This window comes from Micromonospora sp. NPDC048898, assembly GCF_043198035.1.
Classification (GTDB): domain Bacteria; phylum Actinomycetota; class Actinomycetes; order Mycobacteriales; family Micromonosporaceae; genus Micromonospora.
The window spans coordinates 261926-307019 of record NZ_JBICUF010000004.1 but is presented as its reverse complement, the minus strand read 5'-3'; the positions used below and the strand labels follow the sequence as shown (position 1 = coordinate 307019).

At 71.2% G+C, this 45094-nt stretch carries 48 protein-coding genes and 1 tRNA gene (1 of these 49 only partly in view); 22 read left to right on the top strand and 27 right to left on the bottom strand.

The annotated features are described in order from the left end of the window. Window positions 1-146 precede the first annotated feature (146 nt). Window positions 147-611, bottom strand: a complete 465-nt coding sequence (locus tag ACGFIQ_RS14450) for a hypothetical protein (RefSeq protein WP_393243640.1) — start codon at window positions 609-611, stop codon at window positions 147-149. A 197-nt stretch (window positions 612-808) separates the two neighbouring features. Here ACGFIQ_RS14450 and ACGFIQ_RS14445 point away from each other — a divergent pair, with 197 nt between their 5' ends. Together ACGFIQ_RS14445 and ACGFIQ_RS14440 are read left to right on the top strand one after the other, a co-directional pair. Beyond that, window positions 809-1969, top strand: a complete 1161-nt coding sequence (locus ACGFIQ_RS14445) for a low temperature requirement protein A (protein WP_393243638.1) — start codon at window positions 809-811, stop codon at window positions 1967-1969. 10 nt (window positions 1970-1979) lie between these two features. Beyond that, window positions 1980-2876 (top strand): GNAT family N-acetyltransferase, encoded by an 897-nt coding sequence (locus ACGFIQ_RS14440; protein WP_393243636.1) that lies wholly within the window; start codon window positions 1980-1982, stop codon window positions 2874-2876. A gap of 17 nt (window positions 2877-2893) precedes the next feature. Here ACGFIQ_RS14440 and ACGFIQ_RS14435 read toward each other — a convergent pair whose 3' ends face one another. Genes ACGFIQ_RS14435 through ACGFIQ_RS14425 form a run of 3 tightly spaced genes read right to left on the bottom strand, consistent with a single transcriptional unit; the run spans window position 2894 to window position 4508 of the window. Next, window positions 2894-3295, bottom strand: a complete 402-nt coding sequence (locus ACGFIQ_RS14435) for a hypothetical protein (protein WP_393243634.1) — start codon at window positions 3293-3295, stop codon at window positions 2894-2896. Next, the gene (locus ACGFIQ_RS14430) at window positions 3292-4215 is read right to left on the bottom strand and encodes a class I SAM-dependent methyltransferase (protein ID WP_393243632.1); all 924 of its coding nucleotides are present in this window, start codon (window positions 4213-4215) and stop codon (window positions 3292-3294) included. The genes ACGFIQ_RS14435 and ACGFIQ_RS14430 overlap by 4 nt, the downstream gene beginning before the upstream one ends. After that, window positions 4215-4508 (bottom strand): hypothetical protein, encoded by a 294-nt coding sequence (locus tag ACGFIQ_RS14425; protein WP_393243630.1) that lies wholly within the window; start codon window positions 4506-4508, stop codon window positions 4215-4217. The genes ACGFIQ_RS14430 and ACGFIQ_RS14425 overlap by 1 nt, the downstream gene beginning before the upstream one ends. 56 nt (window positions 4509-4564) lie before the next feature. Here ACGFIQ_RS14425 and ACGFIQ_RS14420 point away from each other — a divergent pair, with 56 nt between their 5' ends. Beyond that, window positions 4565-5209, top strand: coding sequence for a TetR/AcrR family transcriptional regulator (locus ACGFIQ_RS14420; protein ID WP_393243628.1), 645 nt, complete (start codon window positions 4565-4567; stop codon window positions 5207-5209). Here ACGFIQ_RS14420 and ACGFIQ_RS14415 read toward each other — a convergent pair. Beyond that, complete coding sequence (locus ACGFIQ_RS14415; protein ID WP_393243626.1) at window positions 5206-5646, bottom strand: MarR family winged helix-turn-helix transcriptional regulator; 441 nt, start codon at window positions 5644-5646, stop codon at window positions 5206-5208. The genes ACGFIQ_RS14420 and ACGFIQ_RS14415 overlap by 4 nt on opposite strands. Before the next feature lie 499 nt (window positions 5647-6145). Here ACGFIQ_RS14415 and ACGFIQ_RS14410 point away from each other — a divergent pair, with 499 nt between their 5' ends. Next, entirely contained in the window at window positions 6146-6874 is a 729-nt protein-coding gene (locus ACGFIQ_RS14410) for a nuclear transport factor 2 family protein (RefSeq protein WP_393243624.1), read from the top strand. Between the two features lie 168 nt (window positions 6875-7042). Here ACGFIQ_RS14410 and ACGFIQ_RS14405 read toward each other — a convergent pair whose 3' ends face one another. The 3 genes from ACGFIQ_RS14405 to ACGFIQ_RS14395 form a co-directional block, all read right to left on the bottom strand. Further along, window positions 7043-9079, bottom strand: coding sequence for an ABC transporter permease subunit (locus tag ACGFIQ_RS14405; RefSeq protein WP_393243622.1), 2037 nt, complete (start codon window positions 9077-9079; stop codon window positions 7043-7045). Continuing rightward, a complete protein-coding gene (locus ACGFIQ_RS14400) occupies window positions 9076-10506 on the bottom strand; it encodes an extracellular solute-binding protein (RefSeq protein ID WP_393243620.1) in 1431 nt (476 codons plus the stop codon). Before ACGFIQ_RS14400 ends, ACGFIQ_RS14405 begins: the two co-directional genes overlap by 4 nt. Window positions 10507-10892: 386 nt before the next feature. Beyond that, on the bottom strand, window positions 10893-11663 hold the full coding sequence (locus ACGFIQ_RS14395; RefSeq protein WP_393243618.1) for an IclR family transcriptional regulator: 771 nt from the start codon (window positions 11661-11663) through the stop codon (window positions 10893-10895). A gap of 263 nt (window positions 11664-11926) precedes the next feature. Between ACGFIQ_RS14395 and ACGFIQ_RS14390 the strand changes: the two genes are divergently transcribed. The 3 genes from ACGFIQ_RS14390 (at window position 11927) to ACGFIQ_RS14380 (ending at window position 14432) form a co-directional block, all read left to right on the top strand. Beyond that, the gene (locus ACGFIQ_RS14390) at window positions 11927-13177 is read left to right on the top strand and encodes an acyltransferase family protein (RefSeq protein WP_393243616.1); all 1251 of its coding nucleotides are present in this window, start codon (window positions 11927-11929) and stop codon (window positions 13175-13177) included. A 237-nt stretch (window positions 13178-13414) separates the two neighbouring features. Then, window positions 13415-14074, top strand: coding sequence for an AAA family ATPase (locus ACGFIQ_RS14385; RefSeq protein WP_393243614.1), 660 nt, complete (start codon window positions 13415-13417; stop codon window positions 14072-14074). A gap of 283 nt (window positions 14075-14357) precedes the next feature. Next, window positions 14358-14432: transfer RNA gene (locus ACGFIQ_RS14380), tRNA-Lys, on the top strand. A 195-nt stretch (window positions 14433-14627) separates the two neighbouring features. Here ACGFIQ_RS14380 and ACGFIQ_RS14375 read toward each other — a convergent pair. From ACGFIQ_RS14375 to ACGFIQ_RS14360, 4 genes are all read right to left on the bottom strand, one after another. Next, the gene (locus ACGFIQ_RS14375) at window positions 14628-15128 is read right to left on the bottom strand and encodes a cupin domain-containing protein (RefSeq protein WP_393243612.1); all 501 of its coding nucleotides are present in this window, start codon (window positions 15126-15128) and stop codon (window positions 14628-14630) included. Window positions 15129-15271: 143 nt separating this feature from the next. Next, a complete protein-coding gene (locus ACGFIQ_RS14370) occupies window positions 15272-15817 on the bottom strand; it encodes an SRPBCC family protein (RefSeq protein ID WP_393243610.1) in 546 nt (181 codons plus the stop codon). A 35-nt stretch (window positions 15818-15852) separates the two neighbouring features. After that, entirely contained in the window at window positions 15853-16797 is a 945-nt protein-coding gene (locus ACGFIQ_RS14365) for an NADP-dependent oxidoreductase (protein WP_393243608.1), read from the bottom strand. 189 nt (window positions 16798-16986) lie between these two features. Beyond that, on the bottom strand, window positions 16987-17841 hold the full coding sequence (locus tag ACGFIQ_RS14360) for a helix-turn-helix domain-containing protein (protein ID WP_393243606.1): 855 nt from the start codon (window positions 17839-17841) through the stop codon (window positions 16987-16989). 205 nt (window positions 17842-18046) lie between these two features. Here ACGFIQ_RS14360 and ACGFIQ_RS14355 point away from each other — a divergent pair, with 205 nt between their 5' ends. Beyond that, entirely contained in the window at window positions 18047-19129 is a 1083-nt protein-coding gene (locus ACGFIQ_RS14355; RefSeq protein WP_393243604.1) for an NAD-dependent epimerase/dehydratase family protein, read from the top strand. 7 nt (window positions 19130-19136) lie between these two features. Here ACGFIQ_RS14355 and ACGFIQ_RS14350 read toward each other — a convergent pair whose 3' ends face one another. From ACGFIQ_RS14350 to ACGFIQ_RS14320, 7 genes are all read right to left on the bottom strand, one after another. Continuing rightward, window positions 19137-20336, bottom strand: coding sequence for a hypothetical protein (locus tag ACGFIQ_RS14350; RefSeq protein WP_393244022.1), 1200 nt, complete (start codon window positions 20334-20336; stop codon window positions 19137-19139). Between the two features lie 92 nt (window positions 20337-20428). After that, window positions 20429-21619: an enhanced intracellular survival protein Eis gene (eis, locus tag ACGFIQ_RS14345; RefSeq protein WP_393243602.1), complete on the bottom strand. Its 1191-nt coding sequence runs from the start codon at window positions 21617-21619 to the stop codon at window positions 20429-20431. A gap of 59 nt (window positions 21620-21678) precedes the next feature. Continuing rightward, window positions 21679-22371 carry an ABC transporter permease gene (locus ACGFIQ_RS14340; RefSeq protein WP_357068796.1) on the bottom strand — a complete coding sequence of 231 codons (693 nt, stop codon included), beginning with the start codon at window positions 22369-22371 and terminating at the stop codon, window positions 21679-21681. Continuing rightward, window positions 22368-23213, bottom strand: coding sequence for an ATP-binding cassette domain-containing protein (locus ACGFIQ_RS14335; protein ID WP_393243600.1), 846 nt, complete (start codon window positions 23211-23213; stop codon window positions 22368-22370). Before ACGFIQ_RS14335 ends, ACGFIQ_RS14340 begins: the two co-directional genes overlap by 4 nt. After that, window positions 23210-23548 (bottom strand): PadR family transcriptional regulator, encoded by a 339-nt coding sequence (locus ACGFIQ_RS14330; RefSeq protein ID WP_393243598.1) that lies wholly within the window; start codon window positions 23546-23548, stop codon window positions 23210-23212. Before ACGFIQ_RS14330 ends, ACGFIQ_RS14335 begins: the two co-directional genes overlap by 4 nt. A gap of 104 nt (window positions 23549-23652) precedes the next feature. After that, window positions 23653-24372, bottom strand: coding sequence for a protein phosphatase 2C domain-containing protein (locus ACGFIQ_RS14325; RefSeq protein ID WP_357555854.1), 720 nt, complete (start codon window positions 24370-24372; stop codon window positions 23653-23655). A 115-nt stretch (window positions 24373-24487) separates the two neighbouring features. Continuing rightward, window positions 24488-25048, bottom strand: coding sequence for a helix-turn-helix domain-containing protein (locus ACGFIQ_RS14320; RefSeq protein ID WP_393243596.1), 561 nt, complete (start codon window positions 25046-25048; stop codon window positions 24488-24490). A gap of 56 nt (window positions 25049-25104) precedes the next feature. On the opposite strand from ACGFIQ_RS14320, the gene ACGFIQ_RS14315 reads away from it, so the two are divergent. Beyond that, window positions 25105-26421: a benzoate/H(+) symporter BenE family transporter gene (locus ACGFIQ_RS14315; RefSeq protein ID WP_393243594.1), complete on the top strand. Its 1317-nt coding sequence runs from the start codon at window positions 25105-25107 to the stop codon at window positions 26419-26421. On the opposite strand, the gene ACGFIQ_RS14310 is transcribed toward ACGFIQ_RS14315, so the two are convergent. The 4 genes from ACGFIQ_RS14310 to ACGFIQ_RS14295 all read right to left on the bottom strand — a co-directional run bounded on the left by ACGFIQ_RS14310 (window position 26334) and on the right by ACGFIQ_RS14295 (window position 28304). Then, complete coding sequence (locus tag ACGFIQ_RS14310; RefSeq protein WP_357068784.1) at window positions 26334-26705, bottom strand: hypothetical protein; 372 nt, start codon at window positions 26703-26705, stop codon at window positions 26334-26336. The genes ACGFIQ_RS14315 and ACGFIQ_RS14310 overlap by 88 nt on opposite strands. Before the next feature lie 97 nt (window positions 26706-26802). Further along, window positions 26803-27054: a hypothetical protein gene (locus ACGFIQ_RS14305; protein ID WP_088951051.1), complete on the bottom strand. Its 252-nt coding sequence runs from the start codon at window positions 27052-27054 to the stop codon at window positions 26803-26805. A gap of 80 nt (window positions 27055-27134) precedes the next feature. Then, window positions 27135-27608 carry a large conductance mechanosensitive channel protein MscL gene (gene mscL / locus ACGFIQ_RS14300; RefSeq protein WP_393244020.1) on the bottom strand — a complete coding sequence of 158 codons (474 nt, stop codon included), beginning with the start codon at window positions 27606-27608 and terminating at the stop codon, window positions 27135-27137. Window positions 27609-27647: 39 nt separating this feature from the next. Further along, a complete protein-coding gene (locus ACGFIQ_RS14295; RefSeq protein ID WP_393243591.1) occupies window positions 27648-28304 on the bottom strand; it encodes a FadR/GntR family transcriptional regulator in 657 nt (218 codons plus the stop codon). Between the two features lie 110 nt (window positions 28305-28414). Between ACGFIQ_RS14295 and ACGFIQ_RS14290 the strand changes: the two genes are divergently transcribed. After that, a complete protein-coding gene (locus tag ACGFIQ_RS14290) occupies window positions 28415-29695 on the top strand; it encodes an MFS transporter (RefSeq protein ID WP_393243589.1) in 1281 nt (426 codons plus the stop codon). A gap of 13 nt (window positions 29696-29708) precedes the next feature. Here the strand turns inward: ACGFIQ_RS14290 and ACGFIQ_RS14285 are convergent, their stop codons facing one another. Continuing rightward, complete coding sequence (locus ACGFIQ_RS14285) at window positions 29709-30062, bottom strand: STAS domain-containing protein (RefSeq protein ID WP_393243587.1); 354 nt, start codon at window positions 30060-30062, stop codon at window positions 29709-29711. Window positions 30063-30226: 164 nt separating this feature from the next. Between ACGFIQ_RS14285 and ACGFIQ_RS14280 the strand changes: the two genes are divergently transcribed. The 6 genes from ACGFIQ_RS14280 to ACGFIQ_RS14255 are packed head-to-tail and all read left to right on the top strand — an operon-like array spanning window position 30227 to window position 35824. Continuing rightward, window positions 30227-31087 (top strand): STAS domain-containing protein, encoded by an 861-nt coding sequence (locus tag ACGFIQ_RS14280; RefSeq protein ID WP_393243585.1) that lies wholly within the window; start codon window positions 30227-30229, stop codon window positions 31085-31087. Beyond that, window positions 31087-31500 (top strand): STAS domain-containing protein, encoded by a 414-nt coding sequence (locus ACGFIQ_RS14275; protein ID WP_357068773.1) that lies wholly within the window; start codon window positions 31087-31089, stop codon window positions 31498-31500. The genes ACGFIQ_RS14280 and ACGFIQ_RS14275 overlap by 1 nt, the downstream gene beginning before the upstream one ends. Next, window positions 31497-31916: an anti-sigma regulatory factor gene (locus tag ACGFIQ_RS14270; RefSeq protein WP_393243583.1), complete on the top strand. Its 420-nt coding sequence runs from the start codon at window positions 31497-31499 to the stop codon at window positions 31914-31916. Before ACGFIQ_RS14275 ends, ACGFIQ_RS14270 begins: the two co-directional genes overlap by 4 nt. Beyond that, complete coding sequence (locus ACGFIQ_RS14265) at window positions 31913-32926, top strand: SpoIIE family protein phosphatase (RefSeq protein ID WP_393244018.1); 1014 nt, start codon at window positions 31913-31915, stop codon at window positions 32924-32926. The genes ACGFIQ_RS14270 and ACGFIQ_RS14265 overlap by 4 nt, the downstream gene beginning before the upstream one ends. Next, window positions 32923-34281, top strand: coding sequence for a sensor histidine kinase (locus ACGFIQ_RS14260; protein WP_393243581.1), 1359 nt, complete (start codon window positions 32923-32925; stop codon window positions 34279-34281). The genes ACGFIQ_RS14265 and ACGFIQ_RS14260 overlap by 4 nt, the downstream gene beginning before the upstream one ends. Before the next feature lie 4 nt (window positions 34282-34285). Beyond that, window positions 34286-35824, top strand: coding sequence for a SpoIIE family protein phosphatase (locus tag ACGFIQ_RS14255; protein WP_393243579.1), 1539 nt, complete (start codon window positions 34286-34288; stop codon window positions 35822-35824). Between the two features lie 13 nt (window positions 35825-35837). Here the strand turns inward: ACGFIQ_RS14255 and ACGFIQ_RS14250 are convergent, their stop codons facing one another. Next, window positions 35838-36635 carry a DUF6597 domain-containing transcriptional factor gene (locus ACGFIQ_RS14250; RefSeq protein ID WP_393243577.1) on the bottom strand — a complete coding sequence of 266 codons (798 nt, stop codon included), beginning with the start codon at window positions 36633-36635 and terminating at the stop codon, window positions 35838-35840. Window positions 36636-36666: 31 nt separating this feature from the next. Between ACGFIQ_RS14250 and ACGFIQ_RS14245 the strand changes: the two genes are divergently transcribed. The 6 genes from ACGFIQ_RS14245 to ACGFIQ_RS14220 all read left to right on the top strand — a co-directional run bounded on the left by ACGFIQ_RS14245 (window position 36667) and on the right by ACGFIQ_RS14220 (window position 42823). After that, window positions 36667-37245 carry a TIGR03086 family metal-binding protein gene (locus ACGFIQ_RS14245; RefSeq protein WP_393243575.1) on the top strand — a complete coding sequence of 193 codons (579 nt, stop codon included), beginning with the start codon at window positions 36667-36669 and terminating at the stop codon, window positions 37243-37245. A gap of 154 nt (window positions 37246-37399) precedes the next feature. Beyond that, a complete protein-coding gene (locus ACGFIQ_RS14240; protein WP_393243573.1) occupies window positions 37400-37936 on the top strand; it encodes a PadR family transcriptional regulator in 537 nt (178 codons plus the stop codon). Continuing rightward, window positions 37933-38634 (top strand): ABC transporter ATP-binding protein, encoded by a 702-nt coding sequence (locus ACGFIQ_RS14235; protein ID WP_393243571.1) that lies wholly within the window; start codon window positions 37933-37935, stop codon window positions 38632-38634. Before ACGFIQ_RS14240 ends, ACGFIQ_RS14235 begins: the two co-directional genes overlap by 4 nt. Continuing rightward, the gene (locus ACGFIQ_RS14230) at window positions 38631-40163 is read left to right on the top strand and encodes an FtsX-like permease family protein (protein WP_393243569.1); all 1533 of its coding nucleotides are present in this window, start codon (window positions 38631-38633) and stop codon (window positions 40161-40163) included. Before ACGFIQ_RS14235 ends, ACGFIQ_RS14230 begins: the two co-directional genes overlap by 4 nt. Before the next feature lie 105 nt (window positions 40164-40268). Further along, the gene (locus ACGFIQ_RS14225; protein ID WP_393243567.1) at window positions 40269-40703 is read left to right on the top strand and encodes a hypothetical protein; all 435 of its coding nucleotides are present in this window, start codon (window positions 40269-40271) and stop codon (window positions 40701-40703) included. A gap of 2 nt (window positions 40704-40705) precedes the next feature. Next, on the top strand, window positions 40706-42823 hold the full coding sequence (locus ACGFIQ_RS14220; protein WP_393243565.1) for a bifunctional polysaccharide deacetylase/glycosyltransferase family 2 protein: 2118 nt from the start codon (window positions 40706-40708) through the stop codon (window positions 42821-42823). Window positions 42824-42856: 33 nt separating this feature from the next. Here the strand turns inward: ACGFIQ_RS14220 and ACGFIQ_RS14215 are convergent, their stop codons facing one another. Together ACGFIQ_RS14215 and ACGFIQ_RS14210 are read right to left on the bottom strand one after the other, a co-directional pair. After that, the gene (locus ACGFIQ_RS14215) at window positions 42857-43012 is read right to left on the bottom strand and encodes a hypothetical protein (RefSeq protein WP_393243563.1); all 156 of its coding nucleotides are present in this window, start codon (window positions 43010-43012) and stop codon (window positions 42857-42859) included. Window positions 43013-43027: 15 nt separating this feature from the next. Beyond that, window positions 43028-45094: the 3' portion of a S9 family peptidase gene (locus ACGFIQ_RS14210; RefSeq protein WP_393243561.1), read on the bottom strand. It continues 30 nt past the right edge of the window; only the last 2067 of its 2097 coding nucleotides appear in the window; its start codon lies off the right edge, out of view; its stop codon occupies window positions 43028-43030.

Below are 45094 nucleotides of genomic sequence, written 5' to 3'. Positions count from 1 at the left end.
GCTCTGGTCCACCCGGTCGTCGCCCGACCCGCCGCTCGGCCGACTGAGCCGCGCGGGTGGGCTCTGGGCCGCGCGGCTGGCCCAGGTCCGCGGCCACGCGGCGGGTCGGTGGCACCGCGCGGCTGGTTCGGCCCCGCGCGGCCGGCTCAGGTTGGCCCGGGGCCGCCGGCCATGCGTTCGCGGACGGCCTCCAGCGCCTCGAAGGTGTACGCCCAGTTGTGGCACTTGAAGCTGCGGAGGCCGTCGATCGCCGTGTGGCAGTCGGCGCAGCGCACACCGGCGATGGCGGCCGGGATCTCGGTGTTGACGTACTTCCGCTCGCCCAGGATGACGGTGGCGATCATGGTCTTGTCGTGCAGGCCGGAGAGCGCTGACGAGACGATGTCGTACCAGGTGACCCGGCGACCACATTTCGGGCAGTCGGGGTCGTCGCCGCTGACCCAGAGCGGGGCGCCGATGCTGCGCGCCGGTATGCCGAGCAGCTTCTCCAGCCGGCGGACGTCCGACTCCGGGGTGGTCCAGCGGTGCCGACCGGGCAGCGATGCGGGCGAGTCGTACACGGCGCGGAACAGGTCGTGGTCGACCTGCACTGTCTCCCGCTGAGCGGTCATCGGCGTCCCTCCTCGTTGAGTGGGTGCCCCCACCGTGGTCAGCGACGACCGTGGGCGCAGCCGGATCAACGACAGGAGGGGGCGGTGGGTCGTCGTCGCGGGGTGGGCGTTCGCCGGCTGACCCGGTTCCGCCTCCGCTGGTCGGCGTCGGGTGGTACGACGGACGCAGTGCGTGCGTGCCAGCGGGAGGAGCGCCGATGGCGAGCAGGCCCGAACGGCTGCTGCGGGGCAGTGACGCACCGCTGAGCGCCTCGTTTCTGGAACTCTTCTTCGACCTGGCGTTCGTGCTCGCCCTCAGCCAGCTGGCCGAGCACCTGCTGCACGACCTCACAGTGGGCGGCGCGCTGCGTACCGCCCTGCTGTTGGCCGGGGTCTGGTGGATCTGGTTGGCCACCACCTGGACCGCCGACTGGTACGACCCGGACACTCCGACCATCCGAGCGGTGCTGGTCGCCGCGACGCTGGGCAGCCTGCTGGCCGGGGTGGCGATCCCGCAGGCCCTGCACGGACGCGCCGGGCTGTTCGCTGGCGCGTACGTCGCGGTCCACCTCGTCCGGGGCATGATCACCGTCTCGACGCTGCGCGGGCATCCGCGCCAGCGTCGGGCGCTGCGGATCCTCTGCTGGTACAGCGTCACCGCGGTGCCGTGGTTGGCCGGCGTATTGCTGCCGGAGTGGCGGGTGGCGCTCTGGGTGTTCGCCCTCGCGATCGACCTGTCCGGCCCACGGCTCGGCTGGCCCACGCCGAGGATGGGTCGCGCCCGGCCGGAGGAGTTGCACCTCGCTGGCGGGCATTTCGCCGAGCGCTACCAACAGATCATGATCATCGCGCTCGGTGAGCTGGTCCTGGTCGCCGGCCTGTCGTACTCCGACACCCGCCTCCACCCCGCCGAGACCACCGCGTTCCTGCTGGTCTTCGCCACCGCCGTGCTGATCGGTCTGCTCTACGTGACGCCGGCCGGTCAGCACCTCGGCTCGGCCATCGAGCACGGCCCGTCCCGGCTCGGTGTCATTGCCGGGTACCTGCACCTGGTGATGATCGCCGGCATCGTGGTCACGGCCGTCGGGGCGGAACTGAGCATCGCCCACCCCAGGCAGACCGGCGACATGAAGGCTGTCATGGCCATCGTGGGCGGGCCGACGTTGTTCCTCGCCGGACGGATCCTCTTCTCGCTTGCGATCCACCGGCGACTGTCCTGGCCTCGGGTGGGCGCCCTGTTCGTACTGGGCAGCGCGGCGGCCTTCGTGCGGATGCCGCTGCTGGCGGTCAGCGCGGTCGCCACGGGGGTGGTGGTCGTGGTGGCGGTCCTGGATCACGCCGGCATCGTGTCCTACCGTCGACGCAGATCTACTGACTAAAGTCAGGTATATGGAAGCGGCCCTCATCGCCGCCGTGCGGCGGTTCAACCGGACGGTCACCCAACGGGTGGGTGCGCTCGACGACGAGTACATGGCCCAGGGACGTCCCCTCGGGCAGGCGCGTCTGCTCTGGGAGATCGGCCCGGCTGGCGCCGAGGTCGCCGCGCTCCGGGCCCGTCTCGGCCTGGACTCCGGCCACCTCAGCAGACTGCTGCGCGCCCTGGAGAACGACGGCCTGGCCACCGTGGCGTCCGCCGACCAGGCCGGGGGCGACGGCCGGGTACGCACCGCCACACTCACCGACGCCGGCCACACCCAGTGGGCCGATCTCGACAGGCGGTCGGACGATCTCGCCGCCTCGATCCTCGCACCACTCACCGAGCACCGCCGGCAACGACTCGTCGCCGCCATGGCGGAGGTCGAACGGCTGCTCATCGGGTCGATGGTCGCCATCGAGGCGTGCCCGCCGAGCGACCCGCGGGCGCGGGTGTGCCTGCGGGCCTACGTCCGGGAGATCGGCCGACGGTTCGACGACGGGTTCGACCCCGCCCTGAGCAACCCGGTCCACGACGAGGCGCTCGTCCCGCCCGCCGGCGTGCTCCTGCTCGCCACCCTCAACAGCGAACCGGTCGGCTGCGGCGCGGTCAAACTCCAGCCGGACGGCCCCGCCGAGCTCAAACGCGTCTGGGTCTCCGACACCGTGCGCGGGCTCGGCATCGGCCGGCGGCTCCTGAACGAGTTGGAACGGTACGCCGCCGACCGTGGCGCGACCGCCGTCCGGTTGGACACCAACCGCAACCTCACCGAGGCGATCGCCATGTACCGCGCGGCCGGTTATGCGGAGATCGAGCCGTACAACACCGAGCACTACGCCCACCACTGGTTCGGAAAACAGTTGGAGCGCTGAGGGCCGAATCGGGGCTGCTACAGCCGCTCGAAGCTCTCCATGCCGGCAAGTTTCAGCACCTCGGTCCGGGTCGCCGGGCACTCCTGCCGGGTCTGGTCGTCGATCTGACGGCCGGTCGGCACGGGGCCCTGCTTCTCGTACCAGGAATAGAGGTTGACGGTGAGGTTGGCCATCACGCCGGTCTCGGACCCGATTCCCTTCAGGGTCGGCAACTGGCCGTCCAGGTAGGCGCACACCGCCTTCGCCGACACCGGCGCGGAGCCGCCGACCGGAGCGGAGCCGGCCGCGCTGGGCGGGGCGTCGGTCGCGGTGGGGCCGTCCGGCGCCGCGGCCCCGGGCTCGGGCGCGTCGGTTCCGGTGCACGCCGTCGCGGCGAGCACAAGGCAGAGGGCAGGCGCGAGCAAACGGATCGTTCTCATCGGGTTTCTTCCTGACGTGGTTGTTGGTGGGTAGCGGCCGCGGGGGATGCGTCGGCAGCCCCGGCGGAGTTCGCGGAGACGAGCCAGAGGCCGGTGGGCAGCCGGTAGCCGACGCCCGGCGCACGGAACCGGCCGAGCAGTCGGGCGGCCCCCGCCCGGGCCGATGCCTGCGCACTCGGCGGAGCCGCCCGGTACGCGGCACCGGCCGGGCCGATCTCGACGAGCCATTCGGCCACCGCGTCGGCGTCGTCCGGGGCTTCCAGGGCGACGTCGCACGGTGTGATCGTGACGGCGGTGAAGCCGGCAGTGGTGAGGATCCGGACGAGCCGCGCCGGGTCGGCGAACGCGAACGGACCGGGCTCGTCGCCGACCGGGAGCGGTGGTAACGGTCCGAGATGCGGTGCGGCGCCGAGCATCGCCGCGGGCAGCCACGGGTTGACGCCGCTGTCCCGGAAGACTGTCGCGGCGAGGCGCCCTCCCGGGCGCAGTGATCGCCGGATCGCGCGGCAGCCGGCAACCGGGTCCGCCAACAGCATCAGGGTCATTCGTGAGTACGCCGCGTCGAACGGGGCACCCGGCGCGACCTCGACAGTCTCGATGTCGGCCACGTGGAACTGGATGCCCGGGTACTCGACGGCGGGGAACCGGCGTCGAGCGGCGGCCACCATCGCCTCGTCGATGTCGACACCGATCGCCGCGCCGGTGACGCCGACGGCGTCGGCGATCTCGGCCGTGGTGCCGCCGCAGCCGCAGCCCACATCGAGGATCCGTTCGCCGGGTCGTGCGGCCAGTCGATCCGTGGCCGCCGCGCCCAGCGGTCGACCGCTCTCGTCCTGCCGATCGGCGTGGCGAATCCAGCCGGCTGCCGCTCCCGCCCAGAAGGCGGCGCCGCGGGCCCGCAGGCTGGCGGTGTCGGCCATCAGAACGGCATCTCGGTGCCGTCGACGCTCATCGAGCTGAAGTGCGCCGCCTTCGTCGGGTCGAAGCCGTCCTCCTGGGCCGCCAGGCCAGCAGCCCGGACCAGCCGTTCGGACTGGAACCGGCGGAACGCCGCCTCGTCCTGCCAGATGTTGATGATCCGCCAGCCGTCCTCTGTCGGTCCGGCGACGTGGGCGAGGAGACCCGGCGGCCGGTCCGGCCCGAGGTGTCGCTCCACCTGCCGGTACTCCGCCTCGCTGACGCCTGGCATCTCCTGCAACACACCGAACGGCATAGCCGCCACCTCTCGATAGAGTGAGACTCTATCCAATAGAGCACTACACTCGAGAGGTGGTTGTCAAGAGGCGTTACGACTCTTCCCGCCGACAGGAGCAGGCCCGGCAGACCCGACGAGCGATCCTCCAGGCGGCTGGCCGGCTGTTCGTCGACCCGGGCTACGCGGCCACACCGCTGACCGCCGTCGCCGTCGAGGCCGGCGTCGCGGTCCAGACCCTGTACGCGGTGTTCGGCAGCAAGCGGCAACTGCTCTCGCAGTTGGTCGACGTCACCCTGGCCGGCGACGACGAGCCGGTGGCCCTGCCGGACCGGCCCTTCGTCGCCGAGATCCGCGCCCTCGCCGACCCCCGAGCCAAGCTCGCCCGCTACGCCGTCCACCTGGCCGAGGTCAACGCACGGCAGGCCCAGGTGATGCTCGCGCTGGCCGGCGCGGCCACGGCCGACCCGGACGTCGCCGAGATCTGGCGCAAGAACGTCGACGACCGCCGCCGCGGCATGTCCATGTTCGCCGCCGAACTCGTCGGCACGGGAGGCGTACGCCCGGACCTGAGCGTCGATCAGGTGGCCGACATCCTCTGGTTGGCCCAGGACGTCCGCAACTTCGACTGGCTCGTCCGGCAACGCGGATGGGAGATCGAGCGGTACCGACGGTGGTATGTGGACACCGTCAGCGGCGCGATCCTCGCCAGCTCCGACTAGCTGCGGATGTACGGGTGGCCCGCGATCTCCGCGAGCACCTCTTTGAACGCGGCGAACCGCTTCGCGCCCACGCGCTCGGCGTAAGCCCGTTCGATGTCGGCGATGAGGGCGTCGGCAAGCGCGATCTGCTGCCGGCCACGCTCGGTCGGGACGATCAGTTTGGCCCGGCGGTCGTCCGGATCGGGCTGCCGGGTGACGTAGCCGAGGGCCTCCAGCTCGTCGACGAGCGTGCCGATCACCTGTTTGTGGGTGCTGGAGCGTTCGGCCAACTCGCTGGCCCGGGTGCCGGTGAGGTCGAGGTAGGCCATCACCGCGCCGTGCCGCCGGCGCAGCCGATCATGGCCGGCCGCAGCCAACCGGGAGAACAGCTGCTCCTCGAAGTCGGACAGCAGGTGCGCGGACAGCACCCCCACATCAGCGGATGCCGCATCGCTCATGATCTCTCCCGGGTGCCCGCCGTCCTGTCCTGAGCGTACGGGGCGTCACCGTGGCGAGCCGCGCTGGTCCGCAGGTGGAGTCCGCGCCGTGCCGTCCGCGCGCGCGTGATCCACTCGACTTCATGAAAGTCGCGGTGTCCGGGGCCTCGTGATACCGCGACTTCCCGAAAGCCGAGTTGATCAAGGCTCGGGCGGTGCGACTGCCGACCCTCGGCGGGTGCCGGCGGGCCGCGCGACGTGACTGCTGTCACTTGCCTTGGCGCCATATCCGATAGTCACTAATGTTGACTATCAGGATGAGTGACCAATTGTCGTGGGTGGGAGGGCTGACGCGCATGGCGCCGGCCGCGACACGTACGCGCTGCGACCGATCCTTTCACGCGCACCGCGGGTCGTCGTCCCTCCATGACCGCCATCTCTCCGAACGCCTTCTTCCCGCATTCGCCGGCCGGGCCGAGTGATCCGGCCAACGACGTTCACTCACGCAACGGAGACTGACATGACAGGCAGCAGCACCCCGTACGGCAGTGGCGTGATCGGTGGCCGGTTTCTCGCCGACCTGGGCGCGCTCGTCGTCGAGCTGCACTTCGAGACCAGAGATCGACTGACGTTCACGATTCGCGACGGCGGCGGCCTCACCGAGCCCGGGTACACCGAGACCGTCGCCACGAAGATGATCGAGATCCGGCCGGGGGTCTACTTCACCTCGTGGGTCGAAAAGTCCGGTGCCACGGTCACCCACCTGGAAGATTTCGTAACTGGCACGTTGCACTCCAACGCGACGCTGCCCAACGGCGGTGGCTTCTTCGAGATGACCGGAACCATCACCCCGCTCGACGCGCCGGTGCAGCCCACTGTGGACAACGCCGCACGTAACAAGGAGATCGTGCTCACCGCCATGCGTGAGTTGTTCGTCGAGGGCGACACGACTGCCGTCGACAGGTACTGGCGGGAGCCGTACGTCCAGCACAGTCCCCAACTTCCCAACGGGCTGGAAACCCTTCGTACCGTCGTGCCCACCCTTGTCGGTTTCACGTGGGAGCCGCACCGCATCGTCGCCGAAGGCGACCTCGTCATGGCGCACAGCCTCGTACACGGCTGGGCACCCACGCCGGTGGTCATCGTCGACATCTTCCGGCTTGAGGACGAGCGCATCGTCGAGCACTGGGACGTCATTCAGGAAGTGGTCCCCACCGAGAAGTCAGCGAACGGCAACCCGATGATCTGACGGGGCGCGGGTACCGACCACATGCGTTCGGGCGCCCGGATGCCCAGCAGGCACAGGCCCTGCCGGAGCACCCGGGCGGTCACCCGCCGGCAACGTGGCGAAGTTCAGCCAGCATCCCGACCTCGGGCAGTACCTGTCGCGCCCGCACCCGCGACGGGGCATACCCGGTCAGCCCTTCACCGCGCCCGCCGTGAGCCCCTCGGTGAGGAAGCGCTGCCCGAAGGCGTACATGACCACCACGGGGATGCTGACGAGCAGCGACGCGGCGGCGAGTTGGCCCTGCGGCACGACGTCGCCGGCGATCATCGACTGCATCCCCACCGGCAGCGTCTTGTACTCGTCCTTCGTGATGAACACGAAGGCGAAGAGGAATTCGTTCCAGGCGTTGGTCAGGGTGAAGAGCGCGACCGCCAGCAGCCCCGGCTTGGCCAGCGGCAGCACCACCCGGCCGAACGCCTGGATGCGGGTGCAGCCGTCGACGAGCGCGGCCTCCTCCAGCTCGACGGGGATCGACGAGAAGTACCCCACCAGCAGCCAGGTGGCGAACGGCAGCGTGAACGTCGGGTACGTCACCACCAGAGACCACAACGAGTCGGTGAGCCGCACGCCGATGAGCATCTGGTACAGCGGGATGAACAGCAGCGCGCCCGGCATCACGTAGGTGAGCAGCACCGTGACGGTGAAGCCCTGCGCCCCGCGGAACCGCAGCCGGGCCAGCGCGTAGCCCGCCAGGGCGGCGCAGACCAGTGCCACCGCGGTGGACGCCGCGGACACCAGCAGCGTGTTGAGATACCAGCGGCCGAACGGCTGGTTGTCGAACAGGGCCCCGAACTGTTCCAGGGTCCACGGCGTCGGCCACAGGTCGTCGGTGCGCATGACGACCTGGCCCTCGGACTTGAAGGCCGTGACGGCGATCCAGTAGAGCGGGCCCAGCACGAAGAAGAGCAGACCGGCGAGTGCGACCCAGGATCCCAGGCCCGACACCACTGACGACGACCGGCGACCGCCCCGGGACTGGAGGGTCGAGACCACCCGGCCGACCGCCGCCGCGACCAGCAGGATCACCGCGAGGACCACCGCCGCCTTCCAGAAGATCTCAGGCGATGCCCAGGCCAGCAGGCCGGTGACCACCGCGGCGACCACCCACGGCAACGCCCTGCGTGCCGTCGGGGCCCACCGCCTCGTCCCGACCCACCGCGCGGCTCGACGCCGCCGGGGCAGGTTGCTGGTGGTGTCCTGGCGCAGCAACCGGACCAGCACGAACACCAGCCCGCCGATGATCGGCAGCATGACCAGCGTGGCCGCCGCTCCCGCGCCGTACTGCAACTGCAAGATCGCCTTCGAGTACGCATTGAGCACGTACGGCGCGGTCACGTCGCCCGGACCGCCCTGCGTCAGCAGCCAGATGAGGTCGAAGTTGTTGAACGTCCAGATCGACGACAGTGTCACCGTCACGGTGATCACGTGGCGCAGTCCGGGCAGCGTCACGTTGACGAAGCGCTGCAACGACGAGGCACCGTCGATGGTCGCCGCCTCGTAGAGGTCCGCCGGGATGGCCTTCAACCCCGCGAGGAAACACACGGTGAAGAACGGCACGCCCTTCCAGACGTTGACGAGGATCACCGACGGCATGGCCAGTGACGGGTCGGAGAGCCAGCCCGCGGGCCAACTGTCGACCAGGTGCGCGCTGGCCAGCAGCGGCCCGATGCCCGAGGCGGTGAGCAGCGTGTTGACGCTGCCGAAGATAGGGTCGAGCAGCGCGCGCCAGCTGAACGCCGTGACCACGGTCGGCACCACCCAGGGCAACAGGAGCAGCCCGGCCAGCACGGCCCGCCCGCGGCGTCGGTGGTGCAGCAACAGGGCCGCGGACAGCCCCAACACCACCTTGAACACCTCGGCGTACGCGGTGAAGACGAACGAGTTCACCACGCCCGTGTGGAACTGCTCGTCGCCGAAGAGGGAGAGGTAGTTGTCCAGGCCGACGAACACGGTGTCCTGCCCGTGCCGTTCGGTGGTGCTGGTGACGATCGAGCGGACGATCGGCACGATGACGAGACCGCCGACCAACAGCGCCATGGGTGCCAGGAACAGCGCCGCCATCTTCCAGTCACGACCCAGCCGCCGCTGGGTCACCGTGAGGGAGCCAGATCCCGGCGGCGTGGAACTCCTCGCCGCCGGGATCCGTGCCGGACGGACCGACCTCACTGCGGCAGCCCCTGCTGGTTGAAGATCTGCACCATCTTCGCGTGGGCGGCCGTCACGGCCTGCGCCGGCGCCGTGCCCTGCACGATCTGCTGCATCATGTCGGTGAGGACGTAGGCCGACCCCACCGCCTGCTGACCCGCGCTGGCCTTCTGCGGGAAGGTCAGGCCGTTCTTCGTGTTCAGCGGCAGTTTCAATTCGGTGATCCTGCGCAGCATCGGGAACGCCGGGTCGCCGCTCGTGAAGAACGGGTCGGCGTCCCAGACCTTCTCCCAGGCGGGCATCACCAGGCCGGGCGCCTCCTTGGCCACCCCGAGCAGCGCGGGCGCGCTGACCAGGTACTGCGCGAGGAGCTTGGCGAGCGCCGGGTTCTTGGCACCCTTGAAGACGACGAAACCCTGCGACTGGCCGAGCAGCAGCGGATTGTTGGTCGCCGGCCCGATGCAGTCGGAGAACACGTGGGTGTTGGCGTGCACCGGGTTCTTCTTGGTCCGGGAGTCCGCGTAGACGCTGAACTGGTTGCGGGTGTAGCCGAGGACGCCGGCGAGCCAGTTCTCGTTGTTGCTGGTGTCGGTCCAGCTGGCCACCCCCGGTGGCAGCATCGGCTTGTACTTGGCATTGGTGTAGATGTCGCCCAGGAAGGTCGCCGCCTGCACCGTTTCGGGGGAGTCGAACGTGACCTTCCTGCCGTCGTTGGAGGCGATCGACCCGCCGTAGGCGTTGATCAGCGCCTCGATCATGCCGTTGCCGTCACCGGACCGGTTCACCGTCATGCCCCAGCCGAACCGGCGTTTGGTCGGATCGGAAATCTCCAGGCACAGATCCCGCAGCTCCTCCCAGCTGTAGATGTCCTTGGGAGTGATGCCCTTGTCCTGCATCCAGTCCTTGCGCAGGAACGACCCGATCCCGATGAAGTGGTACGGGATCGCGAACCACTTGCCGTCGAAGACGCAGAAGTTCTTGGCCTCGGCGCAGGGTTCGCCGTACTTGGCGGTCAGCGCCTGGACGACGTCCGTCACGTCCTCCAGGTCACCGAGCGCCTGGAACTGTGCGACGAACCGTGAGTCGGTCATGAACGCCAGGTCACGCGCCACCCCGCCCTTGACCTCGGCGTCGATCTTGGCAACCACGTCACCGGCGTCGGCCTGGACCAGGCTGTTCTCGATCTTCGTCCCGGTGGTCTCGGCGAACTTCTTGATCGAGCTGTCGAGGGCGTCGTTGGCCGCCGTCGAGTACAGCTTCTGCGACAGCATCCCCATCGAGGAGCCCTTCATCGACGCCGCGGCGTCGACCAGCTCCTGCGGAACGTCCGGCTGCACCTTGCTGGGTGAATCGGAGCTGCCCCCACACGCGGCCAGACCTGCCGCGCCGAGCACCCCCACCCCCATCCCCAGAAAGCCGCGCCGGGACCACGCCGGATTGTCCTCCATGGACATTCGCCTCCTTCATCTCCCCGCACCGCTGCACGCCGAAGGCGCGCTTGACGAAAACCGCGATCCTCGTGTTCCAGGTGTGTCTCGATGCCGGCGACCACGGGTGCGCCGCCCGCGTCGGTCAATGCGTCCGCGTACTCGTTGGTGGGGTTGGTGGGGTTGCCCCGGTGGCGTCGCTGGCCGGGTGGCGCGACAAGCACGAGGCATGCGGCGACCGGGCCGAGTAAGCGGCGCTGGCGTTCCAGTTCGGTCGGGTCACGGACCACCGCCGTTCGAGATTTCGAACCGAGTTCGAGATACCGCATCGAGTGGACGCGACGCTAGAGCAACGCCATAAAGGATGTCAATGTTTCGATACTGTTTCGGCCGAAACGACAAGTTGGCTATCGACGCTGGGCCCGGTAACCCATCCGGGCGGACAGCGCGGCCGCGCCCTCGCGAACCAGCCCGGTCCACCGCACGTGCGCCTGCGGGGTCCAGCGGATGATCGGCGCGGACAGGCTCATCCCGGCGATGGTCGCACCGGAATGGTCTCGAACCGCCGCGGCGACGCAGCGCATGGCGCTGTCCGACTCGCCGATGTCGACCGCGACGCTCTCCGCCCGGACACGTTCGAGATGTGCGCGGAGGCGGTCCGGGTCGGTGATGCTGTCCGGCGTCATGCCCGGCAGGGCACCCTTCGTCAGCACGGCGTCCAGACCCGCCTGATCGAGCTCCGACAGCAACACCTTGCCCACCGCCGTGCAGTGGGCCGGCAACCGCCGCCCGACCGCCGACACCATCCGGACCGGGTGCGTGCTGTCGAACTTGACGAGGTAGATGACATCGGCGCCGTCGAGCACGGCCACGTGCACCGCCTCGTCGCACGCGGCGGCCACGTCCCGCGCGACGCACTGCGCCTCGCGGACCAGGTCGAGCCGGCCGGCGAACGCCGCGCCGAGCTGGAACAGCGGCATGCCGAGCCGGTACTGCACCGGCTGACCCGGGACGGAGATCAGGTACGAGCGAGCCTCGAGCGTGACGAGTAGTTCGTGGACGGTGGTGCGGGGGAGGTCGAGCCGCTCCATCACCTGGCGGGCCGACAGTTGGGCGTGGTCCAGGAACAGTTCGAGGATGTCGAGTGCGCGGATGACCGCCGATACCACACGGGGCATGTCGATAGTCCCTTCGAAATGCCGGACCCGTGTCAACGAGATCCACACGGACCAGCACCTGAAGAGGATAACTGCGTCAGCGCCCGGCGCCAGGTTCCGGACCTGGCACGGCGGGCGGCACCGAGTGTGGTCAGCCGTGTGACACCTGGTCGCGGACAGGTCGTGGCCCGGCCCGTCTGCCACGGCAGATGGAAGCCTGGCATTATGCCTGGAGCGCCAGCCCACCCTCGGTCAGGCCGATGCCCAAAAGGTGCCAGATCACGATGACCTCTGCCAAAGAACGCATGCCCCGGGTCGAATCACTGACCGGGCTGCGCTGGTTCGCCGCGTTCGCCGTGTTCCTCTTCCACGCGAACCAGATCATTAGCCTGCCCACGCTCTACGGCATCAAGCTCGGCGACTTCTTCCGATTCGGCGACGCCGGGGTCACGTTCTTCTACGTCCTCTCGGGCTTCGTGCTGACCTGGTCGTTCTCTCCCAAGGTGAACACCGCGACGTTCTACTGGCGTCGGTTCGCCCGCGTCTGGCCCGCGCTCGTGGTCAGCACCGTCATCGCCTGGGTGAGCCTCAACCAGGTCTGGGAGCACTCCTGGAAGCGGACCCTGCTCAGCCTGTCGCTTACCGAGTCGTGGTTTCGCCCGGCGGACTTCCTCGTCGCCAACCCGGTGGCGTGGTCGGTCTCCTGCGAGGCCTTCTTCTACCTGCTCTTCCCGTTCGTCATCCGGCCACTGCTGCGGCTACGGCTGCCGGCGCTCGCGATCATCGCGGCGGCGGGCCTGTTCATCGAGTGGGCCTACTGGTTCTTCGTGCAGGATCTGATCGACCCGAAGCAGTACTGGATCCAGCTCTCCTGGTTCCTCCGCTTCCCGCCGATCCGATTCATCGAGTTCCTGCTGGGGATGATCGCCGCCGCCGCGCTCCTCCGCGGATGGCGGCCGAAGATCAACCTGTGGCTCGCCCTGTCGACGGTGCCCGCATCGGTGCTGTTGCTCTGGTGGGGGGCCGAGCAGGGCTGGTGGGGTGCGCACTGGTCGCAGCAGGGGCTGGTGCCGGCCTGCGTGCTTGTGGTGCTCGCGGCGGCGATCCGCGACGTCTCCGGGCGGCCCTCGATCTTCCGGAGCAAACCACTCGTCGCCCTTGGTGCCTGGTCCTACGCCTTCTACCTGGTCCACCTGTCGGTCATCCACTGGCTGATGGGCCCGGTGACACCCAGCTCCGGGACCTGGGCGAACCTCAAGGTCCTGCTGATCTGGACGGTGATGGGCATCGCCCTGGCGTGGGCCTGCTACCGGTGGGTCGAACACCCGGTGGAAAGGTTCCTGCGCAATCTCTACCCGCGCCGCGTGCCGCCCGCACCGCCGGCACCGCCCGCACCCCAGGCACCGGAGGAGCCGCAGGAGTTGGCCGCAGTGTCCGAGCAGCGCACCGAAGTCGTCCTGGCCGGGCACGGCGTCCTGACCCAGGAAATCGAACCCGGCCTCTATCGGAGCACGGGAAGCTTCGACGTCCGCTGAAGGGCCGTGGCGATCACCGCCCTCGCCTACGCCGCCGTGTCCTGCGGCTGCCGGCCGCTCGAACCGGTAGCCGCCTCGTCGGCGCGGGCGGGATGAGCCGGCGGCCGTGGGCGGTGGCGAACCGCTGGGCCACACCGGTGGTGAGGAAGATGCCGACCGGGAAGTCGAGGCCGCTTGCTGCCTGGCCGGCAAGTCCTGTCCAACTCGTCCGGTTGCTCACGCGCGTTAAGGTGTTCCGTGATCGTATGGCTCAACGGCACCCACGGCGCGGGCAAGACGACGACCAGTTCGCTCGTCCAGCACCTGATCCCGGATTCGCGGGTGTTCGACGCCGAGAAGGTCGGCGAGACGTTGATGGACATCACGCCGGGGCTGCCCGAGACGGACAACTTCCAGCACTGGCCGCCGTGGCGGCAACTCGTCGTCGAGACCGCCCGCCGCGTGCTCGACTACACCGGCGGCACTCTGGTGATCCCCATGACTGTCCTGGTGGAACAGTACTGGTGCGAAATCAGGACGGGCCTCGCCCAGCACGCGATCCCGGTGAGGCACTTCGTCCTCCACGCTGATCAAGACACTCTTCGCCGACGAATCGAGGGGGAACACCCCGTTCCGTCGCCGTTCCGTCTCAGGTACCTCGAGCCCTACGCCGAGGCGGCCCGCACGTGGCTGCACGCCGAGGCCGAGGTCGTCGACACCACGCACCTGACTCCCGCCCAAGCCGCCACGCAGATCGTGCGACGAGCCACCCGGGAAACCCCCAACCTCAGCTCGGGAATCGGATCGATCGACACCCCGGGTACCGCATCGCCCGATGGAGGCACACGAAGCGTTCAGGCTGCGGCTCGGGTCAAGCCGGCCCTGCCCAGTGTTGACCCCTGCGTCGGGCACGGATGACGGGGCCGGATCGGCGTTCGCGCCGTTGGTGCGAGATCAGATCAGGAATCCGGATGGCACGTTCGTCGAGTGACGACTTCGGCGTCAAAGGAAGGGTCGGCCGTCGATGAGCTGCGCGAGTCGCAGGGCTCGCCTGCCCGAACGGTCCGCCGGTGCCCAAGGTCCCGAGTCGGCTCGCGACCCGCTGCCGTTTATCATCGCTGACGTAGATCAGCTTCGCTCGTCTGGACCGGGGGGCGGACATCAACCCGGGCGCAGGTGGTCGGGTAGCCTGAAGCGCAGAGGGCTGTTAGCTCAATGGTAGAGCTGAGGACTTTTAATCCTTAGGTTCTGGGTTCGAGTCCCAGGCGGCCCACCAATGGCATGTGACCTGGGAAAACGCCGGCTTTCCGGTGACATGGCGCAATGACGCCGAAGGTGCCCCCGACACGTTGATCGGCTCGACCAGCCGGCGAGGGTCCCAGCCGCGCACCTGCGGCTCGGACCCCTTCCGCAGTCAGTCCGACGGCTGCTGCTCGGGCTCGATATCGTCAGCGCGCCAGCGGTCGGCTGGTCAGAGGAACTCGCTGCGGTAGGTCGAGGCCAACTCGGTAGCGCGGCGGCGGCGTTCGGCGAGTTCGTCCGGTGAGAGCTGCGGCGGCGGTGCGTCCTTGCCCGTGACGACGTCACCGATGCGGGTGAAGTACTCGTCCTGCCCGGCCGGGGTGCACATACAGAGCATGTGGGCCGGCGCACCAGAGTTGTTGCGGAAGTTGTGCGGTGCGTTGGCCGGGATGTTGATCGTGGAGCCGGCCCGCACGACGTGCTTCTCGCCGCGGAAGGTGAACTCGATCTCGCCCTCGAGGATCGTGAACATCTCCTCGAAGTCGTGCCGGTGTGGCGGCGGGCCGCCGCCGTCGGGGATGCGCATGTCGATCAGGCAGTACGCGCCGTTGGTCTGCTCGCCCGTGATCAACATGCCGTAGTTGTCGCCCGCCAGGGAGATGTGGGTCGTATCGGGATCGTCGGGGTTCGCCACGGTCAGCGTGCGAGTGGGATCGTCGTCGGGAATCATCGTGATCGTCTCCTGGGAGGGCGCGGTTGGTTGGATCAGCCGGGCGACGGCGCGTCCCCCGGAGGCGACTCGACGGGGCCGCTCGTCTGATCCTCGCGGAAAGCACCGCCACCTCGGGGGCCTTCCGGTGGCTGGCCGGGCTGCTACGGCCGCGGCTCCTGCGCCTCGGCCACCTGCACGCACCGCCGCAGGGCGGCCGCCATGTAACGGCGCCACAGGGGGGCGAAGGGACCGGCGAGGATGGCGCGCCGGCCGGGGAGCGGTTTGAACTCGTAGGTCCAGCGGATGAGGGTGCCGTCCCCGTCGGGGTTGAAGTTGAACTCGCCCCGCACCCCGGAGGCAAGGCGGGAGAGGACGTTCGTGAACCCGGTCAGCTGGTACGCGAAGATCGAACCCTCCGTGTACTCGGTCAACTGCTCGTTGGCCTGTGACCCGTCCTCGAACTGCGGGTTACGGGTGGGGCCGATGTGATCCCAGGTCTCCGTCTGGTTGGCCACGCCCTTGACGCCGGGGAACGGCCCGACCCGGTGGAAGACGCTGGGCAGGTCGATCGGCGCGATGACCCGGAACGCGGTGGCGGGTGCCACCCGGGTGCGTTGCTGGACCGTGACCGAAACCGTGCGGTCGGTCCGGCTGATGAGCAGCGGTATGGCCGGAGTGCCTGACAGGTTCGTGTGGCTGTCGGTCATCGGGTCCGTCCTTGGCTGATGGGTGGACAGGCGGGTCAGACCGTGGGCCCGAGGATAACGGTCTTGCCCGGCAACTCGCCCGTGCCGGCGCGGGCGTGGAGTGCGGGCAGGTCGGCCAGCGCCACCCGCTGGGCAATGTCGACGCGCAGCTCTCCGGTGCTGATCCGAGCGGCCAGGTCGGCGAGTTGGTCGGCGTCGCTGCGGACGAACAGGTCGATGCCCCGCACGTTGCGCGCCTCGTCGGAGGGAGCGGGCATCCAGACTGTGGTGTTGACCAGGGTGCCGCCGTCGCGGATCAGCGTGACCAGCGCGGCCAGCTGTTCCGGGGAGACGGGCGCGAGATTGAGTACGAGGTCGACCGGCTCGGTCACCGCCGCGGTCACGTCGGTGGTGGTGTGGTCGATCACCTCGTCGGCGCCGGCAGCCTTGACCCGCTCGGCGCTGCGTGGGCTGGCCGTGGCGATCACGTGGGCGTGGACCTCCTTGGCCAACTGCACCGCGTACCCGCCGACCGCTCCGCCGGCACCGTTGATCAGCACCCGCTGACCGGCGGTCAGCTTGCCGTGGTCGAACAGCGCCTGCCAGGCGGTCAGGCCCACCAGCGGGAACGCCGCCGCGTCGGCCAACGGGATGTTCCTGGGTGCCCCCGTCAAGATCTCCGCCGGCGCGATCACATATTCCGCGGCAGCCCCGGTCCCCGTCATCGGCAGGAAGCCGACGACCGGGTCGCCGACCGCGACGTCGTCCACGCCGTCACCGAGCGCGTCGACCGTGCCGGCGACATCGAGACCGGGAGTGTGCGGCAACTCCACCGGGATCGGGCCCTGCATGTAACCTGCGCGGATGTTGCCGTCGACGCCGTTGAACGACGTCGCGGCGACGCGGATCCGGACCTGCCCGGCTCCGGGGGTGGGCTGCTCGACGTCCTCGTAGCGGAGGACCTCAGGACCGCCGAACTCGTGGAAACGCACTGCCTTCATCGCTGAACCTGCCTCGGTGAGCGCCGTCGATGGACTTCGCACTCGAAGCGACTGCGACGCGGGGATGCTCCCGGCGGTCTGCTTCGAGTTGCGAAGGCATCCAGCCCCGCCTCACCAGAGCCGCCCGGAGGCAGCCGCTGGATCCACGTTCGCTGGAGACGTCACTTACCTTCACAGGATTTGGCGCGGTCAACCTGGGCCGGGCTGGCCCACCTTGATGATGGTCGGTCCCCCGGCGACGTCGACGATCTCCGCGAGACGCGCCGCATCGGCCGAGCCGGGAGCCGCGGTGAGCAGCAGAGCCGCCAGATCGTCGCCCGGGATGGCGAGCAGGCTGCCGACGAGCGTGACGGCGCCGCCGTCCGGATGAATGAACGCGGCACTGCTCTCGTAGGCCGTCACCGGTCGTGGCGCCCGCCACAGGGTGTCGAACAGCCTGCTTCGGCTCCGCATCTCGTCCACCAGCGCGGCGAGTGACGCGTCGGCGGGGTAGCGCAACAGCGCGCTCTTCAGCCGGGCGGCGAGGATCGATTCGTGATCGGTCGCGTCATCCCTGGACTGTTTGAAGCCGTTGAACGGATCGCAGAACGTACGCCACGCGATGTTCCACTCCCAGGGTTGCCCGGTGAGCTCCCAGTGCCCCAGAGCCATGAACGCGCTGTTCACGGCGACGAGGTTCATTGCCGCGTCGGAGACGAACATCGGAGTGTCCGTGAACCGCTCCAGCAGCCGCATCGCGCCCGGACCGATCTCGTTCGGCACCTGGCCGTCCGCGGCCGCGTACCCGGCCAGCGCGCAGAGCCGCTCGTACTCCGCCCGCCCGATCCGTAGCGCACGGGCGATGGCGTTCACCACCCCGGCGGACGGATGGCTGCGCCCCTGCTCCAGCCGGCGTACGTAGTCCGCCGACATCCCCGCCAGCTCGCCGAGCTCCTCCCGCCGCAGGCCCCGCACCCGCCGACGACCGATCGGCAGACCGACAGTCGCAGGCAGCGTACTCTCCCGCAACTGGCGCACCGCGGCACCGAACTCGTGACGTTCCACAGCCCAATTGTGCCCGGGAAGTCCGGACGTGCCCGAGCGGTGTCGACGGGGGTCCTGCCCCCACCCATGATCGACTCGGGATTCTGAAAGTCGGGCTGTCCCGGCCGCTTGGATACCCCGACTTTCAGGAAGTCGAGTGGATCAAGCCGTGCGGGCCTTACCGGCTGGGCGGTTGAGCGGCTGCTGGGCGGGTACGGGGTCGAGCATGCGGATCGTGGTGGTGGGGGCGAGCGGCAATGTCGGTACGGCGGTGCTGCGGCGGCTCCGCCAGGAGCGGGACGTGGAACTGGTCGGGGTGGTCCGACGGTTGCCCGCACCGGATGCCGGTGAGCCGTACGACCAGGTGCAGTGGCACTCCTGCGACATCGGGGCGCCGGGCGCTGCGGGGCAGCTCGCCGAGATGTTCGCGGGTGCGGACGCGGTGGTGCACCTGGCCTGGCAGATCCAGCCCAGCCACGACCAGCGGGTGCTGCGTCGGACCAACGTCGAGGGCAGTCGGGCGGTGTTCGACGCGGTGCTCCGGGCTGGTGTGCCGGCGGTGGTGTACGCCTCGTCGGTCGGCACCTACGCCCCCGGCCCGAAGGACCACCCGATCAGCGAGCGGTGGCCGACCACGGGGGTGCCCGGCTCGTCGTACAGCGAGCACAAGGCGGAGGTCGAGGCGCTGCTGGACGGGATCGAGCGTGATCACCCGACGCTGCGGGTGGTGCGGATGCGGCCCGGGTTGATTTTCCAGCGGGCCGCGGGAACGGAGATCACCCGCTACTTCCTGGGTCCGCTGGCGCCGGTGCGGCTGCTGCGCTTCGGCCGGATCCCACTGGTGCCGACGAACCGTCGGCTGCGGATGCAGGCGGTGCACGCCGACGACGTGGCCGATGCGTACACCCGGGCGGTCCTGGGTGATGTGCGCGGCGCTTTCAACGTCGCCGCGGACCCGGTGCTCACCCCGGAGCTGGTGGCTCGGCACTTCCACGGTTGGACGGTGCCGGTCGCCGCGCCGGTGCTGCGGGCGGCGGCGGCGCTGACCTGGCGGGCGCGGCTGCAGCCGGTCGACGCGGGCTGGGTGGAGTTGGGCCTGAACGCCCCGCTGATGTCCAGCGAGCGGGCGGAGACCGAACTGGGTTGGCAACCCAGGATCAGCGCGCTCACCGCGCTCAGGGAACTCTTCGCCGGCATGGCCGACGGCGACCACACGCCGAGCCCGCCGATGTCCGGCGCCCCCAACCTGCCCGGCCGCCCCGCAGCCCTCCTCCAGGCCCGCCCTCCGGGCCAGGGAAACCCCTACTGACCGCCGGTCAGGAGAGCTTGGAACCCGTCACCGTGGGGTTCTGGGCGCCCAGGAAGAAGATGCCGGGGAAGCCTCGGGTCTCGAACGTGCCGCTGGGGTTGCGGCGCAGTGTCGAGTTTTCGATCCGCATCGTGCCGGTGCGGTTGTTGCTGACGAAGAAAACAGCGCCGCCGCCCTCGTTCGCCCTGTTGTTCTCGATGATCGTGCCGGCGATCCGCACGGTGAACTCGTTGCCGTCGCAGTAGATGGCGCCGCCGCTGCCGCCGCCGGGTGTGCCGGACTTGGCCGGGTTGGCGCCGCTGCCGATCGCCTCGTTGTGGCTGAGCACGCTGTTCAGCACGACCCAGGAGACGCCGATGCTGCTCAGCGCGCCCCCGTTGGAGCAGGAGCCACCCTGGCCGGCCGCCCCGCCGAAGGTGCTGCTCACCACGTACACCGGCTTGTTCTCATACTGGCTGAGCACCCGGATGGCCGCGCCGCCCAGGTCGGGGCCGGTACGGTCGCAGCGGTTGCGGACGAAGCGCGAGTTGACCACCTTGAGCCGGCCGCCGCGTACGAAGATCGCCCCACCGCCGCCACCCTCGGCCTTCTCGCCTGTGGAGTTGCCGTCGGCGAAGGTCAGGTTCTGCACGGTGAGCTGCGGGTGGTCCTGGTTCTGGCAGTGCGAGGTGGTGAAGCCCTGGGCCTCGTCGCAGGTGTTCAGGTAGAGGATGCGGCGCTGCCCCTGACCGCTCAGGGTGACCCTGCCGCCGCCGTCCAGCACGACCTTCGGCCCGTTGGCGTTGCGGACCTTCGCGGTGGCGGTCATCTTGATCGTCACCGGGGCCGGCCCGCAGTTGAACGTGATGACACCGCCGGCCGCGACGGCCTGCACGACCGCCGCGGAGGTGCAGCTCGCCGGGCTGCCGGTGCCGATGGTCCGGGTCGGCTTCGAGGTGTCCACCGCCCGCGCCTCGGCCGGCACGGTGGCCGTGCCGTTCGGGTTGCCGGCCGCGAGCACCTTTCCGGCGGGCTTCGGGCTGGCGCTGGCCCCCGGGCCACCGAGGCCGTCGCGGGTCTGCGGTGCCTCGGCCTGGGCACCCGTCGGCGGAGCCACCGGCGAGGCGGACGCGCCGGGCTGGAAGGCCGGGGCCGGGTCGTCGGCCGCACAGGCGGGCAGGGTCGCCGTGGCGACACCGAGGACGAGGAGGGCGGCAACCGACGTCATGCGCACCCGGTGATGCTAAGGCCTGTGCTGGCCAGCCCGCGGCGGAGCCGGGGCGGGCGCTCAGGCGTGGGAGAGGGCGAAGGCGGTCAGGCTCAGAAGTCGGCGAAGACGTACGGCACCCGGCGGGGAAAGATGTCCCGCAGCTCCGCGGCGGCGTCCACCGGCACCTCGCCCAACCCCCGCAACGGCAGCTCGGCCGGATCCAGCACCCCGTACGCCAGGGCGGAGAGCCCGGCCGCGGTGAGGGTGGCGGTCGGCGCGCGGCCGGCGGTGTCGGCGACCAACTCCAGCGCGCCGGTCGTGCCGTCCAGCAGGTGGGTGCCGGCCAGCCAGCGGTCCCCGGTCAGCTCGATCCGCACCCGACCGGGGCCGGCCGGCAGCCCGCGCAACGCGTCAAGCGACAACAGTCGGGCCATCGGGGCGGACGTACCCGGCACGGCGACGCGTGCCTCGACGTGCACGTCCAGGTCGGTCAGCCACAGCTCCGGCAGCTCGTCCGGCGGGACCTGGACGGTGATCCGGTCGACCTGGTCGACGTGCCGGGCGATGAACTGCAACAGCAGCGCCCGCGCGAGCGGATCGGCGACCAGCAACTCGTTGCCGTGCAGCGTGCCGCCGTGCCCGTCGATCCGGTAGGTCACCGCGCCGGTGACCTCGCCGTCGACGCGGGCGGTGAGCAGCCAGTACTCGTCCCGCTCTCGCATCCCGTCCGCCCGGTAGTCCGGGAAGAGCGCGAAGCCGTGCCGCTGTGTCAGGCAGCGCTCGGTGAACGCGCGCCACGCCGGATAGCCGGTGCCGATGCGCTCCCAGCCGACCTCGCCGGGCAGCTCCGCGCGCAGCAGCGAGCCCAGGTGAGCCGGCGAGAAGGTGACCCGGCGCGGCTTGGGCAGCCCGGCGTAGCCGAACCGGGCGTAGAAGCTGGGCCGGAACGGGTAGAGCGTGCTGACCGGGTGCCCCTCGTCGCGTACCTCGTCGAGGAGTTGGTGCAGCAGCGTCCGGACGTGCCCCTGCCGGCGGGCCAGCGGGTGGGTGGCGACCCCGGCGACACCCGCCATCGGCAGCACCGTCCCGCGCAGGTTCTGCCGCATCGGGATGGACGAGGCGGCGGCCAGGGTGACGCCGTCCTCCTCGGCGATCAGCGTCCGGTTGCCCTCCTGGTAGGGCAGGTAGTCGCGGAACTCGTCGATCCGTGCGGCACCGAGTGGCGAGGACTCGAAGGCGTACGCGGCCAGCGGGAAGCTGGTGGTGAGACGTTCGTCGGCGGTCACCCGGCGGATGGTCATCCGCCCATCTCAACCCGCCGAGCTGGCCGGAGCAACCGGATTGGCGGTATCCGCGCCGGTCATCCCACCGGCAGGTGTCGCAGGTGCCGGCGGCGGCGCAGGCGGACGCTGACCACGGCGGCCACACCGACGACCAGCAGGACGGTGACGGCGAGCCCGTGCAGCACGCCACGGGATAGGTAGCCCTGGTCGGTGTGGTCCACCGCCCAGGTGGCGATCTCCCGGGTCGACCAGAACGGCGTCAACTTCGCCCCGGACCCGGCCGGGTCGATCAACATCTGCACCGTCACCACGGTGAGCAGCAGCAGCGTCCCCTCCATCTCGCGGGGCAGCAGCGCGCCGATCAGCATCCCGAACGGCGCCGCCACCGCGACCGAGCAGAGCAGCGCGGCGGCCAGGCCGCCGTACCGCAGGTCCGCGCCGTCGATCATGGGGAGCAGGAAGAACGGCACGGCGATGACCAGTCCCACCGTCCACAGGCCCAGCACCCGGCCGAGGTAGAGGTGATGGGGACGGTAGCCGGCCAGCCGCAGCCTCGGCTCCAACTCCCGGGCCGCGGTGGTGGCGAACAGTGCCGCGGTGCTCACCGCCCAGCCCACACCCAGCAGCAGCGACCGGACCGACTGCCCGAGGTAGGCGTCCCGCCGGATCAGGTAGAAGGTCAACGGCATCGACAACAACAGCAGGAGTACGCCCCGACGCCGCAGCAACTCCCGCAGGGTCATCTCGGCGACGACGACGAGCCGGTTCACCGACGGCCTCCCTGGACGCCTGGCGCGTGCCACCCGGTCACAGGTGCCGGGGTCAGGTCGAGCACGATGTCCACCCGGTCGAGTTGGGTGAGCAGGTGGGTCACCACGACGACGGCCGTGCCGGCGTCCCGCAACCGACCGAGCTGGTCCCAGAAGTTGACGTACGTGCCCTGGTCGAAGCCCTGGTACGGCTCGTCGAGCAGCAGCACGTCCGGGGCGCTGAGGGTGGACATGGTCAGGTTGAGCTTCTGCCGGGTGCCGCCGGACAGGTGGCGGGCCTGCACGTCCCCGTCCGCCTCCCAACCGAGCTGCCGAGCCGCCGCCCGACCGGCCCGGCGCGCCGGCCCCCGGGCCACGCCCTGGCCGGCGCCGACGAGCACGAAATGCTCGTCGGCGAGCAGGAAGTCGGCGGTGCCGCCGGACTGTGGGCAGTAGCCGAGCCGCCCGGAGACGGTCACCGCACCGGCGTCGGGTGACATCAGCCCGGCACAGATCCGCAGGAAGGTGCTCTTGCCGCAGCCGTTCGCCCCGACGACGGCGGCGATCTGTCCGGCCCGGACGGTGAGCGTGGCGTCGCGCAGCACCGTTCGCCGCCCGTACCGCTTGGTGATGCCCTCCGCGTGCAGCCGGACCGGCCCGGGACGCGGTCCCGGCGCGGTGCCGATGCTCTCCACCACCGCGCCCGCGTACTGCTGGGGTGGGCCGAAGACGACCCAGGGGTCGCCGCCCCCCTCGCGCAGGTGGGTGGCGGCCTCGGCGACCACGTGCCGGGCGGCGTCCGCCGCGACCCGGCGCTGGTGCAGCTCGGCGGTGAGCGTTCGCAGCCAATCGTCGGCGTTCACCGGGTGACCCCCTTCGTGACGATGTCGTTCACCGGCCCGACGAAGGCGAGCCAGGCGTTGCCGCCCGCGCGGAGTGCCGCGTACCCGTCGTCGGTGAGCCGGTAGTACTTGCGGGCCGGCCCGGCGCTGCCCTCCCGCCACTGCGCGGTCACCAGGCCGGTCTTCTGCAGGCGCAGCAGCACGGGATAGAGCGTGCCGCCCTGGATGGGCCCGACGCCCGTCGCGTCGAGCGCCTGGGCGAGCTGGTAGCCGTAGGACTCGCGGTCGGCCAACAGGGCCAGGACACAGATGTCGAGCACCCCGCGCAACCACTGCCCGCGCCGGTCGGAATCCACGCGTCGGACAGTAGCGGCGCAAGATAGATGGCACAACTACCTAGCGAGGTGGCCGAGACCGAGACGATTGGTTCCGATGAACCGCCGAGCGGGATCCGGCGAGGTCAGCGGGCGACGACGTCGGAGACGACGACTGTGACGTTGTCCGGTGCGCCGGCGTGGTGGGCGAGCTTCACCAACTGCTCGCCACACTGTTGGCGATCGGCGTACATGCCAAGTGCCGCCGCGATGGCGTCGTCCTCGACGTAGTCGGAGAGCCCGTCGCTGCACAGCAGCAGCCGGTCGCCGGGGACCACGGTGAGCACACCGACCGCCGGTGGGGTGTCGGCGCCCTGCACGGCCCGGGTCACCAGGGAGCGCTGCGGGTGGTGGCGGGCCTGCTCCGGGGAGAGGGTGCCCTGGTCGACAAGTGCCTGGACGAACGTGTCGTCCCGGGTGAGCTGGGTCAGCTCCCCGTCGCGCAACAGATAGCAGCGGGAGTCGCCGACCTGGGCCAGGACCAGCGTCTCCCCGGCCAGCAGCGCCGCGGTGAGCGTGGTGCCCATCCCGTCGCGGCTCGGATCGACAGTGATGGCGGCGTGGATGCGCTGGTTGGCGGTGCTGACCACGGCACGCAGGGCGTCCGCGGCGCCGTCCGGCTCGGTGGGCGGGGCCAACTCGTCCAGGATCCGGATCACGATCTCGCTCGCCACCTCGCCCGCGGGCAGCCCACCCATGCCGTCGGCGACGGCGATCAGGCGGTCACCGGCGAGGGCGGAGTCCTCGTTGTTGGTGCGGACCAGGCCGATGTCGTTGAGGATGACCGAGCGGAGGATCAGCGTCATGGGGTCAAGCTTGCCAAGAACACCCCGCCTTCGTCTCTACGCCTCCTGCGTGCGTCGAGAAATGATTGCGATTTCCGTCGTCGGGGTCGACGATTCGCGCCCGATCGGCCGGGCCTCAGCGGCGCGGGTAGCGCAGTAACAGGCTGGCGGCGACCTCCTCGTCACCCACCGCCGCGTAGCTGTGCGGCACGTCGGACACCCAGCGGAGGTGACCGCCGGCCGGGGCGGTCAGCGGCGCGTCGACCGGTCCGGCGCGCAGCACCCCGGCGAAGACGGTGATGTGCTCGGTGACGCCCGGCTGGTGGGCGGGGGAGAGCTGCACCGGGCCGGGCGCGACCCGCATCCGGTACAGCTCGTAGGTCGCGTCGGTGTCGGTGAACACCTCCAGCAGGGTGGCGGTGACCGCGGTGCCCTGCGCGGTGGGCCCGGCGGTCGGCTCGGCCAGCAGGGCGGTGAACGGTACGCCGAGCTGCGCGGTGACCGCCCAGAGCGTCTCCAGGGTCGGGTTGCGGGTGCCGTTCTCCAGGCCGGAGAGGGTGGCCTTTCCGACCCCGGCGAGCCGGGCCAGAGTGGACAGCGAGATCCCCCGCTCCTCGCGCAGGGCGCGGACGCGGCGGCCGACGACGGCGGGGTCCACGTCGAGGCCGGGGCGGCGGGCTGGTGGTGGCTGCGGCACCCGGCTATCGTCCTACACGCTGTCGTTCCGTAAACGGAACACGTGGGGAGGGTGGCATGGCCGGACGCGTCCAACCGGTGTTGGCCGGCGTGGTGACCGCCCTGGTCGGCTTCGCCAGCTCGTTCACCGTCGTGCTGGCCGGGCTCCGGGCGGCCGGCGCGTCGGACGCACAGGCCGCCTCCGGCCTGCTCGCCCTCTGCGTGGCGTGCGGGCTCGCCGCCGCCTGGCTGGGCTGGCGACACCGGATACCGATGAGCGTGGCCTGGTCCACGCCGGGCGCGGCGCTGCTGGTGGCCACCGGAGCGCCGCCGGGCGGTTGGCCGGTCGCGGTGGGCGCCTTCCTCGTCTCCGGTGTGCTGATCGTGGCGGCCGGACTGTTTCCGCCACTCGGCCGTGCGGTGGCCGCCATCCCCAAGCCGGTGGCCGGCGCCATGCTCGCCGGGGTGCTGCTCCCGCTCTGCACCGCCCCGGTCCGCGCGCTCGTGGAGCTGCCCGCCGTGGCCGGGCCGGTGGTGGTCGGCTGGCTGCTGCTGCACCGCTTCGCCCGCCGCTGGGCGGTGCCCGGCGCGTTGCTGGTGGCGGTGGTCGCGATCGCGCTGACCGCGCCGCCGACCGGCCTGACCGGTGCCACGCTGGCCCCGTCGATCGTCCTGACCGCGCCGGCCTGGGACGCGTCCGCCCTGGTCGGCCTGGCCCTACCGCTGTTCCTGGTCACCATGGCCGCACAGAACGTGCCCGGCATGGCGGTGCTGGCCGGCTACGGCTACCGGCCACCGTTCGGCGCCGCGCTGCGAGCCACCGGCCTGGCCAGCCTGCTCGCCGCACCGGCCGGCGGGCACGCGGTGAACCTCGCGGCGATCACCGCCGCGCTGGCCGCCGGCCCGGACGCCCATCCGGACCCGGACCGCCGTTGGGTCGCCTCGGTCACCGCCGGTGCCGGGCTGGCCCTACTCGGCCTGGGCGCCGGCGTGGCCACCGCGCTTGTCGCGGTCGCCCCGCCGATCCTCATCGAGGCGGTCGCCGGGCTGGCCCTGCTCGGCGCGCTCGCCACCGCGCTCGCCGCGGCGGTCACCGACCCGGCGACCCGCGAGGCCGCCGTGGTCACCTTCGTGGTGACCGCCTCCGGAGTGACCCTGATCGGCGTGGGCGGCGCGTTCTGGGGCCTGATCGCGGGCTGCCTGATGCTCCTGCTCTTCCACCGCCGCCCACCTGCCGCACCCGCCGCGTCCGGCGACCTGCCGGGGGTCGGTCCTGCCGACGTGCCGAGATCCACTCGGGGCTGGGGCTACTCCTCGGGCGGCAGGTCCGCCACGCCCACGGCGAGGAGGACCCGGCCGTCGGCCACCGACCCGATCCGATCGGCCGGTACGTAGACCGCGCCCGTGCGGGTCAGCTCGGTCGAGACCTTCAGGTAGCCGCTGTGCAGCAACCGCGCCGCCAGATCGGCCGGAACGTCCGGCTCCTCGACCGCGGTCGCCTCGATCAACTCGTCCAGGCTGCTGCCCGGGTCGGCGGTCGGTGCCTGGACGGTCACCGCGTTCGGATCGGCCCGCTGGACGAGGTCCACCGTGCCGACCTCGGTGCCGGTCGAGTCGATCACCGGCATCCCGGTGGTGATCCGTGAGATGGTCGTCTGCTGCTCGCCCTGCTGGTCCATCCCAGAGCGGTTCCCGGGGCGGTGCGCCGCTAAACGCCGCCGGCAGCCCTGCGGCATCGCCTCCAGGTCCGGAGTGACGGTGGGCTGCGGCGACCGTTCAGCTGTTCGGGAGGGTCCAGCTGCCCGGCGGGCGGGGGGACAGCTCTCGCCAGGTGTCCGGGCCGTCGAGGAGCGCCCGGACGGTGTCCTCGGCCTCGTCCGCACTGCCGTACTCGTAGAACCGGGAGATGCCCTCGGCCCCGCCGGCCCGCTGCTCGACGTGCCACCGGTCGGCGTCCACCCGCAGGAAGACATCCCGTCGGGCCAGTCGCCCCCACTTCCCGTTCCACCAGTGCTTTCGCTGCTCCATGGCGGGACTCTATCGAACACACGTACGAGGAGGTGCGGCCCCTGCGGGAATCCCGCAGGGGCCGATGTGCATCCGTTCGGTCAGCGCTGCGTCGGCGGCTCGGGACGGCGGCCCAGCACGTCGTCCAGTGCCCCGCGCTGCTGGCCGGGGGTGGTGTGACCGGCGGAGACCAGGGCGTCCCGGATCTCGGTGAGCAGCTTGACCTCCTCGCTCGGTGCGGAGGGCGGCGGCTCCTCGCCGCGCTTGCGCCGCTCGGCCAGCCGGTTCATCGGGTAGACGACCAGGAAGTAGAGCGCCGCCGCGGTGAGCAGGAAGGTGATCACCGCGTTGACGAAGGCGATCCAGTCGAATGGGATGCCGCGGAACTCTGGCGCCGTGCCGGCCAGGCCCTTGTCGCTGCCGGTGATGAGCAGCACGATGACCCGGATCAGTGGTTCGAGGAACGACTTGGTGAGCTGGGTGACCACGCCCGTGAACGCGGCGCCGATGACGACACCGACCGCCAGGTCGACGACGTTGCCGCGCATGATGAAGTCTTTGAAGCCCTTGAGCATCCGTACTCCCGAGGTGTCCGCTTTTCTGTCGGGCACAACCTATGCCCCGCCGGTGGGCTCCAGAAAAGCGCCGGCTTCGCTCGCCGCCCGGCCCGGATCGCCGGCCCGGATCGCCTCGACCAGCCGGGTGTGGTCGACGTAGCGCTCGGGCGTGAGCGCGCCACCCATCGCCTGGGCGACAGTGCTGCGCAGGGCGGTGCCGACCGAGGCGTACAGCTCGGCGAGCATGGCGTTGTGCGCGGCGGCGACCACCGCGACGTGCAGCGCCGCGTCGGCCTCGACGAACGCGTCGACCCGGCCGCCGTGCCAGGCGGCCTCGCGCGCGGCGAGTGCGCCGTCGAGCGCCGCCAGGTCCTCCGGGGTACGCCGCAGCGCGGCGAGCCGGGCGGCCTCCACCTCGAAGGCGCGCCGCACCTCGACGACCTCGGTCATCCGGTCGTCGCCGAGTCGACGGGCGACCACCGGCGCCAGCTCGTCGGTGGACACCACGTAGGTGCCGGAGCCCTGCCGGCACTCCAGCACCCCGGCGTGCACCAGGGCGCGGACGGCCTCGCGGACCGTGTTGCGCCCCACGCCCAGCGCGGCGACCAGTTGCGGCTCGGTGGGGATGCGCCCGCCGACGGGCCACTCGCCGCCGAGGATGCGGGCGCGGAGCTGCTCGATGGTCTGCCGGACCCGGTGGCCGCGGGGCGGCACGGTGGGCTGGCCGCGGGGCGGCGCCTGCGGTGCGGAGGGGGAATCGCCAGATGGTGGCACTGGTTACAACACCGGCCGATAATTCATCCCATGATTGTAGGTTAGCGGTCATGACCCCGCCACCCACCGCCGCTCCGGCGCCGCCCGCTCCCGTCCTCGTCGACCCACCCTCGACGCGCGACCCGGGTACGGGTCGACGGACGCACCCGGCGACCGGTGGCGCGCTCGTGCTGGTCGGGATGCTGCTGGTCGCGCTCAACCTGCGCGCCGTGGTGACCAGCCTCGGCGCACTGCTCGACGAGGTCCGCGACGGGCTGGGGCTCTCCGGCACGATGGCCGGTCTGGTCACCACCCTGCCGACCATCGCGTTCGCCGGCCTCGGCGCGCTCACCCCGTGGCTGGTCCGTCGGGTGGCGCCCGCCCGGGTGCTGGTGGTCGCCATGCTCGCCCTCGCCGCCGGCCAGGTGCTCCGGGCCGCCACCGACTCGGCCTGGATCTTCGTGCTCACCAGCGCCCTGGCGCTGGCCGGGATCGCGGTCGCCAACATCCTGTTGCCGATGCTCGTCAAGCAGCACTTCCCGCACCGGACCGGGCTGGTCACCGGGGCGTACACGATGGCGTTGACCCTGGGCACGACGGTGGCCGCGGCCTCCGCGGTGCCGATCGCGCACGCCTTCGGCTCCTGGCGGGCGGGGCTTGGCGTCTGGGCCGCGATGGCCGCGGTGGCCGTACTCCCGTGGGTGCCGCTGGCGCTGCGGACCCGGGCGGGCGCGCGGCGCTCGACCCCGACGGCGGCCGGGACCGCGCCGGTGCGGGTCCGGCCGGCGCGGACCCGGCTCGGCTGGGCGATGGCCGTCTACTTCGGGGCGCAGTCACTGAGTGGGTACGCGATCATGGGCTGGCTGGCCCAGTTGTTCCGGGATGCCGGCTACCAGCCGGAGTCGGCCGGACTGCTGCTCGCCGGAGTGACCGCGCTCGGCGTGCCGATCGCACTGGTGATGCCCACCCTCGCCGGTCGGCTGGGCAGCCTGCGTCCGCTGGTGCTCGGGCTGACCACCGCGTCGGCGCTCGCCTACCTGGGGTTGGCGCTCGCCCCACGCGGTGCCGCGCTGCTCTGGGTCGCCCTCCTGGCGATCGGCCAGGGCGCGTTCCCGATGATCCTGACCGCCATCGGCCTGCGTGCCCGCACGGCCGAGGGGACCGTCGCGCTCTCCGCGTTCGCGCAGAGCACCGGGTACGTGATCGCGGCTCTCGGCCCGCTGCTGGTCGGCATCCTCTACGAGGTCACCGGCGGCTGGACCGTGCCGATCGGGTTCCTGCTGGGCGCGCTTGCCGTGCAGACGGTGGCGGGTATGGCGATCTCCCGCCCCCGCTACGTCGAGGACGAGTGAGGAACGGCAGCGGTCAGGAGGCCGACGTCGGTTCGCCGACGACTGCCTCGTCCACCGTCGGGTAGGTGTGCAGCACCTCGACCAGCCCGCTCACCTCGAGGATGCGCAACACACCCCGCTGCGGGGCGGCCAGTCGCACCACGCCGCCGGCCTCGTCGCAGCTGTTCTTGGCGCGGACGAAGACCGACAGACCGGTCGAGTCGCAGAACGAGACGTCCGCCAGGTCGAACACCAGCCGGTTGCGGCCCTTGTCGAGCAGGTCGGTGATCTGGTCCTGAAGCTGCGGTGCGGTGGCCATGTCCAGCTCGCCCGCGACCGACACGACGACCACGTCGCCGCGCTGTTCCGTGTGCACCGTCAAGGACATTTGCCAGACCTCCTGTTATCGGGGGAACGGTATCCCACGACCGGGGGCGTACGCAGAACGGGGAGCCGGGATCCGGTGGCCGTCGTCATTCCGTTGCTACGGGGCAAGTAGTTGGTCAGGCCCCGGTGATAGAGTCCGCCCGGTCCAGGTCAAGGGGGTTCCAAATGGCGTTGAGCACCGAAGAGAGTGGTCGGCTCGCCGCGCTGCTCAACGGGCAGGCCGAACGGGTCACGTCTCGGTGGACCGAGATCGTCACCAGTTCGTTGCGGGGCCGGTTGAGCCAGGCCGAGCTGCGCCGGCAGGTCCAGGACCTGCACCGCGTCATCGTCGCCGCCGGTGAGCAGGGCGAGGTCGACCTGTCCACCGAGAACGCCGCCGAGTTGCGCGCCGCGCTCACCGAGCTGTCCCGTGGTCGGGCCCGGCAGGGCTTCTCCGCCACCGAGACCACGGTCAGCATCTTCGCGCTCAAGGACGTGCTGGCCGAGTTGGTGCAGGAGGCCGGCGGCGTCAACGCGCTGCACGACTACGTCGCCTTCTCGAAGCTCGTCGACGAGATGGGCCTGTTCACCTTCGAGAGCTTCGTCCGCACCCGGGAGAGCCTGATCGCCGACCAGGCCGAGCAGTTGCTCGAGCTCTCCACGCCGGTGGTCAAGCTCTGGGAGGGTGTGGTGGCCGTCCCGCTGGTCGGCACCCTGGACTCGGCGCGGGCCCAGGTAGTGATGGAGCGGCTGCTGCAGACGCTCGTCGACACCGGCTCCCCGTACGCGATCATCGACATCACCGGCGTCCCGGCGGTGGACACCCAGGTCGCCCAGCACATCCTGAAGACCGTGGTGGCCGCCCGGCTGATGGGCGCCGACTGCATCATCTCCGGCATCCGCCCGCAGATCGCGCAGACGATCGTCGCGCTCGGCATCGAGTTCGGCGACATCGCCACCAAGGCGAGCCTCGCCGACGCGCTGCGCCACGTGCTGCGGCTCACCGGGGTGGAGACCGCCCGCCGCCAGCCGCGCCGGGGCGTCTGATGGAACGGGTGCCGATCCTCAAGATCGGCGACATCCTGCTCGTCTCCATCCAGTTGGACATGTCCGACCAGACGGCGGTCCAGCTCCAGGAGGATCTCGCCGAGCGGATCGTGGACACCGGCTGCCACGGCGTCATCATCGACATCACCGCGCTGGACATCGTCGACTCCTTCGTCGGGCGGATGCTCTCCACCATCGCGTCGATCTCCAAGGTGCTCGACGCGGAGACGGTGGTGGTCGGGATGCGCCCCGCCGTCGCCATCACCCTCGTCGAACTGGGGCTGTCGCTGAACGGCATCCGTACCGCGCTGAACGTCGAGCGCGGCATGGAGCTGATCGCGGCGGCCCACGCCGACGAACTGCTCGACTATCAGCTCGACGACGAGCCGGACGCCGAGACGGCCACGACGTGACCGCGGACATCGACCTGGGCCCCCCGCAGGCGCAGGCGGTCCGCAGCGACGAGGACGTGGTGCGGGTCCGGCAGTTGGTCCGGTCCGTGGCCGTCACCGTCAGGCTGTCCCTGGTCGACCAGACCAAGGTGGTCACCGCGGCGAGCGAGTTGGCCCGCAACACCCTGGTGTACGGCGGCGGCGGCTCGGTCGAGGTGACGACCGTGGACAACGGCCGGCGCAAGGGCGTGCGGATCGTCTTCGCCGACTCCGGGCCGGGCATCCCCGACCTGGACCTGGCCCTGACCGACGGCTACACCACCGGCGGCGGGCTCGGCCTGGGGCTCAGCGGTTCCCGCCGACTGGTCGACGAATTCGAGATCGAGACATCCGCGGAGACCGGCACGCGGATCACGGTCACCAAGTGGTCCCGGTGAACGCCGACGCGGTCACCGACAGTGGCATCTGGTTCCGGGTGGAGGCCAGCAGCGCGGCGAGCGCCGTGCGGCGCGCCGCCGAACGCCTCGGCGCGCAGGTGGAGATGAGTGCGGTACGCATCGCCGACCTGGCCATCGTCGCCGCCGAGCTGACCAGCAACCTGGTCAAGCACGCCGACGACGGTGTCCTGCTGCTGCGGCCGGTACGCCGTGCCGGGGAGGCAGGCGTGGAGCTGATCGCCATCGACTCCGGGCCCGGCATGGCCGACCTGACCGTCTCGTCGCAGGACGGGCACTCCACCACCGGCACGCTCGGCATCGGCCTGGGCGCCATCGTCCGGCAGGCCAGTTGGTTCGACGGCTACTCGCTGCCCGGTCGGGGCACCGTCCTCGCCGTGCAGGTCTGGCCGGCGGAGCCGGCGCCGCCGTCCTGGGTGGGTGCCCTCACCCGACCGCTCACCGGCGAGACGGTCAGCGGCGACGGGTACGCCGTCCGGGTCGCCGACGGGCGGCACCAGGTGCTGGTCAGCGACGGGTTGGGGCACGGCCCGCTGGCCGCCGCCGCCACCGATGCGGCGCTCGCCGCGTTCCGGAACGCCCCCGCCGGGCCACCGGCCGCGGTCGTCGGTCACCTGCACCGGAGCATGTCGCACACCCGGGGCGCCGCGCTCGCGGTCGCCGAGCTGGCGCCGGCGGCCGGCATGCTGCGCTACGCCGGCCTGGGTAACATCTCCGGCGTGGTCGTCGAGGGTGACGGTCAGCGCCGGGGGCTGGTGTCACTGCCCGGCATCGCCGGTCACCAACGGCCGACGATCCGGGAGTACGACTACCCGCTCGCTCCGGGCGCCCGACTGGTGATGCACAGCGACGGTGTGGTCGACCGCTGGCGGTTGGCCGACTACCCGGGCCTGGCGGAGCGGTCCCCGCTGGTGATGGCCGCGACCCTGCTGCGCGACGCGGGTGTGCGACGTGATGACGCCTGCGTGTTGGTCGCGAGGTCCTGGGCATGACCGCCGAGCCGGCGCTGCCGCTGCTGCAGATGGCGCTGCGGGTCGAGCAGGACATCTTCGTGATCCGTCAACGGGGCCGTGAGGTGGCCGCCGTGGTCGGCCTCGAACGCCAGGACCAGGTGCGGATCGCCACCGCGCTCAGCGAGGTGGCCCGCGACCTGCTGCACACGACCGGCGGCGCGGACGTCTCCTTCCACGTCGACGAGGGCGCTGACGGCCGGTTCCACCTGCGGGCCGACCTGGCCCCGGTGGCCGCTCTCCCGGACGGCGGTTACCAACCGCGGTCCGGCGCGGTGTCCCGACTGGTCGACACACTGAGCGTGTCGACCGTCGAGGGGGTTACGGTCGTACGGATGTCCCGACGAGTTCCGGCCAGCGCGCCGACGCCGACCCCGGAGCGGCTCGCCGAGTTCCGTACGGAACTCGGCCGTATCGCGCCGTCCAGCGCGCTGGACGAGCTGACAGTGCAGAACGGGCAACTCATCGCCGCACTCGACGAGGTGCGCAGTCAGCGCGACGAGCTGGCCGTGCTGAACGAGGAGTTGGCCGAGACCAACCGGGGGGTGCTGGCGCTCTACAACCAGCTCACCGAGGAGTTGGAGGAGACCAACCGGGGGGTCGTCGCCCTCTACGCCGAGTTGGACGAGAAGTCGGCGCAACTGCGCGCGGCGAGCGAGTCGAAGAGCCGCTTCCTGGCCAACGTCAGCCACGAGCTGCGCGCCCCGGTCACCGCGATCATCGGGTTGGGGCGGCTGCTCACCGACTCCGCCTCCGACCCGCTCACCGAGGAACAGGGCCGCCAGGTCGATCTGATCCGCTCGTCGGCGGCGGACCTGCTCAACCTGGTCAACGAGCTGCTGGACCTCGCCAAGGCGGAGTCCGGGCGGATCGAGCCGGACTGGGCCGACGTCGACCTGCGGTCGGTTCTCGGCCAACTGCGCGGCACACTGCGCGCCCTGGCCACCCGCCCGGGGGTGGAGCTGGTGGTGGAGGAGCCGACCGCGCCGGCCACGCTGCGCACCGACGAGGTGCTGCTCGGCCAGGTGCTGCGCAACCTGCTGCACAACGGGCTGAAGTTCACCGAGCGCGGCGAGGTGCGTCTGCGGGCCCGCCAGCACGGCGACAGGTGGAACTTCGAGGTCAGTGACACCGGCCCCGGCATCGCCGCCGAGCTGCACGACCGGATCTTCGAGGAGTTCTACCAGGTGCCGGGCGCCACCCGGGTAGGCGGCACCGGCCTCGGCCTGCCGTACGCCCGGCGGTTGGTGACACTGCTCGGCGGGACACTGGAGCTGGCCAGCCTGCCGGGCCGGGGCAGCACGTTCACCGTCTCCCTGCCCATCGGCGGGGCGTGACAGCATGGACGGCATGCCGGCAACCATCCTGGTCGTCGACGACAGTCGTACCAAGCGCTACCTGCTGGTCAGCTGGCTGACCCGGGCCGGGTTCACGGTGCTCGAAGCCGAGAACGGCGCCGACGCGTTGGCCCGGGTCGAGGTGGACCGGATCGACCTTGTCGTCCTCGACGTGCGGCTGCCCGACCTGAGCGGGTACGAGGTCTGCGAACAGATCAAGGCCCGGCACCCGGCGATGCCGGTGATCCACGTTTCGGCGCACGCCGTCGACGTGGCCGACCGAGCCCAGGGGCTGACCCGGGGCGCGGACGCGTACCTGACCGAGCCGATCGAGCCGGAAGAGTTGATCGCCACCACGCGGGCGGTGCTGCGCTACTACCAGGCCCGGCAGCGCGCCGAACTGCTCGCCGAGCGGCTGCTCGGGCTGGCCGACACGACAGTTGCGGTGCACGCCGCGCCGACCTTCGCACGCCTGCTGGAGGCCGCCGCCGAGGGCGCCGCGCAGATCTTCAAGAGCCCGGCGGCGGTGATCGCCGAGACCTTCGACGGTGACTGTCTCGCGGGGATCTGCGCCGGTCCCGGCGCGACGGCCGCCGTGGTGCCGTGGGTCGTCGACGACACCGGAGTGCCGACCGGTGCCACCGTTCGGGTGCAGACCCCGGCGAGCTGGGCGCTTGTCGACTGGCCGGCGGACGACACGGTGACAGTCGCCGCCGCCCGGCTGCGCGAGGACCGGGCCCCGCTGTACGTGGTGGTCCCGACCGCCACCCAGACCGCTCGGACGCCGGTGCTCAAGCAGTTGGCCCAGGCGGTGGCGGCGGCCGTGGAGGGGCAACGCTCGTTCGACGAGGAGCACCGGATCGCCGTCACCCTCCAACGCAGCCTGCTCCCGCGCGGGCTGCCCACCGTCGCCGGCCTGGACCTCGCCGTGCGCTACGAGCCGGCCAGCGCACAGACCGAGGTGGGCGGCGACTTCTACGAGCTGGTGATGCTCGACGGGCACCTGCTGCTGGCCATCGGCGACGTGGCCGGCCACTCGCTGCACGCGGCGACCGTGATGGCCGAGCTGCGGCACGCGGTGCGGGCGTACGCGGTCGAGGGGCACCAGCCCGGCGAGATCCTGCACCGGGTCAACGAGCTGATGCGGACGCTGCTGCCCAACGAGATCGCCACACTCTGCGTACTCCTGCTGCACCCGCCGACCGGGCGGGTCCGGCTGGCCAGTGCCGGGCATCTTCCGCCGGTGCTCAACCTGGGTGGCACTGTCGATTTCGTGCAGCACTCCGCGCCGCTGCTCGGCGTCCGTGCGCCTCGCCCGGTCGACCTGGAGTTCGTGCTGCCGGCCGGGGCCACGCTGGTGTTCTACACCGACGGGCTGATCGAGCGGCGGGACGCGACGATCGACGAGGGGCTGGCCGCGCTCGCCGCGGTCTGCGCGACTGTCGACGACGACCTGGACCGGTTCTGCGCCCGGCTGCTGGTGGAGCTGGCCCCACCGGAGATCCAGGACGACGTCGCCGTGGTCGTCCTGCGCCGCCGCTGAGCTGGCGCCGGCCTCAGCGCACCGAGCGGGCGTACGCGGCGGGGGACACCCCGGCCACGGCGGTGAAGTCGCGGACGAGGTGGGCCTGGTCGCTGTAGCCCAGGTCGGCGGCGAGATCCGCCCAACACAGCGGGCCGCCGGCGGCCTGTTCGACGGCCTCCAGGAGCCGGTAGCGGCGGATCACCCACTTCGGCCCCACCCCCACGTACTCGATGAAGAGTCGCTGCAACCGGCGGACCGCAACGTCGTGCCGCGCGGCGAAGTCGTCGACCCGCAGCACCGTCCGGTCGGTGCGGATCGCCTCGGCCAGCCGGACGGCCTCCTCGGTCATCGGATCCGGCTCCGGATCCCAGGCGGTGAGCAGGGCGTCCAACGCGCGGCAGCGTTCGTCGTCGGTGGCCGCGCACACCACCTCGTGGGGTACGGCCAGCCGACCAGCGGGCAGCGGCACCCGGCGGCCGGTCAGCTCGGTGACCGGCCGGCGCCAGAACGAGTGGAACCCGCCGGGGCGGAACTGCACCCCGCAGACCCGGCCGGTGCCGGCGAGCGTGATCCGGAACAGGTCGCGGCCCACCCCGGTCACCTCGCCGGACTCGGGCCCGTCACCGTCCCGCCGGAACACCACGTTCACCGCCGGGTGTGGCAGGACGCGCTGCTCGAACGGTGTGCTCAACGCCCAGTCGACCAGCCAGTAGTGCTCCACCCAGGGGCGTAGCGACTCCACCGGCAGGTGCCGGCGGAAGCGCACCTCGCGCAGCATGCGCCCGGGGTCGAGGATGCCCCGGCTGTCGCCACGCGGTCGGTGTCGCATTTGTTCAAGACCACCCTCATACGCTGGCCCCATGACCACTCAGACTAGCGACCTGCTGGCGGCTGCCGCGCCGCGAACTGTCGACGTGGTGCGGGGCATCACCGACGACCAACTCGACCTGGCCACGCCGTGCCGGGACTACGTGGTGCGCGATCTGCTCAACCACCTGTTCGAGGTGGTGGTCAACTTCCAGGATCTGGCCGGGAAGCGGCAGGTGGAGTGGGCCGAGAAGCCCGACCACCTGGCCGACGGCTGGCGGGACCGGTTCAAGACGGAGACCGACAGGTTGATCGCCGCCTGGTCGGATCCGTCCACCCTGGAGGGTGTCTCGCCGGGCATGGGCATGCCGCAGGCCGTCATCGGTGGAATGGCTCTGCTGGACCTGACCGTGCACGGCTGGGACCTCGCCGTCGCCACCGGCCAGCCGTACCAGCCGGCCCCGGAGGCGGTGGCCGAGTTGCACGGGCTGGTCGAGCAGTTGGGCCCGACGGCCCGCAAGATGGGCGTCTTCGCCGAACCGGTGCCCACCCCAGCCCCGACCTCGCCGCCCGACCTGGCCCACCTCCTGACCCAAACCGGCCGCACCCCCACCTGGCCCCCCACCCCGTAACCCCCACCCCCGTCCTACTCCCACCCCGTTGATCATGGAGTTGTTGCGCGTCTCTGCGACGTGTCGTGGCAATAACCTCATGATCAATGGGCGCAAAGGGGTGGGATGGGTGGGGTTGTTGACTTGGCTATTCGCTCGGTGAATAGTGGATCGGGTGTCTACGCCGCATGTTCTGCTCGGGCTGTTGGCCGGTGGCAGCCGGCACGGCTATGAGCTCAAGCGTGCACACGACGAGCGGCTGCCGCGGGCTCGGCCGCTGGCCTTCGGGCAGGTCTACGCCACTCTTGGCCGCCTGCAACGCGACGGCCTGGTGGCCGCCGCCGGGCAGGACCGCGCCTCCGGTCCGGATCGCACGGCGTACGAGCTGACCGAGCAGGGGCGGGCCACGCTGGACCAGTGGCTGTCCACGGTGGAGCCACCCATGCCGTACGTGACCAGCGCACTGTTCGTCAAGGTCGTGGTGGCGCTGCTGGCCGCCGACGTCGACCGGGCCCGGTCCTACCTGATCTCCCAGCGTGCCGCGCACACCGCGCGGCTGCGTGAGCTGACCGTGGTCAAGGGAGATCCGGCCGCCACTCTCAGCGACGTGGTCGCGGCCGACTTCGCGATCGCCCACCTCGACGCGGACCTGCGGTGGCTGCACACCACCCTGGGCCGGGTCGCCGACTGGCACTGGGAGGTGCATCCGTGACGCAACTCCAGGCTCGCGGCGTGGTTCGGGCGTACGGTCCGACACCCGCACTGCGTGGCGTGACGCTCGACGTGGCCGAGGGCGAGATCGTCGCCGTCACCGGCCCGAGCGGCTGCGGCAAGTCGACTCTGCTGCACTGCCTGGCCGGGATCCTCCGACCGGACGTCGGCGAGGTCACCTGGCGCGGGCACCGCATCGACACCTGGTCGGAGAAGGCCCGGTCCCGACTGCGGCGCACCGAGTTCGGGGTGCTGTTCCAGTTCGGCCAACTGGTCGCCGAGTTGACCGCCGCGGAGAACGTCGCCCTGCCCCTGCTCCTCGCCGGCACGGGGCGGCGAGAGGCACGGACGGCGGCGCTCACCTGGCTGGAACGGTTCGGAGTGGAGGAGGTGGCCGACGTGCGGCCGGGTGAGATGTCCGGTGGCCAGCAGCAACGCTGCGCCACCGCACGGGCGTTGGTGACCGAGCCTCGGGTGCTCTTCGCCGACGAGCCGACCGGCGCACTGGACACGCTCACCGGCGAGCAGGTGCTCACCCATCTGGTCCGGCTCGCCCGTGAGCAGCACACCGCCGTCGTGCTGGTCACCCACGAGCCGCGGGTCGCCGCGTACGCCGATCGGGAGATCGTGCTGCGCGACGGCCTGGTGGACCACACCGGCCTGGGGCTCGACGTGCCGCTGGCCGGCGGCGCCCGGTGAGACCGGCGACGCTGGTCCGCCTCGCGCTAGCCGGCACCCGCACCGACACCGCGCGGGTGGTGCTCACCGCGCTCAGTGCCCTGCTGGCGACCCTGGCCGGGCTCGCGGCGCTCACCGTGCTGGCCATTCCCACGCCCGCCGCGACGGATGAGAACCCGAACAGGTGGTCGGAGCAGTACCACAACGCTCTGCTCGTGCAGCCCGGGTTGCGGGGCGGCACGGCGTTCGCGCTGCTGATGCTGATGATCCCGGTGCTGGCGCTGGCCGGGCAGTGCGCCCGGCTCGGTGCGCCGGCACGGGACCGCCGGTTGGCCGCGCTCCGGCTGGCCGGTGCCACCCCCGGCCAGGTCACCCGGCTGGTGGTGCTGGAGACCGGCCTGGCCGCCCTGCTCGGCACACTCGTCGGCCTGGGTGTCTACCTGCTTGGCCGCGATCTGTTGCACCGGCCGGACGCGCGAGGTCGACTGGCCCTGCCCACCGACGTGCTGCCGTCGACAGGCGTAGTGGCCGGGGTGGTGCTCGGTCTGCCGGTCGTCGCGGCGCTGGCCACCGCACTGATGCTGCGGACGGTCACCACCAGCCCGCTCGGGGTGAGTCGCAAGGCCGCCCGCGAGCGCGGCCCGCGACCATGGGTCGGGTTCCTCATCGGGCTTGGCGTGGTCCTGTTCGCGGCTGCCCGTCCGGTGGCATACCGGTTCGACGACGACGAAGAGCTGGTGGCCTGGCTGGTGCCGCTGATGTTCGCGGCGGGTGGGTTCGCGGCGATGATCGGCGTGGTGATCGGCACCGGCTGGATCTCGTACCACTGCGGGCGGTTGCTGCGTCGGTACGCCCGCCGTCCACCAGCCCTGCTCGCCGCGGGCCGGTTGATGGCCGACCCGTGGGCGGGCAGTCGCACCTTCGCGGCGCTGCTCTCCGCCTTGATCTTCGGTGCCGGTGCGGCCGCGTTGCGCGCCTACTTCGCCACCCAGGGCCAGCTCAACCGGGAGGACAGTCGGCTCGCCGGGGTCGAGGTGACCTCCGACTCGTTCTACCTGTCCACGATGGATCTGGTGGACGCCGCCGTCGCGGTGGCCGTCCTGATCGCGGCCGGCGGGCTGATCGTCGCGCTGGTGGAGGGGATCGTCGCCCGCCGACGCGTGCACGCCGCACTTGTCGCCACCGGGGTGCCCCGCGCGGTGCTGATCCGATCGGTGGCCTGGCAGGCGTTGGCCCCTGCGGTGCCGGCGATCCTGCTCGCGCTCACCGTGGGCACGTTGCTCGGTCGAGGGCTGTTCCCGAAGGCATCGAGGGGTGGATCCTCGACGGAGGTCTGCAACGCCACGGTCGCGCTCTGTGCCGATCCAGCCACCCGTGCGCAGTACACCCAGGTCGTCGAAACCCCCGGGCTTGAGCGGGTTCCCGCCGTACCCCTGGAGCAGTTGGCGTGGCTCGGCGCCGGCGCCCTGGCCGCGGTGCTGGTGACGGTCGGCGTCGGTGTGCTCTTCCTGCGCGCCAGCACCGACCTGGACGAGCTGCGCACGGCCTGAGTCGATGTAACATCCCTGGTGGCGGTGCCGCTGTGTGCAACGGAGGCCCGGCCCATCGGGTCTCCGACGCCGGTTGCCGGCGTGGTGACGGTGGGAGTTTGTCAGATGCACAGTCAACCGGGCCCTGTCCCGCCAGTGTTCGTCGACGGCAGCGGGCGTCGCCGCCGGCTGACCGTCATCGCGGGCACCGTCATGGGCCTTGGCCTGCTCACCAGCCTCGCCCTGATCGCCGCGGGACTTTTCCTGGACACGTCGGTGCCGCTGCCCGGCTGGTCGGACGACCCCCGGGGGACCCGCCCCGTGGAGGCCGGCGTGGACGGGATCAACGCGCCCCGGGTGACCGAGTCGCCGTCGCCGTCGCCGGCGACCCGCACGTCGGCGCCGCTGCCGCCCGCCTCACCGACCAGCGACCGATCCCCGGCCACGGCCGGTACGACCGTCACGGCCACCGGGGCGCCATCCGCCACCGACCAACCGGGCCGTGGCGACGAGCACCGCAACACCGCCAAGCCGAGCAGGTCGCCCGGTAAGCCGCAGTGACGATGGCGAGACACGTGGCCCGGCGAGACCCTCGGGCGCACTGGCTGCTGCTGCTGCTCGGGCTGCTCCTGCTGCTTGCGGCGCTCACCGTCAACGGCCTGGTTAGCGGTCTCGCGGGCGGCTCGGGAAAGGCCACCGCACGGCCCGCGTCGGACGTGCTGGCCGCCGTCGGCTCGGGTGGCCCGGTGCTACGGCTGGATCGTGCTGAACCGGTCAGCCGGGCGTTGCCGGACCGCACCATCGCGCTGACCTTCGACGACGGGCCGGACCCGCGCTGGACGCCACAGGTCCTCGACGTGCTGCGTCGGCACGGCGCGCACGCCACCTTCTTCGTGGTGGGCGCCCGGGTCAACGAGCACCCCGAACTGCTCCGGCGGATCCTCGCCGAGGGGCACGAGATCGGGTCGCACACGTTCACCCACGCCGACCTCACCAAGGTGTCGCCGTGGCGGCGTGACCTCGAACTGTCGCTGACCCGCAAGGCGGTCGCGTCGGCCACCGGCCGAGAAGTGACCCTGCTCCGGCCGCCGTTCTCCTCGGTGCCGACGGCGCTGACCGGGCCGGAGTACGCCGCGTTGCGCGCCGCCGCCGGTGCCGGGCACGTCGCGGTGCTCAGCGACCTGGACACCAAGGACTGGCAGCGCCCCGGCACCGACCAGATCGTGCGGGCTGCCACCCCGAAGCGGGGAGCGGGAGCGGTGGTGCTGATGCACGACGGCGGCGGTGACCGGGCGCAGACCCTCGCCGCGCTGGACCGCCTGCTGCCTACGCTCGGCGATCAGGGTTACCGGTTCACCACCGTCTCCGCCGGCATCGACGCCTCGCCGTCGATGCTTCCGGCGGGCACAGGTACCCGGCTGAGCGGCACCGCGCTCCGTTGGACCCAGACCGGTGCCCGCTGGTCCGCGGAGGTGATGAACCTCCTGCTCGCCACCGCACTCGTGCTCGGGGTCGCGCGTCTGGCCGTGCAGGTGTTCTGCGCCCAGCGGCACGTGCGCCGGGTCCGCCGGCCCCGCCGGGACCGTCCCGAGGTGCGGGTACCGGTGTCGGTGATCGTGCCCGCGTACAACGAGGCGGCGAACATCGCCGCCACGGTTCGTTCCCTGATGGCCAGCGCGTACCCGGCGTTGGAGGTGATCGTGGTGGACGACGGGTCGGACGACGGCACCGCCGACATCGTCGAGCGGATGCGACTGCGCGGGGTGCGCGTGATCCGGCAGGCCAACGCCGGCAAGCCAGCGGCGCTGAACACGGGCATCCGGGCGGCCCGGGCGAACCTGCTGGTGCTTGTCGACGGCGACACCGTCTTCCAGCCGGACACCGTGCACCGCCTGGTGCAGGGCTTCGCCGACCCGTCGGTGGGCGCGATCAGCGGCAACACCAAGGTCGCCAACCGGCATCGGCTGCTCGGCCGGTGGCAGCACCTGGAGTACGTGATCGGCTTCAACCTCGACCGACGGATGTACGACGTGCTGGAGTGCATGCCGACAATCCCCGGCGCGATCGGCGCGTTCCGCCGCGAGGTGCTGCTGCGGGTGGGCGGGGTGCCGTCGGACACGCTGGCCGAGGACACGGACCTCACCATGAAGGTGCTTCGGGCCGGCTGGCGGGTCGTCTACGAGGAGTCGGCAATCGCCTGGACCGAAGCCCCGTCGTCGTTGCGCCAACTCTGGCGGCAGCGCTACCGCTGGTGCTACGGCACCATGCAGGCGATGTGGAAGCACCGGCACGCGCTGCGCGAGTCGGGTGCCGGAGGCAAACTGGGCCGACGCGGCCTGCCGTACCTCACGGTGTTCCAGATCGTGTTGCCGCTCACCGCGCCGGCGGTCGACGTGTTCGCCGTGTACGGCCTGCTCTTCCTGCCCTGGTCGACACTCGCCCTGGCCTGGGCGGGACTGCTGTTGCTCCAGGCGGCCACCGCCGCGTACGCGCTGCGACTGGACCGGGAGCGGTACGGCCCACTGTGGGCGCTGCCGTTCCAGCAGCTTGTCTACCGGCAGCTCATGTATCTGGTGGTGGTGCAGTCGGTGGTCACCGCGTTGATCGGCAACCGGCTGCGCTGGCAGCGGATGGTGCGGACCGGCGAGGCGGCAGCGTTGGTCGGGGCCGGCCGCGGCTGACGCCACCTCGACGCGGCGTCAGCCGTCGGCCGGTCAGGTCGGGGTGTGGAAGAGGCCGGCCGACCAGGAGACCAACAGCCCGACGGCGGCGGAGCAGCAGCAGACGAGCAGAGCGGCGGCGACCACTGCGAGGATCATCCAGGCGGACGCCCGCCGAGGCGTCCGCCCCGGCTCGTCCCCGTCGGTCATCGCCGCCGCCCGCCGTCAGGCCCGGCCGATGCGGTCCAGGATCCAGGCGTTGATGAACGCCTCCTCACGCCAGGAGTCGTAGCGACCGCTCGGGCCGCCGTGCCCGGCACCCATCTCGGTCTTGAGGAGGTAGTCGCCGCCCGGGGCGACAGCCCGCAGTCGGGCGATCCACTTCGCCGGCTCCGAGTAGAGCACCCGGGTGTCGTTGAGGCTGGTCACCGCGAGGATCGCCGGGTAGTCCACGGCTGCCACGTTCTCGTACGGCGTGTAGGACTTCATGTACGCGTACACCTCGGGATCTTCCAGTGGGTTGCCCCACTCCTCCCACTCGGTGACGGTCAGCGGCAGCGACGGGTCGAGGATCGACGTGAGCGCGTCCACGAAGGGCACCTGCGCGACGATCCCGGTGAACGCGTCCGGCGCCAGGTTGGCCACCGCGCCCATCAACAGGCCACCGGCCGAGGCCCCGCGGGCGACCAGCCGGTCGCTGGCCGTCCAGCCGGCCTTGACCAGGTGTCGGGCGCAGGCGACGAAGTCGGTGAAGGTGTTCTTCTTGGCCAGCAGCTTGCCCTGGTCGTACCAACGCCGACCCAGCTCGCCGCCGCCGCGGGTGTGCGCCACCGCGAAGACCACGCCCCGGTCCAGCAGCGACAGTCGGGCCACCGAGAACCACGGGTCCATGCTGGCCTCGTACGAGCCGTAGCCGTACAGCTCGCAGGGTGCCGAGCCGTCCCGGGGGGTGCCGACCCGGCAGATCAGTGAGATCGGCACCCGGGTGCCGTCGTCGGCGAGCGCCCAGTCCCGGTGCTGCTCGTACTCGGCCGGGTCGTACGGTCGGCCGTCCGGCCCGGGCAGCACCGGCTTCTGCTTGCGCAGCACCATCTGTCGGGTGACCAGGTCGTAGTCGTACACCGAGTCGGGGGTGACCAGCGACGAGTAGCGCAACCGGATCTGCCCGGTGCGGTACTCCGGGTTGGCGTCCAGCCCGACGCTGTACAGCGGCTCGGGGAAGTCGATGTCGTGGGCGTCGTCGCTGCCCACCGGCAACACCCGCAGCCCGGTCAGCCCGTCGGTGCGCAGCGACACCACGAGGTGGTTGGCGAAGGCGTCCACGGCCTCCAGCCGGGTGCCGGGGGAGTGCTCGATCAGCGGCACCCAGTCGCCCGGCGTGTCCGCCGAGGTGAACGCCAGCGCGAAGTCCTCCGCACCGTCGTTGTGCAGGATCAGGAAACGGTGGCCGTGGTGCTCCACCGCGTACTCGACGCCCTGCCGGCGGGGGGCGACCACGGCCGGCGCGCCGGTCGGGTTGCCGGCGGGGATCACCAGCACCTCGCTCGTCACCTTGCTGTGGATGTCGATCAGGATGAACTTTTCCGACCGGGTCAGCTCGACGCCCACCCAGAACCGTTCGTCGTCCTCCTGGTGGACCACCACGTCGTCGCTGGCGGCCGAACCGACGGTGTGCCGCCAGACCCGGTTCGGTCGCCAGGCCTCGTCCACCGTCACGTAGAACAGCGTCGACGCGTCGGCCGACCAGGCCGTGCCGTAGGACGTGTCCGGGACCTCGTCCGGCAGCAACTCGCCGGTGGTCAGGTCCTTCACGCGCAGGGTGAACCGCTCGTCGCCGGAGAAGTCGGTGGAGTAGGCCAACCAGCGACCGTCCGGGCTGACGTCGAACGTGCCGAGCGAGAAGAAGTCGTGCCCCTCGGCCAGCAGGTTGCCGTCGAGCAGCACCTCCTCCCCGTCGAGGGGGGCGCCCTCCGCGCTGACCGGCGGGTCGGTCTCACCGTCACGCACGGCGCGCCGGCACTGCACCCCGTACTGCTGCCCCTCGACCGTCCGGGTGTAGTACCAGTGCCCGCCCTTGCGGGTCGGCACGGACAGGTCGGTCTCCCTGGTGCGTTGGCGGGTCTCCTCGAACAGGTCCGCGCGGAGCCCGGCCAGGTGCGCCGTGCGCGCGTCGGTGTACTCGTTCTCGGCGGTCAGGTAGGCGATCGTCTCCGGGTCGTCCTTGGTGGCGAGCCAGGCGTACTCGTCGACGACTGTGTCGCCGTGGTGGCTGCGCTCGCTGGGCACCCGCTT

Excerpts from the sequence above, each read along its gene's own strand:
- ACGFIQ_RS14215 (WP_393243563.1), bottom strand. The coding sequence starts at position 43,012 with ATGACCGACGGGGACGAGCCGGGGCGGACGCCTCGGCGGGCGTCCGCC.
- ACGFIQ_RS14315 (WP_393243594.1), top strand. The coding sequence starts at position 25,105 with ATGGCCGGACGCGTCCAACCGGTGTTGGCCGGCGTGGTGACCGCCCTG.
- ACGFIQ_RS14290 (WP_393243589.1), top strand. The coding sequence starts at position 28,415 with ATGACCCCGCCACCCACCGCCGCTCCGGCGCCGCCCGCTCCCGTCCTC.
- ACGFIQ_RS14415 (WP_393243626.1), bottom strand. The coding sequence starts at position 5,646 with ATGAGCGATGCGGCATCCGCTGATGTGGGGGTGCTGTCCGCGCACCTG.
- ACGFIQ_RS14225 (WP_393243567.1), top strand. The coding sequence starts at position 40,269 with ATGCACAGTCAACCGGGCCCTGTCCCGCCAGTGTTCGTCGACGGCAGC.
- ACGFIQ_RS14275 (WP_357068773.1), top strand. The coding sequence starts at position 31,087 with ATGGAACGGGTGCCGATCCTCAAGATCGGCGACATCCTGCTCGTCTCC.
- ACGFIQ_RS14395 (WP_393243618.1), bottom strand. The coding sequence starts at position 11,663 with ATGCCCCGTGTGGTATCGGCGGTCATCCGCGCACTCGACATCCTCGAA.
- ACGFIQ_RS14325 (WP_357555854.1), bottom strand. The coding sequence starts at position 24,372 with ATGACGCTGATCCTCCGCTCGGTCATCCTCAACGACATCGGCCTGGTC.
- ACGFIQ_RS14410 (WP_393243624.1), top strand. The coding sequence starts at position 6,146 with ATGACAGGCAGCAGCACCCCGTACGGCAGTGGCGTGATCGGTGGCCGG.
- ACGFIQ_RS14365 (WP_393243608.1), bottom strand. The coding sequence starts at position 16,797 with ATGAAGGCAGTGCGTTTCCACGAGTTCGGCGGTCCTGAGGTCCTCCGC.
- ACGFIQ_RS14260 (WP_393243581.1), top strand. The coding sequence starts at position 32,923 with ATGACCGCCGAGCCGGCGCTGCCGCTGCTGCAGATGGCGCTGCGGGTC.
- ACGFIQ_RS14425 (WP_393243630.1), bottom strand. The coding sequence starts at position 4,508 with ATGCCGTTCGGTGTGTTGCAGGAGATGCCAGGCGTCAGCGAGGCGGAG.
- eis (WP_393243602.1), bottom strand. The coding sequence starts at position 21,619 with ATGACCATCCGCCGGGTGACCGCCGACGAACGTCTCACCACCAGCTTC.
- mscL (WP_393244020.1), bottom strand. The coding sequence starts at position 27,608 with ATGCTCAAGGGCTTCAAAGACTTCATCATGCGCGGCAACGTCGTCGAC.
- ACGFIQ_RS14285 (WP_393243587.1), bottom strand. The coding sequence starts at position 30,062 with ATGTCCTTGACGGTGCACACGGAACAGCGCGGCGACGTGGTCGTCGTG.
- ACGFIQ_RS14440 (WP_393243636.1), top strand. The coding sequence starts at position 1,980 with ATGGAAGCGGCCCTCATCGCCGCCGTGCGGCGGTTCAACCGGACGGTC.
- ACGFIQ_RS14450 (WP_393243640.1), bottom strand. The coding sequence starts at position 611 with ATGACCGCTCAGCGGGAGACAGTGCAGGTCGACCACGACCTGTTCCGC.
- ACGFIQ_RS14435 (WP_393243634.1), bottom strand. The coding sequence starts at position 3,295 with ATGAGAACGATCCGTTTGCTCGCGCCTGCCCTCTGCCTTGTGCTCGCC.
- ACGFIQ_RS14370 (WP_393243610.1), bottom strand. The coding sequence starts at position 15,817 with ATGACCGACAGCCACACGAACCTGTCAGGCACTCCGGCCATACCGCTG.
- ACGFIQ_RS14310 (WP_357068784.1), bottom strand. The coding sequence starts at position 26,705 with ATGGACCAGCAGGGCGAGCAGCAGACGACCATCTCACGGATCACCACC.
- ACGFIQ_RS14280 (WP_393243585.1), top strand. The coding sequence starts at position 30,227 with ATGGCGTTGAGCACCGAAGAGAGTGGTCGGCTCGCCGCGCTGCTCAAC.
- ACGFIQ_RS14400 (WP_393243620.1), bottom strand. The coding sequence starts at position 10,506 with ATGGAGGACAATCCGGCGTGGTCCCGGCGCGGCTTTCTGGGGATGGGG.
- ACGFIQ_RS14355 (WP_393243604.1), top strand. The coding sequence starts at position 18,047 with ATGCGGATCGTGGTGGTGGGGGCGAGCGGCAATGTCGGTACGGCGGTG.
- ACGFIQ_RS14305 (WP_088951051.1), bottom strand. The coding sequence starts at position 27,054 with ATGGAGCAGCGAAAGCACTGGTGGAACGGGAAGTGGGGGCGACTGGCC.
- ACGFIQ_RS14430 (WP_393243632.1), bottom strand. The coding sequence starts at position 4,215 with ATGGCCGACACCGCCAGCCTGCGGGCCCGCGGCGCCGCCTTCTGGGCG.
- ACGFIQ_RS14220 (WP_393243565.1), top strand. The coding sequence starts at position 40,706 with ATGGCGAGACACGTGGCCCGGCGAGACCCTCGGGCGCACTGGCTGCTG.
- ACGFIQ_RS14390 (WP_393243616.1), top strand. The coding sequence starts at position 11,927 with ATGACCTCTGCCAAAGAACGCATGCCCCGGGTCGAATCACTGACCGGG.
- ACGFIQ_RS14375 (WP_393243612.1), bottom strand. The coding sequence starts at position 15,128 with ATGATTCCCGACGACGATCCCACTCGCACGCTGACCGTGGCGAACCCC.
- ACGFIQ_RS14245 (WP_393243575.1), top strand. The coding sequence starts at position 36,667 with ATGACCACTCAGACTAGCGACCTGCTGGCGGCTGCCGCGCCGCGAACT.
- ACGFIQ_RS14445 (WP_393243638.1), top strand. The coding sequence starts at position 809 with ATGGCGAGCAGGCCCGAACGGCTGCTGCGGGGCAGTGACGCACCGCTG.
- ACGFIQ_RS14350 (WP_393244022.1), bottom strand. The coding sequence starts at position 20,336 with ATGACGTCGGTTGCCGCCCTCCTCGTCCTCGGTGTCGCCACGGCGACC.
- ACGFIQ_RS14255 (WP_393243579.1), top strand. The coding sequence starts at position 34,286 with ATGGACGGCATGCCGGCAACCATCCTGGTCGTCGACGACAGTCGTACC.
- ACGFIQ_RS14250 (WP_393243577.1), bottom strand. The coding sequence starts at position 36,635 with ATGCGACACCGACCGCGTGGCGACAGCCGGGGCATCCTCGACCCCGGG.